The organism is Bacillus multifaciens (assembly GCF_030756675.1).
GTDB lineage: Bacteria > Bacillota > Bacilli > Bacillales > Bacillaceae_G > Bacillus_A > Bacillus_A multifaciens.
In genome coordinates this window covers 115343-173013 of sequence record NZ_JAVBXD010000002.1, presented here as the reverse complement: position 1 = coordinate 173013, position 57671 = coordinate 115343, and the positions used below count along the sequence as shown (strand labels likewise).

Here is a 57671-nt window from a genome sequence, read left to right as displayed (position 1 = left end):
ATTTCGTCATTGTTTCCATATCTTGTTTCTCTTGTTCTATTGTTTGCACCGCCACTGATGCATACGTAAACAACTTTTTTAAATCATCCCGCTTTAATGCCGCCTCTTCTTTTTTTATTGCTTTCCATTCAGTTTCAATCTGTTCCATATGTGCTTTACTTATTTTGTTTCCGGACTGCAATGCAGCGGTTTGTTGCAATAGTTTCCCAAACAACGATTGCAGCTTTTCTAAAAGCGCTCCATATTCTTGATCCTGTTTTAAAAGCGCTTGATCTGTAATCTCCCATTTCTTTTTCACAACTGATATATCTTTTTGTTTATATTGCGTAATTAGCTGCATAACAGATTGCTCATCATGTGCCATCCCAAGAACGAGTAAATATTTATCCCCTGACTGCATAATTGCTCCAGTGACTCCATTTTCTTGTAACTCCTTTAATGATGCCTGTCCCTTTTCTTTCGAAGAAAAGACTCCGCCCTGCACAAAATAAATCGTCAGCGGTGCTAAAGCCTGTGGTGCTGTTTTCTCATTTGTCGGTTTTTTTGTTTCATTTTTCTCTGTAACATTTGCTGCCGGGGCTGTCGTTTCGCGAACTGTTTCTTGTCCCGTTAGTAAGTGCAGCATTCCCATTCCAAACCCTGTCCCAATTACAATCGCTGTAGATACCGTGAAAATAAACCTATTACTCCATCCCTTTTTCCCTTTACGTATAGATGCTGCATGTTTTTGAAACGGCACAACATTACTTGTCACCGTATTCTCCGGGATCATCCAATCAAACTCTTCTTTTTTTGTTTCCTCTTCTTTCTTCTCTATATAATTTGATTCCGTTCCATTCACCTTAATTGAAATTGGTCGCGATTGTTTGTCCATACCCCCACTCCTTACTTCTTATCATTGCCAGCATCGTATCATACTCGTTTCAAAAAAAAACGAGATACTTGTCAAAGAGATTCGCCAAATTATCCTATATTGTTATCTTATATGTATGCTTGCGTCTTTATTTGTAGAACAAAAAAACTAGACAGCTTATTTCTGTCTAGTTTTTTGAACTACATATTTACGAGCTTCAGATATGAAATAAAGAGAACCTGTTAGCAAGAAAACATCCTCTTCTTGTAAACAATCCATTGCCCTACTAATCGCTTCCTGCCAATTTTCAAAAATATGTTTTGATTCTCGCTTTGAATGAGCAGCAAGAGCCTCGGCAGAGATAGCACGATCAAACGTGAACGTTGTAAAAATCATTTCATCTGCAATTGTTTCTAATTGTCCAACCATTTCATCCAGCTGCTTGTCCCCAAGTGCTGTAAATAAAATAATAATTCGTTTTTCACTGTAGTGTGCACGAACAGTTTCTACAAGGCTATGTATGCCTTCTGGATTGTGCGCGCCATCAATAATGACATGCGGGTGAGTTGAAAGTTGTTCAAACCGCCCAATCCAATATGCTTCAGCTAATCCTTTTCGAATGTGCTCTTCATCAATTAAAAATGCTTGATATACTTTTAGATACGACATCGCCATAAGTGCTAGCGCCGCATTTTGTACTTGATGCTGGCCTTTCATGGAAATGAAAAGATCTTCATACGTATGGAATGGAGACGAGAATGTAAAACGTTCTCCTTCTTTTTCTGAAGAAAGATGTTCTACTTGCATTTGATCTCCTAGTTCATATAAGTTAGAACGTTTTCTATTAGCAGCTGTACGGATAACTTCTAATGCTTCGTTTTGCTGCACGCCAGTTATTATAGGAACACCTGATTTTATTATTCCCGCCTTTTCAAATGCAATCGCTTCTAACGTATCTCCTAAAATGTGCATATGATCATGACCGATATTTGTAATAATTGAAAGTACAGGGTGAATGACATTCGTTGAATCGAAGCGTCCTCCAAGTCCTGTCTCAAATAAAACGATGTCACACATATTCATCTTTGCAAAATAATACAGCGCCATAACAGTAATAATTTCAAATTCTGTCGCTTCACCTAAATTTGTTTCATCTAACTTTTCCACAACAGGTTTGACCACATTTACAAGATCTGCAATTTCTTGATCTGCCATTGGTACACCATTCACACTAATCCGTTCATTAAATGTTTCAATATACGGAGAAGTAAATGTCCCTACTTTGTACTCTGCCGCCTGTAACATATAGCGCATATATGTGAGAGTTGAACCTTTTCCGTTTGTTCCCGCAAGATGAACACATTTTATATGACGTTCTGGATTTCCGAGTTCCTCTAACATCCACTCCATGCGCTCTAACCCTGGTTTTATACCAAATTTTAAACGGCTATGAATCCAGCCGATTGCTTCTTCATATGTATGTATCACGTATACCATTCCCCTTTCCATCAAAAAACGAACCAAAGCAAAAGATTGCTTTAGCCCTATTATACTCAAACAGGACAATCTTTTCCTTGGTTCGTTATTTAAAATAACTTATTTTTGCAGATCTGCTAGACGTTGGCGAACTGCTTCGCGTTTTTCTAGATAATCTTGCTCTTTCGCGCGCTCTCCTTCAATAACTGCAGCTGGAGCTTTTGCTACGAAACCTTGATTGGAAAGTTTCTTCTGTACACGTTCTACTTCTTTGTCGAACTTCTCAAGTTCTTTTTCAAGACGTGCTTTTTCTTCATCAAGGTTGATTAGATCAGCTAACGGTAAGAATAACTCTGCACCTGATACAATTGCTGTCATCGCTTTTTCCGGTGCTTGTAAATCCGTTTGAATTGTTAATTCACTTGGATTACAGAAGCGCTCAATGTAAGAGCTATTTTTCGTAAGCTGCGCTAGTACTGTTTCGTCTTTTGCTTTGATTTGCATTTGAACTTTTTTGCTCATTGGTGTATTTACTTCCGCACGGATATTACGAACAGAGCGAATGATATCAACAAGAAGGTGCATTTCTGCCGCTGCTTCTTTATCTTGTAAATCTTCGCGAACTGTTGGCCATGCTGCTACTGTAATAGATTCACCTTCATGAGGTAAGTGTTGCCAAATTTTCTCTGTTACGAATGGCATGAATGGGTGTAACAGGCGCATTGTTTGATCTAGTACGTACGCTAAAACAGAACGAGTTGTTTTCTTTGCTGCTTCATCTTCGCCGTATAATGGGAGCTTCGCCATTTCAATGTACCAGTCACAGAAATCATCCCAAATAAAGTTGTATAATGCACGACCAGCTTCACCGAATTCATATTTATCCATGTTACGCGTTACACTTTCAATCGTTTCATTTAAACGAGTTAAAATCCACTTATCTGCAACTGATTTTTCACCAGTTAAATCAATATCTTCGTATTGCATGTCTTCCATGTTCATTAATACGAAACGAGATGCATTCCAAATTTTATTGATGAAGTTCCAAGTAGATTCTACTTTCTCCATGCTAAAGCGTAAATCTTGACCTGGTGCACTTCCTGTTGATAAGAAGAAGCGCATTGCGTCTGCACCATACTTCTCGATAACTTCCATTGGATCAATACCATTACCTAAAGACTTACTCATTTTACGTCCTTGCTCGTCACGAACAAGACCATGAATTAATACGTCTTTAAATGGACGCTCTCCTGTAAACTCTAGACCTTGGAAAATCATACGAGATACCCAGAAGAAGATGATATCATATCCTGTTACAAGTGCATCTGTTGAATAGTAACGTTTGAAGTCTGCTGCATCTTCGTTTGGCCAACCCAGTGTTGAGAATGGCCATAACGCTGAACTAAACCATGTATCAAGTACGTCGTTATCTTGATCCCATTTTTCGAGATCTGCTGGAGCTTCTGTACCTACGTATACTTCACCAGTTTCTTTATGATACCAAGCTGGGATGCGGTGTCCCCACCATAATTGACGAGAAATACACCAGTCATGAATGTTTTCCATCCAGCGTAAGTATGTGTTCTCAAAACGATCTGGTACGAACGTTACTTTTTCTTCTTCTTTTTGTTGCAGGGCAACAGCCTTTTCTGCAAGTGGTGCCATTTTTACGAACCATTGTGTTGATAAATAAGGTTCAACAACTGCTCCGCTACGCTCACTATGACCTACCGCATGCATATGAGGCTCAATTTCTACTAATACGCCAGCTTCTTGCAAGTCTTTTACTAATTGCTTACGGCATTCGAAACGATCCATACCGTTATACTTACCAGCTTTTTCGTTCATTGTTCCATCTTCATTCATTACTAAAATGCGTGGTAAGTCGTGACGGTTACCTACTTCAAAGTCATTCGGATCATGAGCTGGTGTAATTTTTACAACACCTGTTCCGAAATCTTTCTCTACATACTCATCAGCAATAATCGGAATTTCACGCTCTACGATTGGAAGTGTAACCGTTTTTCCGATTAAATGCTTGTAACGATCATCTTCTGGATGAACTGCTACTGCTGTATCACCAAGCATTGTTTCTGGACGAGTTGTCGCAAGACGAATGTGACCAGAACCGTCTGTTAATGGGTAGTTCATATGGTAGAATGCACCTTGAATATCTTTATGAATTACTTCAATATCAGAAAGGGCAGTGCGTGTTGCAGGGTCCCAGTTAATGATATATTCACCGCGGTAAATTAAACCTTTTTCGTACAATTGAACGAATACTTTATTAACCGCATCAGATAAGCCTTTATCTAATGTGAAACGCTCACGAGTGTAATCTAATCCTAGACCAACTTTTCCCCATTGCTCACGAATGTGAGAAGCATATTCTTCTTTCCATTCCCATGCTTTTTCAAGGAATTTCTCACGGCCAAGATCGTAACGTGAAATACCTTCTTCACGAAGTTTCCCTTCTACTTTCGCTTGTGTTGCAATACCCGCATGGTCCATACCAGGAAGCCATAATACATCATAGCCTTGCATGCGCTTTGTACGAGTTAAAATATCTTGAAGCGTTGTATCCCATGCATGACCTAAGTGCAACTTACCAGTTACGTTCGGAGGTGGAATTACAATTGTATACGGCTGCTTATCAGCTTCTCCTTTTGCTTCAAAATATTTGCCTTCAAGCCACCATTTATAACGGCCTTCTTCTACGGATATATGATCGTATTTTGTTGGTAAATTTTTTTCCGTGTTTGACATATTTTTCCCTCCTTAAAAATAAAAAATGCCCCTCATCCAAAAAGGACGAGGGACATCGTGGTACCACCTTTATTTACAAACAAATTCAAAATTTGCTTATACTCTTGATTTGATAACGGACAGACCCGTCTTTTCCTAATGAGAATGACTCCGTTCAGAAAAGATGCTCCAGGGCTACCTTCTAACATGACTATCTAGAGAATCTCACAGCTAATAATTCTCCTCTCTGCAGACGTTTAATGTTATACTCTTCCCCTTCAATGCATTTATATAATTGTTATTTATTATATACAATAGTGTAAAAAACGAAACTACATTCGTCAAGATAAAAATATTTTTCGACTTATATCTACAATTATTACATTCTATTTCCAATAAGCTTAACCAAGTTTTTTATAACATATGCAAAGAAAATGAAAAAAGTGCAGCACAAGCACATTAGATGCCCATCCTGCATATTGTAATATCACATTTCCACTTCTCTTATGATTCTATTCTAGAGAAGGTTATAATACGGAGGACAATTATGCGACGCTTTCGACGCACGTACAACTTTTCATCCCCTTCTTGGATAAGAAATTTACAAACGATGTTTTCTGATTTTGCAATTCCACTTACGATTTTCCAAGGCATTCGTACTTTGCTGCTCCCTACGTTTTTAGATTTTGTTATTCTTGCTATTTTTATCGCGGCAACGATTCGTTTACATTATCAGCCGTAACCTCTTCTTGAGGCTACGGCTATTTTTTTACTTCGCTTGATGCTCAGCAGTTTGAAGCTGTGCCACGAAATATTCAATATTGCTTATAAGCCAATGTGATTGCTGAAGCATTTTCACATCATGTAACTCCTTTGTTTTATTACGAGTATTTCGAGCATTTGCATAGGTATTCACTTGTTTAATAAATGGTTTAGGATATGCTAAATATGCAAGCATAAGTAGCTTTTCTTCTTTCGTAAACGCAAAATTCTTTTGATATATTTGGTACCACTCATATCGATCATTTCTTGCAATTGGATACGTGTTAAAGGAGCGCGAGTAAAATTGAACAATATCTTGAACCGGGGTAGCAAACTGCGCATCTTCTAAACTAATAAAATAACCGTTCCGCTGATAATCGAATAAAAAATGATTCATGGAAACATTGCCATGAGTAAATGAAATACGTGTTTTTTCTTTTTCTTTCATCGCTTCATGCCATTCTGTAAGTTGTTTCTTCGCAAATTCATGAGCACGCATTACTTGATGAAAGTACGTGCAATATTGTAATTCAAACGGAGACATATACCACTTTGCTTCTGAGTCAACTAAAAATTCCTCTAGTAACACGCTGTCTTGTTCCCAGCGATTTGAAATCGTATCAAAATGTCCTTGAATCGCTTCTTCTGTCACATCTTCTTCTCGCACTGTTTTTTTATGCATCATAGCAAGTGTTTGAAACATTTTATGATACTGATCATTTTCTTCTCCTTGACTCTCTGCACTTCCAAGCCAAGGCATTAAATAATAACTATGCTCACCGTCACTTAAAACGTGCCTTCCATCTTTCGTATGATAAATTGGGGCAAAATTCGTAAATCCTTTTTCTCGTAAAAATTGAACATAATACATAAGATTGCTTCGTTCTAATTTTTGAGGAGGCAATTTTTTTAACGCATATGGACCTTGGTTCGTATAAATTTTGATTACATTCCCATATTCCTCAATATGCTCAGGATCTAATTGATATAGCTGCAAAATAGACGCATAACGCTCTCGTAATTCCATGCCCATACGAACAACGACCCTTTCTACAGGAGCGTGAAACAGAAAAGAGGTGAGGAAGATTTCTCTTCACTCACTTTGCTTTTGCCCTTGGGACTGGTATATATAAAATTTGTCCTGCTGTTAAATACAAATCCTCGGTTTGATTGATACGATGTAAATGTTGCACGGAAGTATCATATCGCTCTGCAACAGATTCGATCGTATCACCTTCTTGCACAAAATATAGTCGCAGCTTTGTAAATTCATCTTCTGGTTGCTTTGAAAATAATTTTGTTAAATATAGCGCATTTTCATCCCGCTGTGAATATAAAACTTCTTCTTGCTCTTCCTCATCAATATTTTGTATTTTCGCTCCTTTGTGTCCAAAGACCAATTGCGGCGCGGCAATTTCTTCATGTCTTTGTTCTTCCTGTTGTCTTTGTTCTTCCTGTTGTCTTTGTTCTTCTTGTTGCCTTTGTTCCACTTCTTCGCTTTCTTCCTCCTCATCTAATTCAAGCTCCGGTTCTTGACGAGCTTCTAGCTGAAATGGCTCAAAAGCATAATCTTCCCATTCATCAGTCTCTACCACTTCTTCTTCTAGTTTCTCTTCTTCTACTGTTTCTTCCACTTCACGCTCTTCGTCACACAATCCATGAATTGAAATATCCGCTAAAAGCTGCAAACAACCATTTTCTAACAGTTCATAATCAAATTCTTCAATATCCACATACAAATCTTCAGCCTGCTTCACACGACCGCGTGGAATGGAAATCTCCAATGGAAACGAATGTACTAATTCATTTACCCCATCATCGCGCATTTCCACATAATCTATCGTACGTGCTGGTGATAATTCTCGTAATGAAAACGCCTCTGTTTCTTCTTTCGGGATATATTCTCCTGTCAAATCTAGCTGTCCAAATACAACAATTTCATATTCACGCTCTTCTATAGCAACATCAGGATCTAATGAAATCGAAAGTAATTCACTGACTTCCTGTCCTTTTTGGAACCATACAGATTCTTTCAACGAAAACCGCAATGAAGTTTGTTGATCTGCTGCCACTTCGTATCCCCCTCTCAAACTATATGTCATTACAGGTTTATGTGGGGAATAGAGACTTTATGAATAAAAAAATTACTGTGCCCAAAAACTAGAAGTGACTTGCACTCGTCTTCTCTCTTTATTTTCACACTAGAAACAAAAAAGGACCTGACCGCTTCTATGCACGGCCAGGACCTCTCACCTCTTCTAAAGAAAAGGGGAATGCTATGATTTCAACTAGTATTTATATACAAATCCATTTTATTTTTTCAACATACAAACCACTGCCATCCAAAATAAAAGGGAATCACCACTTGCTTCCTCTCTTTGTTTTCACAACGGACATGGCTAAAAAAGGACCTGACCGCTTCTACGCGCGGCCAGGTCCTCTCGCCTCCCCTAAAGAAAAAGGTTTTTTACCCTTTTAATTTCGACATAGCAATTTCTGCAGCAGCAATCGTTGCTTCAATATCAGCATCGCTATGTGCTGTTGATAAGAACAAGCCTTCAAATTGAGAAGGTGGTAAGAACACACCTTGTTCTACCATTTCACGATAATATGCTGCAAAATATTCTAAATTAGACGTCTTTGCTGTTTCGTAATTGATAACTTTTTCATCTGTAAAGAAAATACCGACCATAGAACCAGCACGATTGATACAATGCGGAATACCATATTTTACCGCTACTTCATGTAAACCTTTTTCAAGCATTTCCGCCTTACGTTCAAATTCTTTATAGCTTTCTGGTGTTAACTGGACAAGCGTTTCATATCCTGCTGTCATTGCTAATGGATTACCAGATAATGTACCAGCTTGATAAATTGGTCCACTCGGTGCTACTTGCTTCATAATTTCAGCTTTACCACCATATGCTCCGACCGGAAGTCCGCCGCCAATTACTTTCCCTAAACATGTTAAATCAGGTGTTACCCCAAAATATCCTTGTCCGCAATTATAAGCTACGCGGAAGCCCGTCATCACTTCATCAAAAATGAGAAGTGCCCCGTATTCTGTTGTCACATCACGCAGACCTTGTAAAAACCCTGGAAGTGGTGGTACAACACCCATATTTCCAGCTACTGGCTCTACAATGATACACGCAATATCATCACCGAACTGTTCAAATGCATATTTCACGCTTTCTAAGTCGTTATACGCAACCGTAATCGTATTTTTCGCAACGCCTTCTGGTACGCCAGGGCTATCAGGTAAGCCAAGCGTAGCAACACCAGAACCAGCTTTAATTAAAAGGGAATCACCATGTCCATGGTAGCAGCCTTCAAATTTTAAAATTTTATTGCGTCCTGTATAACCGCGCGCTAAGCGAAGCGCACTCATCGTCGCCTCTGTTCCAGAGTTAACCATGCGTACAATTTCAATAGACGGAACGCGGTCGATTACAAGCTGCGCTAGTTTATTTTCAATTTCCGTCGGCGCTCCGAAGCTTGTTCCTTTTTCTACTACTGCTTTTAACGCTTCCACAACTTGGTCGTTGGAGTGACCATGAATAAGCGGCCCCCATGATAGTACGTAATCAATATATTCATTTCCATCAATATCATAAACTTTAGAGCCTTTTCCGCGCTCCATAAATAACGGATTCATACCGACAGATTTAAAAGCACGCACTGGGCTATTTACACCGCCCGGCATTAAATCTTTTGCTGTTTCAAATGCTTCAATCGATTTCTCAAAACTTTTCATTATTGTGCGCCTCCTTCTTGTAACCATCTCGCTGCGTCTTTTGCATGATAGGTGATAATTAAATCTGCTCCCGCACGCTTCATGCTTAATAATTTTTCAAGAACAATGTCTTTTTCATTAATCCAACCATTTTGCGCTGCTGCTTTAATCATTGAGTATTCACCGCTCACGTTATATGCAACAACTGGAAGGTTAAAGTTATTTTTTACATCACGAATAATATCTAAATAAGAAAGCGCTGGCTTTACTATTAAGAAATCTGCTCCTTCCATCACATCAGATTCAGCTTCACGAATAGCTTCTAAGCGATTTGCCGAGTCCATTTGATATGTTTTACGATCCCCAAATTGCGGTGCACCATGTGCAGCATCGCGAAACGGTCCGTAAAAAGCAGACGCATATTTCACTGCGTATGACATAACCGGAACATGCGTAAAGCCATTTTCATCTAACGCATGACGAATAGCGGTTACAAACCCATCCATCATATTAGACGGCGCAATAATATCCGCTCCTGCTTTCGCTTGACTTACCGCTGTTTTCGCAAGTAATTCAAGTGATGCATCGTTTACAATCGTCCCGTCTTCAATTACACCGCAATGTCCGTGACTTGTATATTGGCATAAACATGTATCTGCAACAACAACTAGCTCTGGAAACTGCTCTTTAATTTGTGAAATGGCACGTTGTACAATTCCATGCTCACAATAAGCGGAAGAACCGACTTCATCTTTTTCAGCAGGTAAACCGAACACAATAACAGAGCGAATGCCTAAATCAACAACTTCTTGCATTTCTGCTTGCAGATGATCTAATGATATTTGATATACACCTGGCATAGAAGGAACTTCATTACGCTTATTTTCTCCTTCTAGAACAAAAATCGGATAAATGAAATCTTCTGTATGTAAATGTGTTTCACGCACAAGAGCACGCATATTTGCACTTTGTCTTAAACGACGATGACGGTTAAATTGTAAAGGATTCATAACTTTTCCATCTCCAATTCTTAAAGTTTCACTTTATTGTATTTTCTGAAATGCATTGTAACATAGCTTCAACTGTATATTCTGTCGGAACGAGAAGATTTTGAAAATACTTTCGGGCTTCTCGTTCTGTAACAGGACCTATACAAGCAATTGTACATCCTTTTACCCATTCTCTCCAGTTTTCACCTTCAAGCAATGCAAGAAAACTCTGTACAGTTGACGGGCTCGTAAAAGTAATCACATCAATTTCTCTTGATTGCAAGGCGTCGATAAGTTGTTCGCGTATTTGCAGATGGACTGTTGTTTCATATACAACAAGGTCACGGACAGTTGCACCGTGATTCCGCAGTGCCTCTCGTATTACATCTCTCGCTAAATTTCCTTTTGGCAGTAATATACGAGTCCCACTTCGTATATGATTCACAAATTCCTTCGCAAAAACTTCAGCTACAAATGTAGTTGGTACAAAATGAACATCGTAGCCGCGGCGCTCTAATTCTTGCTTTGTCTTCACACCGACTGCGGCAATTTTCATCGTATGCGGCAACGGTTGCCCTGCACCATCTAGAAAAAAATTTACACCATTTTTACTTGTGAAAACAATCCAATCATATGTGCTTAATTCCTCACACACTTGTTGAAATTGCTCATGGGCAGCCGCTGTTATATGTAAAAGCGGAATTTCCACTGGAATTCCGCCCTGTTTTTGCACTGCTGTACTCATTTGCTTCGCTTGTTGCTGGGCTCTTGTAATTAGCACTGTTTTTCCACAAAGGAAGGTCATATTGCTAATTTGCCCCCTGATTTGCTGCGGCAATCAGTTCCTTTGCTCCTTGCCCGATTAACAAGTCTGCTGCTCGCTCTCCAACTTCCCCTGCATGTTCACCAACAACAACTTCTTTTAATAAGACAGTGCCATCTGTCGATCCAACAAGAGCTGTTAATTCAATTTGGCCATCTTCTTTGAGTGTTGCATATCCAGCAATCGGAACTTGGCAACCTCCTTCTAACTTATGTAGAAATACACGTTCTGCTTCTACTGTTCTCGCTGTTATATGATCATTTAAATGACTTAATAATTGTAATAAATCCGCATCATCCTCGCGACACTCAATAGATAGCGCACCTTGACCAACAGCTGGTACACATACTGTTTCTTCTAAATACCCTGTAATCACATCATCTGCCCAGCCCATTCGCTTTAGTCCCGCAGCAGCTAAAATGATTGCATCGTAATCTTCTTCTTTTAGCTTTCGTAATCTCGTATCAATATTTCCACGAATCCATTTCACTTGTAAATCCGGACGAACAGCTAACAACTGTGCACTGCGGCGTAAACTGCTTGTACCGATTACTGCTCCTTCTGGTAACTCATCAAACAATTCCCCATTTTTAGAAATAAACGCATCACGCGGATCCACACGTTTTGGAATACATCCAATTGTTAATCCCTCAGGAAGTACCGCTGGCATATCCTTCATGCTATGAACAGCCATATCAATTTCCTTTGTTAAGAGCGCATGTTCAATCTCTTTTACGAATAAGCCTTTGCCGCCTACTTTCGAAAGTGTCACATCTAAAATAACGTCACCTTTCGTTACAATCTCTTTTACTTCAAATTCATACGGCAATCCTAGCGCCTTTAATTGATCGATAAACCAATTTGTTTGCGTTAATGCCAATTTACTTTTTCTTGATCCTACAATAATTTTGCGCATATTTTTCTCTCCTCATTATAAGTGGTTCATCACCCAAAAACGGAAGTGACATATAGATGTACACTTCACTCCGAGTAGACGCTTTCCGCGGGCGAGAGCGAGCCTCCTCGGCAAGCCTGTGGGGTCTTCACTTTCCCCGCTATTCCCGCATCGCCACTCACAGTGAAGTTTATCCAAAAAGCTATCCTATGTTACGGTGATAAACCTTATAAGTACCAAAAATGGAAGTTCGATAAACTACTAAATAAGAAAATATTAATTAGCATAATAAGAAATGCTCCAATATTCCAGCTCGCAATTTTCTTTCCTTGTAATGTATCTGATCCGCGTAAATAAATACCTGCACAGTATACAAACAAGACGATGAAAGATCCGATTACCTTTGCGTCATACCAGTGAAAATTATCTAACTTCGTATATCCCCACATACATCCAAGTAAAATGGCCAATAAAAAAAACGGTACAGAAAATAAATTTAAACCGTATGACATAGAATCCAGCTTCGGTAAATTTCCTAACCGTCTTAATCTTGCATTCCATTTTTTTTGTTTTAATAAACGATATTGAATTAAATACATAATGGAAAAAATAAAAGAAACTGTAAATGTCGCATAAGAAACAATCGCCATACCTACGTGCACATAAACAAGGCCCGAAACTAATTGATCGGCTAACACCGGCGACATTTTTCCAAGTGGCGTAAAAATAGAAAAAGCGCTTACGCCAAACGCAATCATATTTGTGAAAAAGACTAAAAAGTCAATGCGCATAAATCGGTTAATCATTAATGATAATGTAATTAATAGCCATACATAAAAATAAATACCTGATAATAACGTTAAAATTGGATTAATTTCCGCTTCTGTTGCTCGAAGTAACATAAATATGGAATAGAGTACCCATACAACAGAAAGTAACCAAAAGGCAATTCGATTTGCCCTTCGGTTACTTTGAAAATAATCTATGAAATATAAACTAACGCTGCAGGCATATAAAATAATGGCAATATGATAAATAATGCTATTGTTTAAAACACCCATCCGTTTATCCTCTCCATTACAAAGATGGAGCGGATACTGTCCACTTCTCAGCTTGCTTCCATTCTGCTTCGCTCTCTTCCACTACTTCTTTCGCATTTAAATCGAAAATTTTCGCAAATAGAGCCAGTTTTTCTTTCGCATCTTCTTCAGCCGCTAACTCTTTCGCAATTAAAATCGGATCTTTTAACAATTGATTAATAATACTTTTCGTGTGTTTACTAATCACTTTTCGTTCCCGCTCTGTTAACGTTGGAATTTTCCGTTCAAGACTTTGCATTGTTTCACTTTGAATCGCTAACGCCTTATCGCGCAGTTCCGAAATTAACGGTACAACACCAAGCGTATTCAACCATGACTTAAATAGAATCATTTCTTCTTCAATCATAATTTGAATTTTCTCAGCCTCTTTTAAGCGGTCAGCACGATTCGCTTCCACAACACCTTGTAAATCATCAATATCATATAAGAAAACACTTTCTAACGTATCAATTGCTGGATCAATATCACGCGGCACTGCAATATCAACCATAAAGAGTGGACGACCACAACGCATACTTTCTACTTTGGACATCATTTCTTTCGTAATCACATATTCAGTAGCCCCTGTTGAGCTAATTACAATATCAGCTTCTAACAGTGCGCATTGCAACTGATCCAACGGCTTTGCACGTCCCATATATTTTTCTGCCATCGTTTCTGCTTTAGCAAACGTACGATTCATAACAGTTACTTTATGAGCACCGCTCCCGTACAAGTTCTGCAGTGCTAATTCGCCCATTTTTCCCGCACCAAGAATAAGAACATGGCAATCTTTCAAATCACCAAAAATTTTCTTTCCAAGTTCAACAGCTGCATAACTGACTGACATTGCATTGCCACCAATTGTCGTTTCAGAATGTGCACGTTTCGCTAATGTAACGACTTGTTTAAACAATTCATTAAATATCGTTCCTGTCGTTTTTAGTTCTTGCGCTAGTAAAAAGCTATCACGAATTTGTCCTAAAATTTGCGTCTCTCCAACTACCATTGAATCTAATCCACATGTTACGCGGAATAAATGATCTGTAGCACCGTCTTGTTCATATAGAGATAGATACGGTGCAATTTCTTCTATTTCAAGCTGAAACCAATCAGCCATAAATTTCTTAATATAATAGCGTCCTGTGTGTAACTGGTCTACTACAGCATAGATCTCCGTTCGATTGCACGTTGATACAATGACATTTTCTAATACACTTTTTTGTTTTTGCAGCGTTGTCATTGCTTTCTCTAATTCTGCTTCCTGGAACGTTAGTTTCTCACGAATTTCTACAGGGGCTGTTCGATAGTTAACACCAACAACAAGAATATGCACGCAGCATGTCCCCCTTCAACCGATTTTTCATCTTATCTACTATCATAATACAACTTTTCTCTTATAAATCTGACAATCGTGTGAACACCTTCTCTTTTTTCTTCCTTACTTATCTGACAATAAGCCATCTCCCGCGATAAGTAAAGAGCGACAGGTGAGGAAAACTTTTCATAAAGAAGAATGATTTTAGTTCGCCTCTTTTGAAAAAGAAACTCACTTTATCCCGCTCAAAGGGACAGTAAAAATCTGCTTATCCAACGAAGATACTGTCCCTAAGAGCCCGATTGGGCGGGCTAACCCTTTTAGGAGAAAGACACTCCTAAAAGGGAAGTTTCACTTTATAATAATTATAAAATAATAACTCTATCTGTACGTTATCAAAAAAAATTGTCGGAATCAAGTAATGAAAACTATTCCATACCTACAGAAAGACTAACTTTCCTTAGCTTCTTTCAATTGAATGAAAATATGTATGATTATACCAAATGACCATACAAAAAACGTGTGACAATCGTCACACGTTTTTTGTTTTTGTAAACTTATGAATGGCTTTCCACGCTTCTTCTTTCCCAAGACCTGTTTCTGAAGAAAATAATACGACTTCATCTCCTGGTTCTACATCGAGCGTTTCTTTCACAACTTTTAAATGCTTTTGCCATTTTCCTTTTGGAATTTTATCAGCTTTTGTTGCAATAATGATTGTTGGAATTTCATAATGTTTTAAGAAATCATACATCATCACATCGTCGTTCGTTGGCTTATGACGTAAATCAATCACAAGAACAGCTGCATCTAACTGCTGTCTTGTTGTGAAATACGTTTCAATCATCTTGCCCCATGCTGCTCGTTCTGATTTAGATACTTTTGCGTAACCATAGCCTGGTACATCCACAAAATGCATCATATCATTAATGATAAAAAAGTTTAGTGTTTGCGTTTTTCCTGGTTTAGAAGAAATACGCACTAATTTTTTTCGATTTAAAATTTTATTAATAAATGATGATTTCCCTACATTCGAACGACCCGCTAATGCGATTTCTGGTAAATCTCCCTCAGGATATTGTTCTGGTTTGACTGCACTAATGACAATCTCAGCTTTTGTTACTTTCATTTTTTCACTCCTACTAATGCATGCTCTAGTACCTCATCTAAATGAGAGACTGGCACAAACGTAAGGTTTTCCTTTACGCTTTCTGGAATATCTTCCAAATCTCTTTCATTTTCTATCGGTAAAATAATTTTCTTTAAACCTGCACGATGCGCGCTCAATGTTTTTTCTTTCAATCCACCAATCGGTAACACGCGACCACGAAGTGTAATTTCACCTGTCATTCCGACTTCTTTACTAACAGGAATACCTGTTAATGCTGAAATAAGAGCCGTTGCCATCGTAATCCCCGCTGATGGGCCATCTTTTGGCACCGCACCTTCAGGAACGTGAATATGAATATCATGTTTTTCATGGAAGTCAGGGTCAATATGTAGTTCTTCTGCACGAGAACGAATATAACTAAATGCCGCTTGTGCAGATTCTTTCATCACATCACCAAGTTTTCCTGTTAAAATCAATTTCCCTTTCCCCGGAGATACAGATACCTCAATCGCAAGCGTATCTCCGCCAGCTGAAGTATACGCTAAACCTGTTGCCATACCGACCTGATCTTTCGTTTCTGCTTGGCCGTAACGGAATATGCGTTTTCCAAGCAATTCGGTAATATTCTTCTCCGTGACAACGATGCGTTTACGTTCTTCCGTTACAATAATCTTCGCTGCTTTCCGGCAAAGCTTCGCAAGCTGACGTTCTAACGTACGAACACCCGCTTCACGCGTATAGTAACGAATAATTTCAAGAAGCGCTTCATCGCGCACTTGTAAATTCCCTTTTTTCAACCCATGTTCCTTCAATTGTTTCGTCAATAAATGTTCACGGGCAATATGTACTTTTTCAAGTTCTGTATAACCAGCAATAGAGATAATCTCCATGCGGTCAAGAAGCGGACCTGGAATGCTTGCAAGCGTATTAGCAGTTGCAACAAACATCACTTTCGATAAATCATACGGCTCTTCAATGTAATGATCACTAAAATTATGATTTTGTTCTGGATCTAATACTTCTAATAATGCTGCTGAAGGATCACCGCGAAAATCATTGGACATTTTATCAATCTCATCTAATAAAAAGACGGGATTGACTGTTTTTGCTTTTTTCATTCCTTGAATAATGCGGCCTGGCATCGCACCGACATACGTACGACGATGACCACGAATTTCCGATTCATCACGTACCCCGCCAAGTGATACACGAACAAAATTACGATTCACTGATGTCGCAATTGAACGAGCTAACGATGTTTTCCCAACCCCAGGAGGACCAACTAAACAAAGAATAGGCCCTTTTAACGAATTAGTAAGCTTTTGTACTGCTAAATATTCAAGCACACGTTCTTTTACTTTTTCAAGCCCATAATGCTCTTCATTTAAAATATTTTCAGCGCGGGCAAGATCGATACGATCTTCCGTTGCCTCCGTCCAAGGAAGAGATAACAACCAATCAATATAATTGCGAATGACTCCGCTCTCCGCTGAACTTGCCGGTAATTTCTCATAACGATCTAGCTCTTTTAATGCCGCCTTCATCGTGTCTTCTGGCATTCCTGATTCTTCAATCTTTTCGCGAAGCTCTTCTACTTCGCCGCCTTTTCCTTCTTTATCACCAAGCTCTTTTTGAATAGCTTTCATTTGTTCACGTAAGAAGTACTCTTTTTGTGTACGCTCCATAGAACGTTTTACTTGTTGCCCAATTTTCTTTTCTAAATTTAATAACTCTTTTTCATCTTGAATAAAAGAAATAAGTGTATGTAATCGTTCTTTCGCTGCAGTGATTTCTAAAATTTGTTGCTTTTGCTTCATTTTGAGCGGCAAATGAGAAGATACGAGGTCAGCTAATCGACCTGGTTCCTCAACATCAACAACCGTCGCAAACGTTTCACCTGAAACTTTCTTAGACAGCTTAATATATTGCTCAAAATACTCAATTAACGTGCGCATAAGCGCCTTTTCCTCTAAATCGCCTTCTTCTTCTTCACTTAACATGCGGACATGAGCTGTAATTACATCATCTTCTTCAATGAACTCTGTCATTTCTACTCTATGTAAACCTTCAACAAGGATACGCATCGTCCCATTTGGCAATTTAAGCATTTGCTTCACTTTTGCTAACGTACCTACTTTATAAACATCATCTTCTTGCGGATCATCGATATTCACGTCTTTTTGCATTGCTAAAAAAATTATATTTTCATCCATAGCCGCCTGCTCAAGCGCTTTAATCGATTTATCACGTCCTACATCAAGATGCAGAACCATCGTCGGATATACGAGAACGCCTCTTAATGGTAGGAGGGGCACGATTCTTTCATTCACATTCATATTAGACATAGCACCTCCATAAATATCTTTGTTTCCCTATTTTATATTACAATAAAGCCTTATGCAATCGCAGAGACTTGATACTTTGTTTCCCGTTCAAGAAAAAGGACTTCGCTTAAGCATATAACGACTTTAGCGAAGTCTAGAATATTCGAGTGATTTAACTTTCTTCTTAACGAAAACTGCCCATTTGATCTACTAACACTTTTCTTCAAATCGATTGTGCATCATCTTCCTCGAAAGAGAGCAACGTATCGTCTGTTCGCTCAATTTTCTCTTGTATACACGCTAATGCAAATACTTCTTTTAATTTTCGGACAGGAACAATTTCAATACCTTTAATTGTGTAAAGAAGAGGCTGCATATTTTCTGCTGGGATGAGCACTTTCTTTGCCCCAGCCTTTTTCGCTGCTTTTACTTTCGCATAAACGCCGCCGACTGGTTTTATTTCCCCGTGAATACTAATTTCACCGGTCATCGCTACTTCATTATTGACATACATACGATGAACGGCAGAATATACACCTGTTGCAATTGCAATACCGGCAGATGGACCATCAACTGGAATACCACCTGGAAAGTTAATATGTATATCATATCCCTCTGGTAATAAATCTAGGGAACGAAGGACAGTTACAACATTATCAACAGAACCTTTCGCCATACTTTTACGACGAATCGATTTTGATTGATTGCCAATACTCTCCTCCTCAACAATTCCTGTTACCACAACAGAACCTTTTTCTTTTGCCGGAATTGCAGTTACTTCAATTTCGAGTAGTGCTCCTGTATTTGGCCCATATACAGCCAAGCCATTTACAAGACCGATTCTCGGAATTGGATATATACGTTTTTCATACTTGGGCGTCAGTTGACTTGAATGAATTACCCATTCAATATCTTCATCCTTTACGGAAGAGCGTCCTTCGTTAATCGCCATTCCAGCAGAGATTTGTACAAGGTTTATGGCTTCCCTTCCATTTCGCGCGTACATCCCAATCATTTCTACGCCTTGTTTTCCTATCTCCATACCTACCTTTTCAGCAGCGTTTTTAGCTACCGCTTCAATCTCTTCTGTATCTAATTCACGAAAAAAGACTTCTAAGCAACGTGAGCGAATCGCTGGAGGAATTTCCTCCGGTGAACGTGTCGTTGCGCCAACAAGACGAAAATCAGCTGGTAATCCCTTTTGGAAAATATCGTGTATATACGTTGGAATAAAGGAATTTTCCTCACTATAATATGCACTTTCCAAAAACACTTTGCGATCCTCCAGCACTTTTAACATTTTATTCATTTGAATTGGATGAAGCTCTCCAATCTCATCAATAAATAAAATACCTCCATGTGCATCTGTAACCGCTCCTTTTTTCGGTTGCGGAATACCCGCTTGTCCCATCGCACCGGCCCCTTGATAAATCGGGTCATGAACAGAACCAATTAACGGATCAGCAATGCCTCGTTCATCAAACCGAGCTGTTGTGGCATCGAGTTCAATAAATGTTGCATTCGTGCGAAACGGAGACTTCATATTTTTCTTCGCTTCTTCTAATACGAGCCGAGCCGCTGCTGTTTTCCCAACTCCTGGTGGTCCATATATAATGACATGCTGTGGATTTGGTCCGCATAAAGCTGCCTTTAATGATTTAATACCATCTTCTTGTCCGACAATATCAGCAAATGACGCCGGACGAACCTTTTCAGCCAGCGGTTCTGTTAAAGAAATTTCCCGCATTTTTCGAAGTTGCTCTAGCTCTTTCTTTGATTCTCTATCGATTGAAACTTTTTGCGTTCGCTGGTTTCGGAGTAAATGCCAAAAATATAATCCGACAATTACACCAAAGACTAGTTGAACGATTAAAAAAATATTTGTCCAGCTCATATTCATTTCCTCCCGCTATGTTTTACTCTTCAGTATCCCCTGGGAGGAAACACGCTAAACATAAGAAGAAACAGCAATTATATAATTGCTGTTTCTCTCGTTTATATTCCACTTCATAAATAATGGGGGCCAAAGCCCCCATTATTCAAAACACCTTATGCAGATGTTTTTGTATCTTGCTCAAGTACAGTACCATCTTGCAGCACTAATTTTGGCGCAGCATTTTCTGTTACTGTTTCTTTTGAAATCACACATTTTTCAATGTCTTTACGGGATGGAAGTTCGAACATCACATCTAGCATTAAACCTTCAATGATAGAACGAAGTCCACGTGCACCTGTTTTACGTTCAATTGCTTTTTTAGCAATTTCAACAAGAGCTTCGTCTTCAAACTCTAATTCAACATCATCAAGCTCCAATAACTTTTGGAACTGCTTCACAAGCGCATTTTTCGGCTTTGTTAAGATGTCAACAAGAGCACCTTCATCAAGTGGCTCTAAGTTCGCAATAACTGGAAGACGACCAATAAATTCTGGAATTAATCCGAATTTTAATAAATCTTCTGGCAATACATGCGATAAAACATGCTTTTCTGTTACATCAGCATTTTTCTTCTCAGAACCGAAACCAATCACTTTTTCACCAAGACGGCGTTTAATGATTGGTTCAATACCATCAAATGCACCGCCACAAATGAATAAAATGTTTGTTGTATCAATTTGAATAAACTCTTGATGTGGATGCTTACGACCACCTTGAGGCGGAACGCTCGCTACAGTTCCTTCTAAAATTTTAAGAAGTGCCTGTTGCACACCCTCACCAGATACGTCACGCGTAATTGACGGATTTTCTGACTTACGAGCCACTTTATCAATCTCGTCAATATAAATGATCCCTTTTTCTGCTTTCTCTACATCATAATCAGCTGCTTGAATAAGTTTTAATAAGATGTTTTCTACATCTTCTCCTACATATCCAGCTTCCGTTAAAGATGTTGCATCAGCAATTGCAAATGGAACATTTAAAATACGCGCTAACGTTTGAGCTAATAACGTTTTACCGCTACCTGTTGGCCCAATTAAAGAAATATTACTTTTCGCCAATTCTACATCATCAATTTTGCTGCTAGAATTAATGCGCTTGTAATGATTATATACCGCTACCGCTAATGCTTTCTTCGCTTGATCTTGTCCGATTACATATTCATCTAAAATCTCACGAATTTCTACCGGTTTTGGTACATCTTTGAATTCTACTTCTTCATCTTTTGCAAGCTCCTCTTGCACGATTTCTGTGCAAAGTTCTATACATTCATCACAAATGTAAACCCCAGGACCTGCCACAAGTTTTCGAACTTGCGTTTGTGTTTTACCACAGAAAGAACATTTTAATTGTCCTTTTTCATCATTAAATTTAAACATATTTTCACACCCCTTACAAAGTGCTAAAACCTTGCCTTCGTATGTACACGATAAATGTATCGTATGTAAATACATATTATGTCACTACGTGGCGAGAAATACAAATAATATGGTTAGTTATGTACAAATAAAAAAATTTTAAAACTTTTGAAATATGTATATTCGACTTTTGAAGAAACATTTCCTTCTTCATAACAAAATGTTTTACAAATATATTTATATTTATAAAACAAGGCACGAGCAATGTCGTGCCTTGTTATTTTATTATGCAGTCTTGCTGTTATCTACTAAGAAATCTACTGCTTTACGAACTTGAAGTTCTTCTTTTACACCTTCAACGTTACCAAGAGCTTGTTTCACAGCGTCTACTGGCATGTTGTACATTTCAGCCATTTTTTCAACTTCTGCATTTACTTCTTCTTCTGTTGCTTCAATGTTTTCAGCTTTGATAATTGCTTCAAGAACAAGGTTAGTTGCTACGCGTTTTGCAGCGTCCTCTTTCATTTGTCCTTTTAATTTCTCATCGTCAGTACCTGTGAATTGGTAGTAAAGTTCTAAGTTCATACCTTGGTAGCTTAGGCGTTGCTCGAATTCACGAACCATACGATCTAACTCAGTTTCGATCATAGCTTCTGGAATTTCGATTTCTGCATTTGCAGAAGCTTTTTCTACTACTTCGTCACGAACTTTGTGCTCAGCTTCTTGCTTTTTGCTTACTTCTAAGTTTTCACGAATTTTTGCTTTTAACTCATCAAGAGTTGCAACTTCTTCGTTTGCATCTTTCGCGAACTCATCATTTAAAGCAGGAAGTTCTTTCACTTTAATTTCATGAACTGTTACTTTAAATGTTGCTGGTTTACCAGCTAGTTCAGCTGCATGGTATTCTTCTGGGAATGATACTTCTACGTCTTTTTGTTCGCCAGCTTTTAGACCAACTAATTGCTCTTCAAATCCTGGAATGAATGTGTTAGAACCGATTGCTAAAGAGTAGTTTTCGCCTTTTCCACCTTCGAATGCTTCGCCATCAACGAAACCTTCGAAGTCGATTACAGCTGTATCACCGTTTTCTACAGTGCCATCTTCTTTCACTACAAGCTCAGCTTGACGCTCTTGTAAAGATGTTAATTCATTCTCTACATCTTCGTCAGTTACAGTAGCATCAACTTTCTCTACTGTTAAGCCTTTGTATTCGCCTAATTTCACTTCAGGTTTTACAGTAACTTTTGCAGTGAAAATTAAGTTTTGGCCTTTTTCGAACTTCTCGATGTCGATTTCAGGGTGAGCAACTGGGAAGATACCAGTTTCATCGATTGCTTCTCCGTATGCTTTTGGTAAGATGATATCTAAAGCATCTTGGTATAAAGACTCTACACCGAAACGTTGTTCGAATAGAGGACGAGGCATTTTCCCTTTACGGAAGCCTGGTACATTAATTGTTTGTACTACTTTTTTGAACGCAGCGTCTAAAGAGTTGTTTACCTCTTTCGCATCAACTTCGATTGTTAAAACGCCAACGTTACCTTCTAATTTTTCCCATTTTGCAGCCATTTATTCTTTCCCTCCAACTGTAATAATGTATGCACATACCTTTAGATATCGAGGCCTTTATTGTTTCTTAGAAAGAAACAATAAACGCAAACTGATTAATTCAGCCTTCTATCCGCTATGAAAAGCTTTGGACATACTTCTCAATCTACTATTTGCCGAAAAGACAAATACGGTATATTTTGTTCGAGAATAATATGAAACATATAAGTAAGAGAATATTTGTTTCTATTCTCTTATAAAAAGGCAGATTTAAGCCTTTTGCAACCCTTACATTATAACATAGAATACTCTCGTTTCAATAACTGAAACATTCTTTTTCATTATACTGGCATAAACCCTTCTTTCTCAATACGTAAAAACCACTGATATGCAATATGGTATTCTTCCAGTGTAATACCATACTCACGAAGAAGTTCTTCTTCATGAATTGGCATTCCAAAGCGTTTCCTTCCAACTCTCTCTAAAACAGCTGCCCATAATTCAGCTTTGTCTGTTAATAGAGGAAACGGGAAGAGACTTGTCTGCATTTCTTTCCAATATGTAATAATTGCCCCATACATCGATGGATTATCATGCTCTAATCGCTCAGACAATATATGTAACACTTTTTCTGTATCATATTGATTATAAGCCAAATTAGCCGGTATTATTGTTATTGTCTCACCAAACTTTTCTATATCTACCTTCTCTTGTATTCCAAAGTCCATTAATATGTATAAGATAGAAGTTTTAATATACGGGTGTTTCGTTTCATCTAATAAAAATGTACGCAACGTCGGCAACGCCTTCTCGACATGTTTAGTCGCAAGACGATTCACCGCGCGCAGCTGCTCCCCGTAGTCACCAGTCAGCAAAGCATCCGCAAACGCAGGTTCATCAAAAGATAAACTGTCATCTATCTCTACTACTGCTTCTTCACTCTCTAGCATACCCTTTGCAAACAAGGCAAGTTGTGCTAATTTTTCCTTTTGTTCTACTGTTATTTCTTTCGTTTGTAAAACAGACTGAACCGTTTCAATAATACCTTCATAATCATTTGTTTGTACTAAAATCGTAATATACGTTTCAAGAATATCTTGAAATAAAAACTCCCCTGTTTCAAGCAATTCCTCACATCGTTCTTTCGCTTCTTTTATTTCCTTTAATTCTAGCAAACAAATAACTGAAGCTAATTCTGATTGTTCTGTCTGTGCTCCGTATTGGCGCAACATTTCGAAGTTTTTTAACGCATCTTCAAACCGACGCTCACGCAATGCAATAAATCCTTCATCGGTATATCGCACTGACAATTGCGGAAACAATACGACCGTACTTTCTTTTTTATCCATACGCTCGCCTCTTTTTTTAGATTTTCAATACACTTTAAAGTTAATATAACAAATGACCGTTCGGAACACAATAATTGCAATCTGTTCGTTTTTATTGAGAAAATCTCGATTTCTGTTATATAAAAATCGAATATATTAGCGGGAAATACGAAAACAGAAGTTTCATGAAGAAATAAAGTGAAACTTTAATCAGTGGGGGTTTTCTCCACCCCTCACTGATTATTAGCCCTCACCAATCGGGCTTTTACGGGCAGTTTTCTTCCTGCGTTTCATAGCTTTTACTGCCCGTTAATGCGGGATAAAATAAAAAACTCTCTGCTGCCGATGCGGAGAGTCTACTGGAAAGCTTTTATAATAGTAGGATATATGAAGAGGGTTATCATTTGAAGAACAATAAACGTCATCACAATGATGCCAAAAAAGAAGATTAGCTTACTACGCTTTATCAACAACATAATAATAATGATTGTACAGGTGATTGAACAGACGAAAAGTATACTTATACTTGAACTTAATAATCCACTTGGAAGCATGAATAATAAGATTACACTACAAACGCCAATCATTCCTAATAGCCATTCCATTCTCTGTCCCCTTAAGTCTTTATTTATGCTATTAACTGTTTTACAACCTCGATCATGTCAGTCAGTTTGTCATACGCAACAACTCCAAAAGCAACCGTTAATGCTGCTACAGCTATTCCTTTCATCATTTTTTCCTCCTCGATTCGTCTTTGTTACCTTTATTATAAAATGTTTAGAAATAGTTACCATCGAACTACCTTACATATACCTTACATAATTGTAAGATTTCTCAAAAATCATTTCTTTTATGTTATAATATATTTGAGAAAATTTAGAAATTTTAAACGAAAGAGGGATGATACTATGTTCAAAAAAGTTGCAGCTGATATGCTTGGCCTAAGTGATATTGGATCCGTTATTACTCCTGCTGATTACGATAAAGTAGATGCCGACGATTATGTCATGCATGAAGAAAATGAAAAAATTTATTTTTTAATCAAATCAAAAACAGACGAGTATTGCTTTACAAATACCGCTCTTATTCACGTTGACGGCACGAGTGCGGTAAGCAAGAAACGCACACTTCGCCGTTACAATTACAACACACATAAAATTTCGAACGTCCTTCTTGAAACAGCTGGAACCGTCGATTTAGATATCGAAATTAAATTTACTATGGGCGGGGAACATTACTCCATTGATATACATAAGAAACATATTGAAGAAGTGAAAGATTTATATAAAGCACTTCTAAAAATCGCTGAAATTACTTACGAAAATGACATCGCAACGCAATACGCACATAAAAGTCTAGAGATGGCATCTTCTACATTAGGTAATGTAAGAAATGCCGAAGTAGATCTTGCAGCACAGTTTAAAGAAATGAATCAAATTGCATTCAACTGGCTTGTGGATACGAAAAAACAATATAATGTAAAAGATTTTGGGTTTGTGTTTGAGAAGTTTATAAACAATTAATATGACATCACAAAAAAGGAAAGTATCCTTTAGGACACTTTCCTTTTTTGCTCTATATCTTTTTGAAGGAAAATCACATGAAACTTAACATATCGATAATCCCTCTATTTATTTACTAGCTATAATCATTCTTTATACATTTTGGTATATGTTTCAAATTAGTTGGCTTATGTACCAAAATACACTTTACTTCTCTGACGGTTCTTTGAAACAAACAACGCAATCTACCCTGCCGTTCTTTCTAGCATTGCCATTCTATTGGCTGATGCAAAAAAAGAATACGTTCAAGAAACAAACAAAAATCTTAGTACCAAAAAATAACTTTTAATGAAGAATTGCACATTTTAATACAAAGATGTATTTTCTTTAATTTCTATATCAAGTTTTCCATTGTCATCAATAGATTTTATAGTTATTACAGCATTTCCAGAATAACCTTTTTCAAAATATCCAATCACATATTCTGTGTGTAAAATTCCTTCGTTATCTTTATATTGAAGTTTCATTGCACCCTCATCAAAATCCTTATTCGAATTCTCGGTTGGATTTACATTGAGTTTATAAATTTCACCTGATGCAATTAAGGGTATCTTAATATCCGATTTAATATTATCATAAGTCAAATATAAACCCGACACTTCTTTATTTGTTTGGTTTTTCACCTTAATATCAAATCCATCTTGTACAAGAACATAGCCCACAAGTCCTACAATCCCTATGACCATAACCGTTATTGCAACTAAAAATTTTTTCACTTATTTATCCCCTCTTGAACTACAAATCTTCCCATTCGCTATTTCTACTACTTAAAATAAATATTCTGTTCATTATTCAAATAACCTGCTTTAATTTTTAACATAATCAAAAGTTAAAGCAGATTACAGATTCCTTTACTACCTTTTCTTTTAACCAAAACAAAAAACCCCTTACACCATTCAACCAAACGATGTAAGGGGTAAAAAAAAGAAGTACACTCATGCACTTCTTTGTAGCGTCCCAGGAGAGATTCGAACTCCCGACCGACGGCTTAGCTTACCACCATAGCTTTCGCTACCAGCAAATACTGTTTGTAGTCTGGACTATATCTTCACCATTTCAGGTGCGACACGTGTAGTCTCTACGGAACCTCACGATGATTTTCATCATACTTTAGAGTTTTTACCATTAAGGTGTTTCCTTAATCATTCAAAACTCCTCAATCTTCTTAGAAGATCGTAAGTTTCCTCGGTATTACCATCAGCCGTACTGTTAAGGCTTCACCGATATAGTGTCGTCCACTTTATAGGTTCTTGTTTCCCTATAAAGGCTCCTATTCTTGAAGGCCGTTGCTCTATCCTGCTGAGCTACTGGGACATGGAGCGGGTGAAGAGAATCGAACTCTCGACCAGAGCTTGGAAGGCTCTTGTTTTACCACTAAACTACACCCGCATAATATGAAATTTTTTCTAGCGCCTCATCGACAATATTCATTATATTATCGATAACAATGAAAGTCAACATCATTTTTTAAAAATAGGGTGAAGAATTTTTCACCCTATTTTTAATGTTTTTTGTGCTACGATTGTGCCTTCTAAAGTAAGAAAGCGAATGTCCATTATATCCTCTTTTATTTCAAGTAAAGCAAATGTTTTTTCTCTACGCGAACGAGGCAAGAGAATGCTTCCTGGATTGATAAACAAAATATCGTTTATGATCTCTGCTCCTAATATATGTGAATGACCGAAGCAAACGACATTTGCCTCTGCTTCTTTCGCACGATATAAAAGGGTTTGGAGCGTCATTTTAATATTGTATAAATGTCCATGCGTGATAAGGAACCATGTATTTTGTACTTCTGTGATAATATCATTTGGAAAGTCTCCAGCATAATCACAGTTTCCTTTCACTACATGAAACCCTTCTAGTTCAGTGTGCTGCGATGTTAATTCTGAATCACCGCAATGAATCATCACATCCACGTTTCCCTCGTACTGTTCTTTTAATTGCTTTAACTCTTTCACAGAACCGTGACTGTCGCTCACAATTAACGCCTTCATCGGTTTCGCTCCCTTATTATTCTTCCCCTAAAAACCAGACTGGAATTTTTTCTTCTAATTTACGAAGCGCACGTCCGCGATGACTAATTTTATTTTTCTCATCTGACGACAATTCCGCCATTGCACTTTTGTACTCTTCTACATAAAAAATAGGATCATACCCAAAACCATTTTCTCCGCGCTGCTGCTCTAAAATCTTTCCTTCACACGTTCCATTTACAATCAATGGTTGTTTATCTTCTTGCGGGAATGCAACAGCTAACGCACAGTAAAAACGTGCCGTACGCTTCTCCATTGAAATATTCTTTAATCCGTCTAACACTTTTTGAATGTTAGCTTGGTCGTCCTTTTCCTCACCTGCATAACGAGCAGAATGCACTCCCGGTTTCCCTTGCAACGCATCTACAATTAAACCTGAATCATCGGCAATGACAATTTCATTTAGCTGTTTACACAGATGTTCCGCCTTTAGAATTGCGTTTTCTTCAAACGTTTCACCAGTTTCCTCTACTTCTTCAATATGAGGAAAATCATAAAGTGATTTTACTTCTAAATCAAACTTTTCAAATAGCTCCGCAAATTCGCGTACTTTCCCAGCGTTCTTTGTTGCTACGACAACTTGTTTCATATTTCCACCTCTATTCCATATGAGTAACAATATTACCTAATGCTTCTTTTTGCATTTCAACAAGCTGTAAAATCCCTTGTTCTGCTACATCAAGCAGCTCGTTCAATTCACCGCGGCTAAATGTTGCTTCTTCTCCTGTACCTTGCACTTCAACAAAATGTCCTTTTCCTGTCATAATGACATTCATATCAACATTTGCCTTAGAATCTTCTGCATAATTTAAATCTAATACAACGCCATGCTCATCAACGATTCCAACAGACGTCGCCGCCAAGAAATCTTTCACTGGAAGTTTTGATACTTTCCCTGCTTCCACAAGCTTCTCAAACGCCAATACCATCGCTACATACGCACCAGTAATAGAAGCTGTTCGCGTTCCGCCGTCAGCTTGAATGACATCACAGTCAATCCAAATTGTTTTTTCACCAAGTGCTTCTAAATCAACAACAGCACGCAATGCTCGTCCAATTAAACGTTGAATTTCCATTGTACGGCCCGTTACTTTCCCTTTACTTGATTCACGAATCGTACGCTGTTCTGTTGCACGAGGGAGCATCGAATACTCTGCTGTAACCCATCCTTTCCCTTCACCTCTCATAAATGGAGGAACTCGGTCCTCAATCGTCGCTGTACAAATCACCTTTGTATCACCGACTTCAATTAGTACTGATCCTTCTGGATGTTTTAAATAATTCGTATGAATATGTATACGGCGCAGCTCCGATGCTTGTCTACCATCTACTCGCATAAAAATAACCCCCTTGTAACTACTACTTGTTAGTATAGCCTATTAAAAATTTATGTATCGCAATAAAAGAAGGGGAATTAGATTCATTCCCCTTCTCTTCCTACATTCAGTATATCAAATTATTTCTGTTTAAAAACCACCTGTATTCACGTTTTGTGGCCGATCGACCGGTTTTATTAATTTATCACCTTTTTCTGTAACAAGATTTGCCTTTCCATTCACTTGAATGGACACATTTTCCACGCCTTGTTTTTCAGTTAAAGATAATACAAGCGATTGCAGTACATAGTTAGAAATCGCACTTTTATCTTTATTCGCATAAATATTTTCATTAAAGTTCAATGTCACTGTTCCCTTTTCAAGTTTTGGTTCATTGATTAACCTCACATCTGGATTAAAATCATATGTTAACGCCGATTTCTGCGACGGTCCTTTCACAAGTTCTTTTACAATTGTCGCTACTTCGTTTTCTTTCCCTTCGGCAACGCGGCGCGTTACTGGTACATAATAACTTTGTTTATTATTTTGCGCTATGAAATACAGCGTAATTGGTTTTGTATTTGCAAGATCAGCAACTTGCTCGTCATCAAAGTTAATACCATTTGCTCGGCTTAATCCATTACCAATCGGCGTACCAGCAACAGGCATTTTCGCTAAATCTTTCCCATTCATGCTGAACTTCACATTTTTTACTTCTTTAAACTGCGTTAACGTCCAAGTAACTGCTTCTACAATACGTCGTTCCTCTTCTTTTTTATAGTTTTTCAGTTCTTTTGAAAAATCAACAACTGCAGTTCCATCTTTTTTCACATCAACTGTCATTTCTGTGTCCGCTGGGAGCACAGCTTGAAATCCATTTGGCAATAAGTTTGTTACTGGTCCGTCTTTCACTAAATATTGTAATGATTGCTTAATCACCGCGTTATCTTTTGGAGCAGGTAACTGCACCGTTTGCGGCACAACATAACCATTTTTATCTACAAGATATAAATCTAATTTTTTCGTTTCCCCTTGTTTTGCAGTTTCTTTCTTCTCACCATCCGTATACGTTACTTTCTTAGGCGGATCAATTTGCTCTGTTGCTTTTTCCTTACTAAACAAACCGCATCCTGCTAATAAAACTGTACTTAATGTAGCACAAACAATCCATTTGAAAGTCGATCTAGGCATATGCTTTCCCCCTAAAAAAATCTAAGTTTGTACTATATGTATACGAGCCCGAGTTTCACTTTAGAACAAGCAATGACAACTTATCTTCAAAAAAGACCCATACAAAATCTTATACTACATACCATAAAAACCCCTTTCTTTTTTAGGATGAGCGAGAGTATCTGGCTATGCATAGAAGCGGTCAGGGCCTTTTCCTGCCACATGCGTGGTATTCAAACAAAGAGAGCATGCCAGTAGCGGTCATGATGTATCCTGCATAGCAGCGACTTATAAAGAAAAGCGGAAGCGGCTCGATCAGAATCGCAGGACGCCCACGCCCCCGACAGAGAGGTGCTTTTTGCCTCGTCCGAGGGAGCGAAACGACCGGAGATTCTAGCCGCAGGAGCTAGACAAAGATGTCGAAACATTAAAACTGATTTATATACCTACAACCGGTAGGATGAAACCACCAAATACAAAAAGAGATTGCATACAATTTTGAACAATTTATGAATCCTCCACAGATGTGATAAATATCACATCTCCTTATTTTCCAAAACTTTTATAATACAAGTATAAAAGTTTGTTAAACATTTCACATAAAAGAAGGGAAATGAATATGAAAACACGTTTAGTCATGATCGGGAATGGGATGGCCGGAATACGCTGCATCGAAGAGATTTTAAAACAAAACGATACTTTATATGACATTACTATTTTTGGTGATGAACCGCATCCAAATTACAATCGCATTATGCTCTCCCACGTTCTACAAGGAAAGACAAACATGCAAGATATCATTATGAACGAATACAATTGGTACGAAGAGAATGATATTACGTTGTATACAAATGAAAAAGTGCTGCAAATTGATCGGGAAGAACAAGTGATCGTTACAGAAAAGAATCGTCTTGTTATGTACGACAAACTCATAATCGCAACAGGATCCAGTGCTTTTATTTTACCTGTGGAAGGTGCAAATCTTCCCGGTGTAACAGGTTTTCGTACAATTGAAGATACACAATTCATGATGGATACCGCTAAACAATATAAAAAAGCAGTTGTCATTGGTGGTGGATTACTTGGTTTAGAAGCCGCACGAGGACTTATTGACTTAGGAATGGACGTGCATGTTGTTCATTTAACATCACACTTAATGGAGCAACAACTCGATGCTAAGGCAGCTTCACTACTGCGCGAAGATTTAGAATCACAAGGCATGAAGTTCCTCATGGAAAAGAAAACAGTAAAAATTCTTGGTACAAACCACGTTGAGGGCATTCAATTTGCAGATGGTGATATTGTAAAATGCGATTTAATCGTCATGGCTGTTGGGATACGCCCAAATACACAGTTAGCAAAAGATGCTGGTTTACTTGTGAACCGCGGTATTGTCATCAATGACTATATGCAGACAAATGATACATCCATCTATGCGGTTGGTGAATGCGCAGAGCATAAAGGGATTGCTTATGGTCTTGTTGCACCGCTCTATGAGCAAGGTGCTGTATTAGCAAAACACATTACAAATACACAAACAGATGGCTACACTGGCAGCATCGTCGGTACACAGCTGAAAGTTGCAGGATGCGATTTATTCTCTGCTGGTCAAATTTATGAAGATGATAGTGCAAAGGCAATCTCCATTTTTGACGAGTTTACACGTTCCTATAAAAAGGTACTCATTCGGGACAATAAAGTTGTTGGTGTTGTTTTATACGGTGATACAACTGATGGCACACGTCTCTTCAGCATGTTAAAAAAAGAAGAAGATATACAAGAATATACATCAGCTTCTCTTCTTCATAAAGCTGGTGAAGACAACGGACTTGACATTGCAAGTATGAGTGCTGATGAAACGGTTTGCGGATGTAATGGCGTCACAAAAGGAGCGATTGTTCACGCTATTTTAGAACAAGACTTAACGACATTTGAAGAAGTAAAAGGGTGTACAAAAGCTGCAGGATCCTGTGGTAAATGTCGCCCAGTTGTGGAACAAATTTTATCTCATACACTTGGAGATAACTTTGATGCTTCTGTCCAAGTTGCAGGCATGTGCGGGTGTACAACCTTATCTCGCGATGAAGTTGTAGCCGCAATTCATGAAAAAGGCTTAAAGTCACCGAAAGAAGTACGAAACGTCCTTAACTTCTCGCACGAAGAAGGCTGTTCAAAATGCCGCCCTGCACTAAATTATTATTTACGTATGATTTGCCCAGAAGAGTATGCCGATGATAAAGCATCCCGCTTCGTTAACGAAAGAATGAATGGAAATATTCAACATGACGGAACATTTTCTGTGATTCCACGTATGTACGGCGGCGTTACAACAGCAGATGATTTAATGAAAATTGCAGAAGTTGCGAAGAAATACGACGTCCCGCTCGTGAAAATAACAGGTGCAAGCCGCATCGGTTTATATGGTGTTAAAAAAGAAGATTTACCAAAAGTGTGGGCTGATCTTGATATGAATTCTGGCTACGCCTATTCGAAGTCTCTTCGCAATGTAAAATCATGCGTCGGATCCCGCTTCTGCCGCTTCGGTACAAAAGATTCATTAGGACTTGGCATGTTGCTTGAGCAGTCATTAGAAATGGTAGATACACCGCACAAAATGAAAATGGGTGTAACAGGTTGTCCGCGTAACTGCGCAGAAGCATTAACGAAAGACTTCGGCGTCGTTTGTGTTGAAAATGGCTACCAGCTTTATATCGGAGGTAACGGCGGTACAGAAGTACGTGAAGCTGACTTTGTAATGATTGTCCCTTCAGAAGAAGATGTACTTCGCATCGCCACAGCTTACGTGCAACACTACCGTGAAACTGGCATTTACGGCGAGCGTACAGCTCCTTGGATAGAACGAATAGGCTTAGATCAAGTAAAAGAAGTGCTGCATGATGAAAGTATGGTCGCTATATTAAACGAACGCTTCCAAACAGCACGAAATACCTACGAAGAAGCTTGGGGACAAGCACTAGAAACACAATCACTAAAAACGATGTATGAAGTAGAGAGTGTAAAATAAGGAGCGATTCATATGTTACAAACGAAAGAAAAAATAAAAATTATGCCTGCCGCGGATCTTCCTGTACAAATCGGTAAGGAAGTTCGCATCAAGGACACGTCTATTGCCTTATTCCGCCTGGCAAACGGCGACATTCGCGCTGTAGAAAATCGGTGTCCTCATAAAAACGGCCCATTAGCAGAAGGAATTGTTTCTGGCGAATTTGTCTTTTGTCCGCTGCACGATTGGAAAATTTCATTACGGACCGGTGAAGTACAAAAACCTGATGATGGTTGTATTCAAACGTATGAAGTACAAATTATTGATGGCGATATTTATATATACATGTAACTTACACAAGGAAGCCCCTTCTCGGCTTCCTTTCCAGTAAAAACAGATGAGGTGTAGAGATGAACGGATACGTATATTTAGTTGGTGCAGGACCTGGTGATGAAGGGCTTATTACAAAAAAAGCAATCGAGTGCTTACAAAAGGCAGATATCGTTTTATATGACCGCTTATTGAATCAAAATTTACTTCGCTATACAAAGTCAACATGCGAACTTGTCTATTGCGGAAAAATGCCAACAAATCATGTGATGCGCCAAGAAATGATTAACACGCATTTACTTCAATTTGCCAAAGAAGGTAAGACTGTTGTCCGCTTAAAAGGAGGAGATCCCTCTATATTTGGCCGAGTTGGTGAAGAAGCAGCCGCTTTAGCGGCAGAAAACATTCCCTATGAGATTGTACCAGGTATTACATCTAGCATCGCCGCAAGCGCGTATGCCGGCATCCCTCTCACTCATCGCGATTACAGTAATAGCGTGACATTACTAACTGGTCATACAAAAGGGCCGATTCAGGATCATGTCAACTACAACTCACTTTTAAATAGCGATACTGTCGCTTTTTACATGGGTATTAAAAACTTACCGACCATTTGCGAAAATTTACTGCAAACTGGAAAGAAAAAAGATACACCAGTAGCAGTCATCGAATGGGGCACAACCGGAAGACAGCGAGTTGTTACAGGTACGCTCTCCACAATTGTTGATAGCGTCAAAAAGGAACACATTTCAAATCCTTCCATGACAATTGTTGGGGATGTCGTATCCTTACGTGAACAAATTGCTTGGAAAGAACATAAGCCATTACACGGAAAAAAAGTTTTGCTCGCCTCTTCATCAAATAAACCAAGTAAAGCAGAGCAAAAATTACAAGAAGCCGGAGCAGAAACTTATCAAATTCCAACTTTCAAAAAACGAGATTACACATTAACACAGGAACAACTCCGCGAAATATTTGATGCAAAGCGTCTCGTTTTCTGTTCAGCCGAAAGCGTAGCAATCTTGTTACAATCATGCGCACAGCATCGAAAAGATATCCGTTCCTTACAAGGAGTTCTTCAGCATATGAATCATGCTGCCGAGGAAGCACTTATGAAATACGGACTCTTCAGTGAACAAGCAAGGTTTTCTACAAAACCAACTGTATATCTAGGACGAAATATAAATCGAATTGCTATTATTCAAGAAAAAATCGGCCCTGGTTCTTATATAATGACACATGAATATCAAATCGATCATCGTTTTGATGAAATTCATACCCGTATGCTCTCTGAATTCACATGGGATAGCATTGTATTTGAAGGACGCGCCGCAATTGATGCATTTATAGCAGAAGTTAAACGCCTTGGTTTCATGCATATTGTCAATTTACCATTCTCGTATACAGATGAACTAACTTTACAGTACGCAAATAAAGTCGGATTCCAAAACATCGATTATGAATTACAAGCAATTTTTAACGAGAAAGAAGTGACGGCATGGTGAAAGGAATTGTTTATATCGGGCACGGCAGTCGACTACAAGAAGGCAATGAGCAATTCATCCACTTTGTCCAGTCCGTTATAAAAGAGCGAAGTGAATGCATTCAAAAAATCGGCTTTCTTGAACTCACAACACCAACTGTCCAAGATGCAATTACAGAAGCGATTTTAGATGGAGCAACTGAAGTTTTACTTGTCCCTGTTTTATTATTTGCAGCGGCTCATTATAAACGTGACGTTCCTTTCGAAATTGAGCAAATGAAAAAACGCTATCCGCATATTACATTTTCAGTTGTACCACCTTTTAGTACACACCCGCTCATGATCGAACTTGTAATCAAAAGAATACGTGAAGCCACACCTATACAAGGCAGTGAAATTCTACTCGTCGGCCGAGGTAGTAGTGATCCTCAGCCTATACATGAATTGCAGCAAATCGGAGCAGCAGTTGAGCGGAAAATCGGCATACCAGTTTCCTGCTCTTTTTTAACAAAAGGATCACCTTCTTTTACCGAAGAACTTAATCGTATAGCAGCAGCGACCCAACACGTATATGTTACGCCATACCTTCTCTTTACCGGATTATTGCTTCGGAAAATTGAGCGCCATGCACACACATACACGAACGTGACAACATGTAACTGCCTTCAATTTGATCCCTATATGAAGTTCGCATTACTAGAACGAATGGAGGAATATGTACATGTGTAACTTATATCCCCTTATATGTAATCTACAAGGCAAGCGTGTTGTCATTATCGGAGGCGGCAAAATTGCATACCGAAAAGCGTGCGGATTACAGGATACAGGAGCCCTTGTCACCGTTGTGAGTCCGGACATTTGCGAGGAAATGAAGAAACTCTCCTATATTACATGGAAACAAAAAACATTTACAGATGAAGACATAAAAGATGCGCATCTCATTTATGCCGCAACAAATCATCACGATGTAAATATGAGGGTCAAACAAGCAGCGCATGATTTTCAGTGGGTTAATATCGTAAGTGACGGCACACAATCATCTTTTCACACACCTGCCGTTATTCGAAATAATGAGTATATTGTAAGTATATCTACCTCAGGTAAACATCCAGCATTTGCAAAACAATTGAAACAAGAACTAACAACTGTTCTTGCGCAACTTATAGAGTGAGACATCCATCAGAGGTTACAAGCCCTTATAGACAATAAAACACCGATTCTGATTTCATTCATCTTTAAACTATGATTTTCGGTCAAACTAAAGGCCATCTTTATTCAGTATGTCTCTGAATAAAGATGGCCTTTAAATGCTTTTTCCTCACTAATAACTACTTATAAAACGATATGCTTCACATTCTCAATTGGTTGTCCGAACCATTTTGAAGCAATTTCTTTAAACACATCAATTTCCCCTGTCGTTAAGAAAAGATGATCACTTTGCTCCTCTATATCATATAACATCTTACTATGATACAAAATCGTACTTACTTCACGAGCTGTTTCATCACCTGAACTAATCAACTGTACAGAATCACCCATAACCCGCCCAATAACTGGTCCTAAAATCGGATAATGCGTACATCCTAAAATTAATGTATCAATTTCCGTTTTCTTCAACGGTTGTAATGTTTCTCTTACCACTTCGTATGCCATTTCACTCTCAAAGTTCCCACTCTCTACAAGCTCAACAAACGGCGGGCAAGCTAAACTCTCTACTAATACGCGGTTGTTAATCGATTTTAACGCGTATTCGTATGCACCGCTTTTCACTGTTCCAATCGTTCCAATTACACCCACATGGTACGTATTTGTCACTTTTAGTGCAGTACGCGCACCTGGATGAATAACACCCACAACTGGAATTGGTAATTTCTTTTGCATTTCTTCAAGTACAACTGCCGTCGCTGTATTACAAGCAATTACAAGCATCTTAATATCCTGCGCTAGTAAATGCTCTGTCATTTCCCATGTAAATTGTATTACTTCTTCACGAGATCGCGGACCATACGGGCAACGTGCTGTATCTCCTAAATATATAATTCGCTCTTTCGGTAATTGCCGAATTAATTCTTTCGCTACTGTTAAACCACCAACACCTGAATCAATTACACCAATCGCTCTATTCAAAACAATCGCCCCGTTTTCTCTTTCATAATCTAACTGTACATTTCCAAACAGTGTACTCATTCATAGAATAATAGAAGGTTCACCTTATGTACATGAATAGACCTTTTCATTTTCCTCCTTTTCCTAGTAATTTGCAAGATACAAAAATAACCGGCTTTTCTTCACACGAAAGCCGGCTTCATCCTTTATAGTTCAAGCTCTCCCATACGAAGGAGCTCGACAACTGCTTGTGAGCGTCCCTTAACTCCTAGCTTTTGCATTGCATTTGAAATATGGTTACGTACGGTCTTTTCACTAATGAAAAGTTCACTTGCAATTTCTTTTGTTGTTTTATCTTGAACGAGTAACTCAAACACTTCTCTTTCTCTTTTTGTGAGCAACGGTTTAGATTGATATTCTTTTTCCTTCAATTGGTATAACCCTCCTTGCTTAAGCCAGAGCTGTATGTGTGTAAGTTGGGTGTTTATTTAGTCAAGATATTGTATGAATAGAAGCAAGGCGTGGTGAATACAAATAAGCAGAAATTGCATGTATTTATAAAAAATTATTTTCACTTCCAGAAGCATCGTCCGCTCATGCATGATAATGCAGTCATTTTCTCCCTAAAAGCGCATTATAATTCGATAGTTCCTGTTCATCGCTACATGAAAAATGATGAACCATGAAAAGGAGAGGCGTTCATGACAGAAAAAAGATTGTGTAAATCTTCAACAGATAAAGTATTTCTCGGCGTATGCGGTGGTTTAGGAGAATATTTCGGTGTGAGCACAAGTATGATTCGCATTCTTTGGCTAATTGCTATCTTATGTTTCGGAACAGGTTTTTTAGCTTATTTCATTCTTATGTTGCTCATGCCAAGTTTTTATGAATAAAGGCACCGTTTTCCGCGGTGCCTTTTCTATATTTTAATTTCCTTTCTCCAAATTGTTTTTTGTATTGACAAAGAAAAAGAAGTGTAACTACAATAGTTACATATAGTTGTAATTAAACTAATTACAATACATTCACTGATAAATACACTTTTATATAAAACAAAGTACAAAGGAGAATGAGCATGAAACTTGCAGTAGTAGGCGCAACTGGTAATATCGGAAAACAAATCATTGTGGAAGCTTTAACACGCGGGCACGAAGTAACGGCAATTGTGCGTGATGCATCTCGCGTAGAAACAACACATGAAAATTTACATGTTGTAACAGGTGATATCTTCCATGCAAACAGCATTGCAAAAGAAGCAGCAAATCATGACGTATTAATTAGTGCATTTGGTCCTAAACATGGTGAAGAGGAGAAACTTGTAGAAGCAACACATTCTTTATTACAAGCAACAAGACAAGCTGGCGTCTCTCGTCTTATATCAGTTGGAGGTGCAGGTAGTTTAGAAGTAGCCCCTGGCTTACAAGTTGTAGATACATCAGACTTCCCTGCAGAGTGGAAGCCAATTGCATTAGCGCACCGCGATGCATTAGAATTATATAAACAATCTGATTTTAACTGGACAAATTTAAGTCCTGCTGCAATGATCGAACCAGGGGAACGCACAAGCAAATATGTAACAGGAACAGATCAGTTATTAACAGATGAAAATGGTGAAAGCCGCGTTTCCATTCCAAACTACACTGTTGCTTTATTAGACGAAGTGGAAACTCCTCAATTCCTACGCCAACGCTTCACAGTACGTAACGCTTAATGAAAAAGAACCTAGCCTTACATGATAGAAGGCTAGGTTCTTTTATTGTTTTATTTTTTCTTCTAAATTCGTAACCAACTGTTTTACTTTTACATTTGCAAGTACATTTTCCATCGCTTCCTGCGCTTGCAATAATATAATTTCTAACACATTTTGAATGTTTGCCCCAACTGGACATTGTACGTTTGGATTATCGTGAAAAGAAAATAAATGTCCTTCTTCCACAACCTCAACCGCTTTGTATACATCAAGCAACGTCACTTCATCTAAATCCCGAGCTAAAGAAGTGCCGCCTTTTCCAGCTTGTACATCAACAAGCCCTGCTTTTTTTAGCATTCCTGTAATTCGGCGAATAACGACTGGGTTTGTATTGACACTACCAGCAATCCATTCAGACGTACAGCGCGAAGTTTTATCAACTGCTAGCAATGTTAACATATGAACAGCCACCGTAAAACGACTACTAATCCCCACTTGTATTCCCCTCCTTTATACCATTCTCTATCATTCATAAAAAATAACATACCTTTTATTATATACCACTTTCTTTCGTTATATAAAGTGAAACTTCCATCAGTAGATAAAATAAAAGCATTCTAAATACAGAGAATAAATCCTGATTTACTTATGAAAGAATCAGGATTTTTCCAAATTAATGACGCTTTATAAATTTAGCAAGATCTTTAAACTTCACTTTATCGGAATAGCTCATAACACCGTTTACGTAAATGCGACTTGTAATAAAGTTTAAAAGGAAGATTGTCGCAAGTAATAACGATAAAGCAACGGTAATTTCTAAAGTGCCAGCTTCTCCAGCTACAACCCGTGAAAATGTAACCATCGGTGTAAAGAAAGGAATATATGAACTAATCACAACAATTGTACTATTTGGGTCTGATAATGATTTCATGCTTATGAAAAACGCTGCTATAATTAAAATTGCAACTGGAAATGATACTGATTGTAAGTCTTCTGTTTTTGATACAACAGCTCCAGCTGCCGCATACATCATCGCATATAATAAATAGCCCGTAATGAAAAATACAATAAACAGACCAATAACTTTTGCATCTAACTTCGCAAAATCAATCGGAAGACCAAATAAAGACGCATTATCTAAATCTATCCATCCAATTAAAACCGGAACAAGAAAACCACATGCAAGGATAGCAATTTGCAGTAACGCTGTTGTAACAACAGCAAGAATTTTAGCGTACATCATATACAGTGGTTTCACTTTCGAAAGCATAATCTCCATAACACGAGAAGATTTTTCTGATGCGATATTCATCGCAATTGTATTTCCAAACGCCATGATAAACATATATAGTACAAATATAAACGCATATGCAATACCGAAAGAGGAAGCACGGTCTTTTATCGCTTCTTCTTTCACCGAAATATCTGTTTGTAACTGCTGTGCTACATCAGACGACACCTTATGATTCGAAAGAATCACTTGTGTATATTGCTGTTTTAAATAGTTCGCTATAATAGTAGATGTTTCTTTACTTGGAAAACCATTGTACATATAGGTTACTTCGGGTACTCCATTTTTTTCTGTAACGTAAAAGAGACCATCTAACTCCCCTGCTTCAACTTGCTTATGAACTTTTTCTAACTGTTCTTTCTTTTCTACTTGTATTTGGGCTGATGGAAGAATTTTATTTAACATCTCTTCTTGCACCATATATGCCGAACTATCCATTACGATTGCCAACTTATCTTTGTCTTTGTTTTTGTCTTTATCATCAGTAAAGTGATTAAAAGCAAAAACTCCAAATACTACTAAAAATAAAATACCACTTGTAATTAGTGACTTTTTAGAAAGAAATGATTCTCTAAAATAAAACGAAAACACATGAAAAAATTTACGCATTCTTATTTCGCCCTTTCTACAAAGATTTCATTTAAGGTCGGTTCTAGCATTTTAAACTGACGTAAATGCACACCTTGCTCTTGTAATTTTTGTAAGATTGATAGGGCCTCTGTATCTTCCTGAACTTTCATATAAAGATAACCAAGACGTTTTTCATACCCAATCTGTAATGTTTGCAATGCTCTTTCATTTTCTTCGTTATCTTCAATTGTTAAGTTTCGAAATCCGTATTCTTTTTTTATATCACTTAAATGACCCTCTACAACCGCTTCGCCTTGTTTCAAAATACACACATGCTGACAAAACGATTCAACTTGTTCCATACGATGACTTGATAAAACAATGGTTTTCCCTCTTTGAATTTGTTCTTCAATAATATTTGCTAACATTTCAGCATTTACGGGATCCAACCCGCTGAACGGTTCATCTAAAATAAGTAACTTTGGGTCATGTAGAAGCGCTGCAATCAATTGGATTTTTTGTTGATTCCCTTTCGATAATTCCCCTGCAACTTTATACTTATATTCAGGGATCGCTAATCTTCCTAACCAAAAATCAATGGCTGCATCTACTTCTTTTTTTGTCATTCCTTCTAATCTTCCAAAATAGCGAAGTTGATCAATTACTCGACTTTTCGTATACAAACCTCTCTCTTCAGGAAGATAACCAATTGTTACACCACTCTCTGAAATCTCCTTCTTATCCCACGTAATACTGCCTCCATTTGGCGTTAATAAGCTTAACAGCATTTTAATGGTCGTTGTTTTTCCTGCACCGTTTCGTCCTAGCAGTCCTAATACTTCACCTTTCGGCAGAGTAAGATTTAGATGATTCACTGCAACGTTTTCACCAAACTGCTTGGTTAATTGTTGAATCTGCAATGTCATACTTTTCTCTCCTTAAGTTTTATAAATTTAATAACATGGTTCATCACCAAAAGACGTGGGTGACATATAGATGTACACTTCACTCCGAGTGAACGCTTTCCGCGGGCGTGAGCGAGCCTCCTCGCCAAGCCTGCGGGTCTCACTTTCCTCGCTATTCCCACAGGAGTCGCCACTCACAGTGAAGTATATTAAAAATGATTCATTTTCAAAAAATCAATCCCGTGTTACGGTTATGAACTAATAATATGCAAAATACGTATATTTTTACCATATTTTATTATAACATTGCGCACACTAATTTATATACGTATATCAATATGTAAAATTACATTTATTTATTCTGTTATTACATTATCGTGATATAATTAATAAGTAAAAATATATATTTTTTAGGAGGACACTATGAAAAAGAGAACATTTACAACACTGTTATCTGTTGCATTGTTATCTACAACTTTAACAGCATGCAACACGACAGCAGAACAGACATCAGCAAAAGCAAAAGAAGAAAAAGTCCAACTAACAGATCAACAATTGATGGCTGACTTATGGTATCAGACATCTGGTGAAGCAAAGGCATTATACTACCAAGGCTACAACATCGGTACACAAAAGCTGGATGCAGCTCTTGCTAAGGGGACAAGCAAGAAACCAGCTATCGTTCTAGACTTAGACGAAACTGTTGTTGATAACAGCCCACACCAAGCAATGTCTGTGAAAACAGGAAAAGGCTATCCTTATAAGTGGGATGACTGGATTAATAAAGCAGAAGCAGAAGCTCTTCCTGGTGCAATTGACTTCTTAAAACATGCAGAATCAAAAGGTGTAGATATTTACTACATTTCAAACCGTAAAACGAATCAATTAGATGCAACGATTAAAAATTTAGAACGCATCGGTGCTCCGCAAGCAACGAAAGAACACATTTTACTACAAGAACCGAAAGAAAAAGGAAAAGAAAAACGTCGTGAACTCGTTTCACAAACGCATGATATCGTCTTATTATTTGGTGATAATTTATCAGACTTCATTGGTTTTGATGGATTATCGACGCAAGATCGTAATAAGAAAGTAGAAGAGTTAAAAGCACAATTTGGCGAGAAATTTATCGTTTTCCCAAATCCTATGTATGGTGACTGGGAAGGTTCTTTATATAACTATAATTTTAAAAAATCTGATGCAGAAAAAGATAAAATTCGCAAAGACAACTTAAAATCATTTGAAGATAAAAAATAAAGGGTGGCACAATGCCACCCTTTATTTTTTATCTTTTATAAGCGGTAAAATAAACACTTCTACCCGTCTATTTTTCGCTTTTCCTTCCGGAGTGTCATTCGATGCAATAGGACGATACTCTCCATAACCAATTGCACTAAATTTTTGCGGAAGTAATTGGTTGTTTTTGAGCAGTGCTTGCATAAAATTAACGGCACGCTGCGTACTTAACTCCCAGTTAGAAGCAAAATTCGCATTCGAGATTGGAACATTATCCGTATGTCCTGATACAGTAATTTCTCGAGGAGATGCTGCAACTAATAATGAGGACATCTCTTGCGCCATATTCAGCGACTCTAACTTCACAGTAGCTTGTCCAGAGTCAAAAAGTGCGTTATCTCGAATTGTTACCATTAATCCACGTTCTGTGAGCTCTGTATTAAATGAAGATTGAAGTCCCTTTTCTTCAATGTATTTATCAATATTTTTTTGTACTTCTTTTAATTCATTCATTTCCTGCTGCTTTACTTCCGCTTCTGCTTGTTGTTTGATTTTTTCAGACTCAGGACGTTTTTCAGATAAATCTTTTTCAGCTTTTGGTTTTTGATCACTTAGAAACTCTTTCTTACCCGTTCCGCCTGAAAGTTCATCTTTAAAGGCAACAGCCATTTGTTTAAACTTTGCTGCATCAATGCTGCTCATTGCAAATAAAACAATAAATAGTGCAAATAACAAAGTCAACATATCTGCATATGGAATTAACCAAGTTTCATCGATATGCTCTTCATGCTTTTTCTCCTTTTTCTTTCTTCTACTCATCTTTTTCCGCTCCCTGTTCTAGCTTTTTACGCTCAGTTTCAGAGAGTGCACCTAAAATACGGTTCTTCATAACAAACGGATAAGTGCCAGTTTGAAGCATCAATAAACATTCGATCATTAAACGTTTCTTTTCAATTTCTTGTGCAGACTTTTGTTTTAATTTGTTTGCAAATGGATGCCACAAAACATACCCAGAGAAAATACCAAAAATTGTTGCAATAAATGCACCAGAAATCGCATGACCTAATTTATCAATATCTGATAAATTCCCAAGTGCAGCTACAAGACCAATTACAGCCCCTAAAACACCAAGTGTCGGTGCATATGTACCAGCTTGTGAGAAAATGCTAGCTCCTTTTCTATGTCGCTCTTCTATTGCTTCAATTTCCGACTCTAATATTTGTTCAAGATCCTCTGATGCTACACCATCAATTACAAATTTCAAACCCCTCATCAGAAATTCATCTTCCACTTTATCCAATTGCTGTTCTAAAGATAAAATACCATACTTTCTACTTTCTGACGTCCAACGAACAAATAAATCTAACATTTCTTCATACGTCATTTCTTTTTTGTTCCTACCAAAAATAACTTTGAGTAACTTAGGAATTCTTTTTAATTGATTTATCGGAAAAGCAATACAAATTGCTGCAGTTGTCCCAATAAATATAATTGTAAATGCTGCCGGATTTAATAAAGCGCTAAGAGCAGCCCCCTTTAAAAACATCCCTACTACAACAGCAATTATCCCAAGAATAATCCCAATAATCGTTGTTAAATCCATCTTTGTTCCCTCCTAAATCGTTCGATACAATTAAAAATTTAAACGAAACTTAATTGTTATATCCTTTTATATATATATTACATAAAAAATAGCAATTGGGGAAGATTATTATTGTATCAATTAAAAAAACAGCATAAAAAATCGACTTTTTTTTACAATTTTTTTTCATTTTCATTACGTCACCACTCTTTTGTTCCTTTTTATATAAGATAGATTTATAATGTAAAAAGATATTTAAGTACGAGCATATTAGAAAGGAATACATCGGTCAAAAATGATAAAAAAAAGAATTATAAAAAGAACCCTTTTAATTTCAATTGTTATTCTCATTGTTGTTTCTTTAATAAATTTTCTGTCCAAACCCGTAATAAATAACCAAGCAGAAGCCGTTGAAGCAGTTGAAACAAAAAAGCATACTGAGCATCCAAAAGAAGAGATTCCTCCGTTCCCAAAAGCCAGTGCAACAGCAAAACAATCAGATGATCAATATAGTCTTGTTAATAATCCTGATTCGTTACTCGTGGTAGTCAACAAACATAGAAAACTACCAGATTCTTATACACCAAGTGATTTAACAAAACCAAATGTTCCGTTTTCAAACCCCAAAGATAAAGAAAAAACATTGCTTCGTAAGCCCGCAGCGGATGCTCTAGAAACAATGTTTGAAACAGCAAAAAAACAAGGTTTTGAACTTACAGCAGTATCTGGATTCCGCTCTTATAAACGACAACAGTCCTTACACAACACGTACGTAAACCGTCAAGGTAAAGAAGTTGCTGATACATTAAGTGCCGTTCCTGGGACAAGCGAGCATCAAACAGGACTTGCTATGGATATTAGTTCTGATTCGGCAAATTTCCAATTGGAGCCTGTATTCGGAGAAACAGCTGAAGGAAAATGGGTAGCAGAGCATGCTCACGAATTTGGATTTATTATCCGTTATCCGAAAGATAAAACAAACATTACAGAATATGCTTATGAGCCATGGCATCTTCGTTTTGTCGGCAATCCGCATGCTACGTATTTATATACGCATCACCTGACATTAGAAGAAGCAACGGAAGACAAAAAATAAGAGAGTTCTACACTCTCTTATTTTTTTAATCTAATAACCTTTTTTTCCATTCTACTGACCAAGGTACTCCTTTTCCGTTTTTTTTAGAAGCCTGTACCATCGCACCTCGTCCCACTAAACAAATCTCTCCCGCCTCATTTTTCACCATATAGTGTAAATCTAAAGATGAGTTTCCGATATTTTCCGCTTTTACATAAACTTTTAAGTTCTCGTCAAAGAACACCTGCTTCAAAAAATTACACTGTAAATCCGCTACTACAATCATCGTTTCTGATGATTCATGCACCCATTCTTGCATAAAACCAAGTTCTTTAAAAAATTCAATACGAGCTAATTCAAAATAAGTAAACGCAACACAGTTATTCATATGCCCAAACATATCCGTTTCGCTAAAACGAACCTTTACAGGAATGTAGAATGAAAATGCACTCTCCCACTCTTCAAAGTGTTCAATATAATGAATCCGCTTCACAAACATCCAACTCCTTCTCGTATACTCCCCTTTAATATTATTTAATTTTTCGGAATTTTAAAACCGAAATGTATCACTGTGTAAAACAAACCATAACCTTCACTCATTTCACCTCTCTGTTTCACCATCGCCCATGAAAAAAAGGAACTGATTACTTCTATGCATGGTCAGGATCTCTCGCTAACCCTAAAAAAAGGGGATTTTATGCTGTACTTCAAAATGGATTTATATATAACTCCATTTTGATTTTCTAACATATAAATTGCTGCTATGCAAAGAAAAAGGTGACATGCACTCGTTTTGTCCTTTTGTTTAAACTTCGCACGTGGCAGTAAAGGGCCCTGACCGCTTCTACGCATGGCCGGTCGCTCTCGCCCATCTAAAAAGAAAAGGGTTTTTATGTAAGTAGTTCAATTTGCATTTATACACCTACAAAAATTGCCTCTTCAAAACTGAAGAGGCAATTTAAATTAATAGTTATTGTCACTACCAAAGAAATCTTTAAAGGATTGAATCGTTGTATCACGGTTTAATGCAGCAATCGATGTCGTTAATGGAATTCCTTTTGGACAAGATTGTACACAGTTTTGTGAGTTACCGCAGTTTGCAAGTCCTCCATCACCCATGATCGCACGTAAACGATCCGCTTTATGCATTTCACCCGTTGGATGCGCATTAAATAAACGCGCTTGTGAAAGCGGTGCTGGACCGATAAAGTCAGATTTGCTGTTTACGTTTGGACATGACTCTAAACATACACCACAAGTCATACATTTAGATAATTCATATGCCCACTGACGTTTCTTCTCTGGCATTCTAGGCCCTGGACCTAAGTCATACGTACCATCAATTGGAATCCATGCTTTTACACGCTTTAACGCGTTAAACATACGACTACGGTCTACTTGCAAGTCACGAATAACCGGGAATGTTTTCATCGGTTTTAAGCGAATTGGTTGTTCTAGTTTATCAATAAGAGCTGTACATGATTGACGTGGTTTTCCGTTGATTACCATCGAACATGCACCGCATACTTCTTCTAAACAGTTCATATCCCAAGCAATAGGTGTTGTCTTATTCCCTTTCACATCAACAGGATTACGACGAATTTCCATTAATGCCGAAATAATATTCATATTTGGGCGATATGGAATTTCAAACTCTTGATCATACTCCTGTGAGTTTGGGCCGTCCTGTCTTGTAATAATAAGGCGGATTGTTTTCTCAGACATGTTGCTTATCCCCCTTCTCTTCTCCCTTAGCAGCTACTTCATGTTTTGAAGAGTAATCGCGCTTACGTGGTTGGATTAATGAAATATCAACGTCTTCGTAATGGAATGCTGGTGCATTTCCTGCTCCTTCAAACTTCGCCATTGTTGTTTTTAAGAAGTTCTCATCATCACGATCTGGGAATTCTGGTTTATAATGTGCACCGCGACTTTCATTACGGTTATACGCACCAATTGTAATAACACGAGCCAATTCAAGCATATTTGCCAGTTGACGTGTAAACGAAGCACCTTGGTTGCTCCATTTCGCTGTATCGTTAATGTTAATGCGTTTATAACGCTCCATTAACTCTACGATTTTCGCATCTGTTTCTAATAATTTTTTATTTTCACGAACTACTGTTACGTTATCTGTCATCCATTCTCCAAGCTCTTTATGAAGAACATATGCATTTTCATTACCATCTAGCGTTAAAATGTTGTTGAATTTTTCTGTTTCAATTAATTCATTTTGCTCATATACAGAAGATGAAACAGAATCTGATGATTTTGAAAGACCTTTCATATATTCAATTGCATTTGGTCCCGCTACCATACCACCGTAAATCGCTGATAATAATGAGTTAGCACCTAGTCGGTTACCACCGTGCATAGAGTAATCACACTCACCTGCCGCAAACAATCCTGGGATACTTGTCATTTGCTTATAGTCAACCCATAGTCCACCCATTGAGTAGTGAACTGCTGGGAAGATTTTCATCGGTAGTTTACGAGGATCATCACCTGTGAACTTTTCATAGATTTCAATAATTCCACCAAGCTTAATATCAAGCTCTTTCGGATCTTTATGAGAAAGATCTAGATATACCATATTTTCACCGTTAATACCCAGCTTTTGTTCTACGCAAACATCGAAAATTTCACGCGTTGCAATATCACGAGGTACAAGGTTTCCGTATGCAGGATATTTCTCTTCTAAGAAATACCATGGTTTTCCGTCTTTATACGTCCAAACACGGCCGCCTTCACCACGTGCAGATTCACTCATAAGGCGTAATTTATCATCGCCTGGAATTGCTGTTGGGTGAATTTGGATGAACTCACCGTTTGCATAATATGCACCTTGTTGATATACAGCAGATGCTGCCGTACCTGTATTAATAATAGAGTTAGTAGATTTTCCAAAGATGATACCAGGGCCCCCTGTTGCCATAATTACAGCATCAGCTGGAAAACTTTTAATCTCCATAGATTGTAAATCTTGTGCTACGATTCCGCGGCATACGCCTTCGTCATCTACAACAGCGCGCAAGAAATCCCAGCCCTCATATTTCGTAACAAGACCTGCTACTTCATGACGGCGTACTTGCTCATCTAACGCATATAATAATTGCTGTCCTGTTGTTGCACCAGCGAATGCTGTGCGGTGATGCTGGGTTCCACCGAAACGGCGGAAGTCTAGTAATCCCTCTTCCGTACGGTTAAACATAACACCCATGCGATCCATTAAGTGAATAATACCAGGTGCTGCATCGCACATCGCTTTTACAGGAGGTTGGTTCGCTAAGAAGTCCCCTCCATAAATTGTATCGTCAAAGTGGATCCATGGAGAATCCCCTTCACCTTTTGTATTTACAGCACCGTTAATGCCGCCTTGAGCGCATACAGAGTGAGAACGTTTCACTGGTACTAAAGAAAATAGTTCTACATTCACGCCTGCTTCCGCTGCTTTAATCGTTGCCATTAAGCCGGCTAATCCACCGCCAACTACGATAAGTTTCCCTTTCATGCTCTCCCACTCCTTACAAGTTTGCTAGATTCGGATTAATGAACGCAAATAACGCGCTCACTCCTACGTATGATAATGCTAAGAAAATTGCTAATGTTACATACGTAGAAATACGCTGTGAACGTGGTGATACTGTGATACCCCAGCTAATAAAGAATGTCCATAATCCATTTGCAAAGTGGAAAATAGCTGATACAACCCCAACTAAATAGAAGCCAAACATAAATGGATTGTTTAAAATATTTGCCATCATATCATAGTTTACCGTTTGTCCGAGCGCAGCTTGAATGCGAGTTTCCCAAATATGCCATGATAGGAATATAAGTGTAATTACTCCAGTGAATCGTTGCAGAACGAACATCCAGTTGCGGAAATAGCCGTAAGATGTTGCATTGTTCTTTGCTGTAAATGCGATATATAAACCGTATACAGCATGGTACAAAATCGGTAAGAAAATCACAAAAATTTCTAATGCGTACCGAAATGGAAGCATTTCCATAAAATGAGCAGCACTGTTAAAAGCCTCTGCTCCTCTTGTTGCAAAATTGTTAATTACTAAATGTTGCGTCATAAAGACGCCAATTGGAATGACACCCAGTAACGAGTGCCACTTGCGAAATGTATACTCGCGGCCTTTCATGTCCCCATTACCCCCTTGAATGTTTGACTGATGTTTGTCGCATTACTTTATAGCAATAGCATTTTACCACTATTGTTATAAGAAAAACTGAAAAAATTATTCGCAATATTTCAGCATAATTTGATAACATGTTCATTTTACTCCTATTTTTGTCGAAGCGTCAAGAAAACGTATACATAATCAGTATATAATTTTTATATTCTTTTTCATTCTCTACATCAGATTTTTTCCAAAGAAATAGCTGTGTTTATATATATAAAATGGTATATAATATTGGCAGTATAGAAAGTGGGGAATATTGTGAGTACAAAAAAAATTGAGAGCGAATCTTTACAAAATATTTCAATCAATGCGTTTGCCTATGAATTGCTTCGTGAAGAATTACTTCCTGATTTAATAGGGAAAGAACTAGATGCCGTTTTATATTGGGCCGGCAGAAATTTAGCACGAAAATACCCGTTAGAAACAATTGATGAGATCATCCAATTTTTCACAACAGCTGGTTGGGGCGACTTAACAATCATTGAACATAAACGTCGTGAAATGCAATTCAAACTAACAGGTGCTCTTATTGAAGAACGTGAGCAACAAAAAAGACATTCTTCTTACCAATTAGAAGCTGGTTTTATCGCTGAACAAATTCAAAAGCAACGCAGTGTAATTGCGGAATCTTACGAAGAACAGAAAAAGCGCTCTAGCTCTGTTACATTTCTTGTGCAATGGGATGTAAAAGATCCTGTCGAAGTATAATGCACATTCATCGGTCAACTAGACATGACGTCCAGTTGACTTTTTTTATTCCTCTATTTGCGTGCGATGGAAGTTTTACTTTCTTTATAATATAAACAGTCACTTTCTATTATTTGTGACATTCTTGGATTACAAAAAAAGAAGACATTGCCAATTACAATGTCTTCCCTGTTAAATACGTATGAATAGTTTCGGCTATTTTTTGCGGCATTCCAGCTCCTATAATGTCTGCAACAGACGCTTCTTTCATTTTCTTAAGAGAGCCAAAATGTTTTAAAAGTGTTTTCTTTCGTTTTTCTCCGACTCCTGGTATATCATCCAATGCCGATTGAATGACAGATTTCCCATGAATTTGACGATGAAATGTAATCGCAAAGCGGTGCACTTCGTCTTGAATACGCTGTAATAAATAAAATTCTTGACTGTTACGCTCTAATAAAACTGGTTCCGGCGGTTCACCGATTATTAAATGTGACGTGCGATGTTTATCATCTTTCACGAGCCCAGCTGTTGGAATAGAAAGACCGAGTTCATTTTCTAACACATCACATACTGCAGCAAGATGACCTTTCCCACCATCAATTACAATTAAATCTGGAAGTGGTAAGTTTTCTTTTAAAACACGTGTATAACGACGGCGCACAACTTCACGCATCGATTCATAATCATCAGGTCCTTGCACCGTTTTAATTTTATATTTACGGTACTCTTTTTTTGCAGGTTTTCCATCGTTAAATACAATCATCGCAGAAACCGGATTTGTCCCTTGAATGTTTGAATTATCAAATGCTTCAATTCTATGCGGTGTTTCTATCCCTAGCTGTTCTCCTAATTTTTCGACCGCCTTAATTGAACGTTCTTCGTCGCGTTCAATTAAATAAAATTTTTCATGCAGTGCAATTGTAGCATTCTTACTCGCTAAGTCGACAAGTTCCTTTTTCTTGCCCCGTTTTGGCTGCGTTGCTTCTATGTCTAAAAACTTTCCAATCAATTCATGATCAATGCTGCTCGGTACAACAATTTCTTTCGGTTTAACGTGATTATTTTGTTCATAAAATTGCCCGATAAACGTTAGAAATCCTTCTTCTGGATCATCATAAATCGGAAACATCGAAACATCTCGTTCAATTAACTTTCCTTTTCGAACGAAAAATACTTGCACGCACATCCACCCTTTATCGACCGCATAACCAAACACATCGCGGTCGACTAAGTCGCTCATAATCATCTTTTGCTTTTCCATAATCGCGTCCATATGAGCAATTTGATCTCGTAATTCTTTCGCTCGTTCAAACTCTAATTTTTCCGATGCTTCATACATTTTCGCTTCCAATTCCGAACGAATTTCTTTATGTCCACCATTTAAAAACTTAATGATTCCATCGACAATTTCTTTATTTTGTTCATCTGTTACCTCTTGTACACAAGGTGCTAAGCATTGTCCCATATGATAATATAAACAAACTTTATCTGGTATATTTGTACATTTCCGAAGCGGATACATGCGATCTAACAACTTTTTCGTTTCATGAGCTGACTGCGAATTTGGATACGGACCAAAATATTTCCCTTTATCCTTTTTCACATTTCTCGTAATAAGCAAACGCGGCTGTTTTTCAGCCGTAATTTTAATAAATGGATATGTTTTATCATCTTTTAATTGGATGTTATATTTTGGATCATATTTTTTAATTAAATTTAATTCTAGAATGAGGGCCTCTAAATTCGAGGAGGTGACAATATATTCGAAATCAACAATTTCTCCAACAAGACGGAGCGTCTTTCCATCGTGTGAACCAGTAAAATATGAGCGCACACGATTTTTTAACACTTTCGCTTTTCCAACGTAAATAACTGTACCTTGTTTGTCTTTCATTAAATAACAACCAGGCTGATCTGGTAAAATTGCTAATTTTTCTTTTAAATGATCATGCACGCTACTTCCCCTTTCTTACTTCTTCCACTCGTATAAAATTATTTTATTATAAACAGGATCAAATAACGGGTTAGAACGAAAGACGGCCACTTCTTCTACCTGTCCTTTTATATCGATCCCTTGTTTTTGAAACCCTTCAACTAAATGATTCGTAACGTATATTGTATCATCCTTATGATATTTTTTATCTTGTAAAAAATAGTCATATGTGTAAAAACGTTTATGTTCATATGGCACATGTAAATATTCCATAACACGCGTCTCTTCCCATGTATATACGATGAACGGCTGCTGTTTTTCTTGTAAATACGACGCCAACTGATACGTTGCAGGTACAACTTCTTTTTGTTCTTGCATAAGCGGTATACTAACAACAAGTTGCAACGTTGCAAATAACAGCAATAAAATCCCGCTATGTCTTTTTAACCATGAAATAGCAAGTACGAAAAGCACTATTGCTACAATTGGATAAGAATGACGCGGTTTATCAATATTTTGTCCAAGTAAATTCCAAAGAAAATATACACTGCCAAGCGCAATAAATAATTTTGGATAGCAACGTATGTTCTTCCATTGTAGAACAAAAAGAAGTAAAAAGAAAAGAAAGAAACCTACAAGAACGTACGAATGAACACCGATTCCTGCAAATACAATATTCTCGGAAAGCAAACGAAATAGACGTGATATAAGCGGTTCACTCGTTTCTGTAACCGCACCGCCCCATTCTGTAAAATGCCCTTCTACAAACCCGAACGAAATTTTCCATAATCCCGCCAAACCGCCGATATTCCAAATAAGTGCTCCGATCCACACAATTTGCGAAAGAACAGCCGTGCAGCATATGATAATAAACCGCCATTTTTCTTCATGCCACTGCTGCCACATTAATACAATAAGCGCTATTCCAAACGGTGCATAGGATACGCGTATTCCCATCAATACCGCGAAGAAAATAACCGGCCAAAATTGAGCTCGAAATTCATTCGTCCGAAATGCTCGATCTACACTCCACATATACCACCATAGCACTGCTAATGCTGCTCCTTCTGACATTGGGTGCGTTACTAAAACGGAAAAATAGCCGCTCGTTTGCAGTGTAGCTACAACAATAAGGGCACTCGTTTTACTTACATAACGACGTGCAATCCAATACATTGGAAAAGCCGCAGTAAGTGCCATAACCGCATTAAAAATCCCTAACGATTGCACAGGACTTTCTATAAAAAGATGCGTCACCATTCCCCCTAAAATAAAAAACGGATAACCCGGGAAATGAGGTTGCATCGCTAATATGTCATATTGCTTTAACGCAAGCGAAAAGTCTACTTCATCCCACGTTGCAGCAAACGGACTTGCATAAAAAAAGCGAATAACAATCGCACTCGAAAACAGAAGAATTGCCCATATACGTAATACTCGTTTCATCTCATTTCCTTTCTTCAAAAAAAGTACAAGGAATATTCCTTGTACTTTTAACTTACTGATTTATTTGCTTCGACTACTGTTCCCTTTTTTTTAACAGGCTTTTTAAAGACAATTAACATATAAAGGACAACAAAATAACCGATATATGCAAGGATTTCTTCAATTGATGGCATCGAAGAATATCCTAAAAATGCTTTTAAGAAAATACCGACATCACCGGAAAGAAGCGGTGCAGTACCATGATCACGCAAGTAATGATCATAATCAATCGGATGCTCTGGAAGCAACCACGTAATATCGTATACGTGCGGCATCACACTACCAAGTATTTTTAAATCTTGTAGCATGGAAATACCTTGTACAAGAAGTCCCGCTGCAATGAAGACAATAAATACTCCCGTTACTCTAAAGAATACTTTTAGTGAAATACGCATCGTTCCTTTAAAGAAAAAGTAGCTGACAAGGGCTGCAACAAGAACTCCTGTAATCGCTCCCCAGCCTTGCATTGCGGCTTCAATATTTCCACCTGTAATTGCTGCAAAGAAGAACACTGTTTCAACGCCTTCTCGCAGCACAACAAGAAAGGAGTGTACGACCATTCCAATTACGTTTCCAGTCGTAATATAATGACTCATTTTACTTTCCATGTTGCCTTTTATATTTTTGCTATGTTCTGCCATCCAAAATACCATTTGTGTAAGCAAAATAACGGAAATGAACATAATCGATATCTTTAAATACATCTCACTTCCCATTGCGGCAAAGCCAGTAAACACAACTTGGAAGACAAGAGCAACAATATAACTTGCCACAACTGCAAGACCTGCTCCTAACCAAGCGTATTTCACAAACTGCTTATTATCCGTACGCTTTAAATACGTAGTAATAATCCCAACAATGAGCAATGCTTCTAATACTTCACGGAATGTAATAAGAAATGCTTGCAATTGCATCGCTCTTCCTCCTCATCCTTACTTACGTTTTCGTACTGCGTATACAATAACTCCAACAAGTACAAGTACAATAACAACAATTGGAGCCCAGTTTTTCAATTTGCTTAAATCGGTCCATTCTGTTTTCCCTGCGCTTTTTGAAGCTTCTTCTTTTCCGCTCGCATCAAAATGGCCAACTTTGAAATCTTTAATTTTCAATTCTTTTTGTAAACTTGTTAAAATAACATCTTTACTTTTCTTGAAAGCATCTTGATTTGCTTCCTTTTGTCCTACTCCAAACAATCCTGGATTCCCAAGAGAGTCCAGCGCTTTATTAAACTCATCTTTTAATTTTGTATCTAACTCTTTATTATGCTGTGCAACAGCTGGTGATAACGCTTCATACGTTGCAAATGCTTTTGCTAATAAACGTTTACTTGTATCATAATCTTTAAATTGTTCATCAACATTTGTTAAACGACGATTAATATTAAGAGCAAGAATTTTTTGCATATCAGCAATAAGATCTTCTTTATTTTTCTTATCAAAATCGTTCATAATTGCTTTCGTTGGTTCTTTCCCCATGTGCTGATCAATTTCTTGTTGCACATTTTCATATGCTTTCTTAGCTTCTGTAAAGTTTGGCGGATTTTCATCTAATTTCGTGATCATTTGCTTATATGCCTCTGCAACCTTTTCTTCGTTCGGATTTCCGTACGAATAAGCAAATGCACTTGTATGTACTGAAAATAATAAGAAAATACCGACAAATAATGAAGTAATTATTTTATTCATAAACGCTCCTCCTAAAGAGATGATAATAATTATCACTTTCAATGTCAAGAAAAGAAATACTCACTATGAGCATTTCTTTTCTCTTGCTAATACATGCACTTCATAATCAATCCTAACTTTCTCTACGGGACGTCCCATCTCTTTCCAAATCGCGGGCAAAACGCGCGTCATATACTTACGAAACGAAATAAACGATTCCCCTGTTTCACGTACTTTATACGTAATCGGTACTTCCCAAACTCGAAATCCCTTTCGCACTAAGTTTAGTGTAATCACTTGTGCATAGTTGTAGTCATGTACAATCTCCCCGTGCTCCATCGCTTGCCGTGAAAAAGCACGCATTCCTGATTGACCATCACGAATCCATTTACGCAGTAATATACATTGCAGCATCGTAAAACAATAGTTTCCAAGCCGTCTATGCAGTCTCATACCGCTAATGGTGCCGCGAAAACGCGACCCCATTGTATAATCTGCTTTTCCTTCCAATATGGGCTGCAATACATTTGGAATTTCATCTGCTGGATATTCATCATCCGCATCAATCATCACACTAATATCAGCTCCCAATCGATAGCTCTCCTTGAGGCCTGCGCGGACAGCCGCACCTAAACCGCCATTTTTTGCAAATGAAACGATATGATCCGCCCCTGCTTCTTTTGCAACTTCTACCGTTCTGTCTGTTGAACCGTCATCAATGACAAGAACTTCTACTGTTATACTCGGATGAAAATGACGCGGTACTTTTCGAATAACATGCGCAATGGAGTCTTCTTCATTTAGGGCTGGTATAAACACAATTACTTTCATTTCTTTTCCTGCTCCTTTAACGCTTCCATTAATACAGGACCACGGCTATGTGATGGATACGGTGCCCCTAATAAATAAGCAAGTGTCGGTGCCATAGAAACGAGACTTTTCTTCTCTTCTATTTTTATACCTTGTTTAATATGGGGACCGTACATAAAGAATGGCACAAAACGTTCTCCCTCATCTAAATGACCATGACCGCCAATTCCATCTGCCTGTCCATGATCAGCGCAAATAATAAACGTCGTGTTCTCTGCTTTTCCTGTTTTCTCTAAATGCTCGATAAAATGTTTCACATGCTGGTCTGCTTCATAAATTTTTTGTAAATACTCATCATATAATACACCGCGGCTATGCCCCGTTTGATCTGTTGAAATGAGCTGCACAATAAAAAGATCTGGGTCTTGCTCATCCATAATTTGTTTCGCCTTCTCCATAATCTTCCCATCTACAACATCATTTTTCATAACAGCTGTAAATGTCTCAACATCGTCACCAAATGCATCAACTAAATGCGCAACAGCTAGCATTTTCCCTGTTTTATCTATTTTTCGAAGCGAATCAAAAATACTTTCTACATTCACACCATGCTTCCAAACCATGTTTGATTTAATGCCATGCTCAAACGAATACGTCCCTGTAAACATAGATGAGAAACATACAACAGTACGAGCTGGATACACCGTTTCCATGTTTAAAAACTCCGTCCCTTTTTTTCGAAGAGAATCTAAATACGGTGTATGCGCTGCTTCAAAACGATCTTTACGCATACCGTCAATCACAATGACAACTACTTTTTCATTCAGTGCTTCTTTATTTTCAGGCACATTTTCCGTATAAGTTGGAATTGCTTTTGGCTGCCAGTCAAATAAATTACGATGTAAGATAATTGTATACAGGACAAGAGCACCGTAAAACGTAAGAATTGTTTTCCAATCTACTGCACCTAACGTACCGCCTTCTTGGAAGAAAAGGTAATAGTAATACCAAAGCGATAACAATAGTAAAAATTTTGGCATTTGCTCCTGAGCATTACCACTTGTAGAATCGCTGTTCTTTAACACGAGTTTCCAAAAGCGTGTAAAGTTTAACCAAGACGTTCCAATACGCAAATGATAATATAACGTTCCCCAAAATAGGATTGTAAAGAAAAAATATAATCCTAATGCAAATAATAGTAACGGTATATGTACCGTTTTAAAGACGATTAAATAGGCAACGAACGGTAGCCATAA

53 protein-coding genes, 1 tRNA gene and 1 other annotated feature (2 of these 55 running past the window's edge) are annotated in these 57671 nt (G+C 37.8%); of the genes, 13 read left to right on the top strand and 41 right to left on the bottom strand.

Annotated features, from left to right (window positions below; all coding sequences use genetic code 11):
• The 3 genes from Q9306_RS02575 to Q9306_RS02565 all read right to left on the bottom strand — a co-directional run.
• Window positions 1-874, bottom strand: the 5' portion of a protein-coding gene (locus Q9306_RS02575; protein ID WP_306194963.1) for a stage II sporulation protein B. 71 nt of this gene lie to the left of the window's left edge; 874 of the gene's 945 nt are visible here — the first part of the coding sequence; its start codon is at window positions 872-874; its stop codon lies beyond the left edge, outside the window.
• A 156-nt stretch (window positions 875-1030) separates the two neighbouring features.
• Complete coding sequence (locus Q9306_RS02570; protein ID WP_306194961.1) at window positions 1031-2341, bottom strand: bifunctional folylpolyglutamate synthase/dihydrofolate synthase; 1311 nt, start codon at window positions 2339-2341, stop codon at window positions 1031-1033.
• A 108-nt stretch (window positions 2342-2449) separates the two neighbouring features.
• A complete protein-coding gene (locus Q9306_RS02565; RefSeq protein ID WP_306194959.1) occupies window positions 2450-5095 on the bottom strand; it encodes a valine--tRNA ligase in 2646 nt (881 codons plus the stop codon).
• Between the two features lie 38 nt (window positions 5096-5133).
• Window positions 5134-5365 (bottom strand) — a binding site (T-box leader).
• A gap of 256 nt (window positions 5366-5621) precedes the next feature.
• Between Q9306_RS02565 and Q9306_RS02560 the strand changes: the two genes are divergently transcribed.
• On the top strand, window positions 5622-5816 hold the full coding sequence (locus Q9306_RS02560) for a hypothetical protein (RefSeq protein ID WP_306194957.1): 195 nt from the start codon (window positions 5622-5624) through the stop codon (window positions 5814-5816).
• A 27-nt stretch (window positions 5817-5843) separates the two neighbouring features.
• Here the strand turns inward: Q9306_RS02560 and ysxE are convergent, their stop codons facing one another.
• A complete protein-coding gene (ysxE, locus tag Q9306_RS02555) occupies window positions 5844-6869 on the bottom strand; it encodes a spore coat protein YsxE (protein ID WP_306194955.1) in 1026 nt (341 codons plus the stop codon).
• 64 nt (window positions 6870-6933) lie between these two features.
• Window positions 6934-7938: a stage VI sporulation protein D gene (gene spoVID, locus Q9306_RS02550; RefSeq protein ID WP_306194953.1), complete on the bottom strand. Its 1005-nt coding sequence runs from the start codon at window positions 7936-7938 to the stop codon at window positions 6934-6936.
• Window positions 7939-8114: 176 nt separating this feature from the next.
• Between spoVID and Q9306_RS02545 the strand changes: the two genes are divergently transcribed.
• A complete protein-coding gene (locus Q9306_RS02545) occupies window positions 8115-8315 on the top strand; it encodes a hypothetical protein (protein ID WP_306194951.1) in 201 nt (66 codons plus the stop codon).
• Here Q9306_RS02545 and hemL read toward each other — a convergent pair.
• The 13 genes from hemL to Q9306_RS02480 all read right to left on the bottom strand — a co-directional run bounded on the left by hemL (window position 8304) and on the right by Q9306_RS02480 (window position 24886).
• Window positions 8304-9593, bottom strand: a complete 1290-nt coding sequence (gene hemL / locus Q9306_RS02540) for a glutamate-1-semialdehyde 2,1-aminomutase (RefSeq protein WP_306194949.1) — start codon at window positions 9591-9593, stop codon at window positions 8304-8306. The genes Q9306_RS02545 and hemL overlap by 12 nt on opposite strands.
• A complete protein-coding gene (gene hemB, locus Q9306_RS02535) occupies window positions 9593-10582 on the bottom strand; it encodes a porphobilinogen synthase (protein WP_306194946.1) in 990 nt (329 codons plus the stop codon). The genes hemL and hemB overlap by 1 nt, the downstream gene beginning before the upstream one ends.
• A gap of 28 nt (window positions 10583-10610) precedes the next feature.
• Complete coding sequence (locus tag Q9306_RS02530) at window positions 10611-11366, bottom strand: uroporphyrinogen-III synthase (protein WP_306194944.1); 756 nt, start codon at window positions 11364-11366, stop codon at window positions 10611-10613.
• Between the two features lie 4 nt (window positions 11367-11370).
• Window positions 11371-12300: a hydroxymethylbilane synthase gene (hemC, locus tag Q9306_RS02525; protein WP_306194942.1), complete on the bottom strand. Its 930-nt coding sequence runs from the start codon at window positions 12298-12300 to the stop codon at window positions 11371-11373.
• 206 nt (window positions 12301-12506) lie between these two features.
• Window positions 12507-13340, bottom strand: coding sequence for a cytochrome c biogenesis protein (locus Q9306_RS02520; RefSeq protein ID WP_306194940.1), 834 nt, complete (start codon window positions 13338-13340; stop codon window positions 12507-12509).
• 16 nt (window positions 13341-13356) lie between these two features.
• Window positions 13357-14694 (bottom strand): glutamyl-tRNA reductase, encoded by a 1338-nt coding sequence (gene hemA, locus Q9306_RS02515; protein ID WP_306194938.1) that lies wholly within the window; start codon window positions 14692-14694, stop codon window positions 13357-13359.
• A gap of 514 nt (window positions 14695-15208) precedes the next feature.
• Window positions 15209-15805, bottom strand: a complete 597-nt coding sequence (ysxC, locus tag Q9306_RS02510; RefSeq protein ID WP_020059985.1) for a ribosome biogenesis GTP-binding protein YsxC — start codon at window positions 15803-15805, stop codon at window positions 15209-15211.
• Window positions 15802-18132, bottom strand: a complete 2331-nt coding sequence (gene lon, locus Q9306_RS02505; protein WP_306194935.1) for an endopeptidase La — start codon at window positions 18130-18132, stop codon at window positions 15802-15804. Before lon ends, ysxC begins: the two co-directional genes overlap by 4 nt.
• Window positions 18133-18334: 202 nt before the next feature.
• Entirely contained in the window at window positions 18335-20005 is a 1671-nt protein-coding gene (gene lonB, locus Q9306_RS02500) for an ATP-dependent protease LonB (protein WP_306194933.1), read from the bottom strand.
• A gap of 155 nt (window positions 20006-20160) precedes the next feature.
• A complete protein-coding gene (gene clpX, locus Q9306_RS02495; RefSeq protein WP_098914070.1) occupies window positions 20161-21426 on the bottom strand; it encodes an ATP-dependent protease ATP-binding subunit ClpX in 1266 nt (421 codons plus the stop codon).
• Between the two features lie 264 nt (window positions 21427-21690).
• Window positions 21691-22974, bottom strand: a complete 1284-nt coding sequence (gene tig / locus Q9306_RS02490; protein ID WP_306194931.1) for a trigger factor — start codon at window positions 22972-22974, stop codon at window positions 21691-21693.
• A 320-nt stretch (window positions 22975-23294) separates the two neighbouring features.
• Window positions 23295-24302 carry a hypothetical protein gene (locus Q9306_RS02485; protein WP_306194929.1) on the bottom strand — a complete coding sequence of 336 codons (1008 nt, stop codon included), beginning with the start codon at window positions 24300-24302 and terminating at the stop codon, window positions 23295-23297.
• Window positions 24303-24637: 335 nt separating this feature from the next.
• Window positions 24638-24886, bottom strand: a complete 249-nt coding sequence (locus Q9306_RS02480; protein WP_306194927.1) for a hypothetical protein — start codon at window positions 24884-24886, stop codon at window positions 24638-24640.
• Between the two features lie 303 nt (window positions 24887-25189).
• Between Q9306_RS02480 and Q9306_RS02475 the strand changes: the two genes are divergently transcribed.
• Window positions 25190-25804, top strand: coding sequence for a PH domain-containing protein (locus Q9306_RS02475; protein WP_306194925.1), 615 nt, complete (start codon window positions 25190-25192; stop codon window positions 25802-25804).
• Window positions 25805-26148: 344 nt separating this feature from the next.
• On the opposite strand, the gene Q9306_RS02470 is transcribed toward Q9306_RS02475, so the two are convergent.
• From Q9306_RS02470 to Q9306_RS02445, 6 genes are all read right to left on the bottom strand, one after another.
• Window positions 26149-26559: a hypothetical protein gene (locus Q9306_RS02470; RefSeq protein WP_306194923.1), complete on the bottom strand. Its 411-nt coding sequence runs from the start codon at window positions 26557-26559 to the stop codon at window positions 26149-26151.
• A gap of 599 nt (window positions 26560-27158) precedes the next feature.
• Window positions 27159-27232: transfer RNA gene (locus Q9306_RS02465), tRNA-Gly, on the bottom strand.
• Window positions 27233-27333: 101 nt separating this feature from the next.
• Window positions 27334-27840: a metallophosphoesterase family protein gene (locus Q9306_RS02460; RefSeq protein ID WP_306194921.1), complete on the bottom strand. Its 507-nt coding sequence runs from the start codon at window positions 27838-27840 to the stop codon at window positions 27334-27336.
• Between the two features lie 16 nt (window positions 27841-27856).
• Window positions 27857-28468 (bottom strand): XTP/dITP diphosphatase, encoded by a 612-nt coding sequence (locus Q9306_RS02455; RefSeq protein WP_306194919.1) that lies wholly within the window; start codon window positions 28466-28468, stop codon window positions 27857-27859.
• Window positions 28469-28478: 10 nt separating this feature from the next.
• Window positions 28479-29216: a ribonuclease PH gene (gene rph, locus Q9306_RS02450; RefSeq protein ID WP_306194917.1), complete on the bottom strand. Its 738-nt coding sequence runs from the start codon at window positions 29214-29216 to the stop codon at window positions 28479-28481.
• 129 nt (window positions 29217-29345) lie between these two features.
• Entirely contained in the window at window positions 29346-30386 is a 1041-nt protein-coding gene (locus Q9306_RS02445) for a GerMN domain-containing protein (protein ID WP_306194915.1), read from the bottom strand.
• Window positions 30387-30984: 598 nt separating this feature from the next.
• On the opposite strand from Q9306_RS02445, the gene nirB reads away from it, so the two are divergent.
• The 5 genes from nirB to Q9306_RS02420 are packed head-to-tail and all read left to right on the top strand — an operon-like array spanning window position 30985 to window position 36353.
• Window positions 30985-33390, top strand: a complete 2406-nt coding sequence (gene nirB / locus Q9306_RS02440) for a nitrite reductase large subunit NirB (RefSeq protein WP_306194913.1) — start codon at window positions 30985-30987, stop codon at window positions 33388-33390.
• A gap of 12 nt (window positions 33391-33402) precedes the next feature.
• A complete protein-coding gene (nirD, locus tag Q9306_RS02435) occupies window positions 33403-33720 on the top strand; it encodes a nitrite reductase small subunit NirD (protein WP_306194912.1) in 318 nt (105 codons plus the stop codon).
• A gap of 59 nt (window positions 33721-33779) precedes the next feature.
• Entirely contained in the window at window positions 33780-35204 is a 1425-nt protein-coding gene (locus tag Q9306_RS02430; RefSeq protein WP_306194911.1) for a uroporphyrin-III C-methyltransferase, read from the top strand.
• Window positions 35201-35911: a sirohydrochlorin chelatase gene (locus Q9306_RS02425; protein ID WP_306195167.1), complete on the top strand. Its 711-nt coding sequence runs from the start codon at window positions 35201-35203 to the stop codon at window positions 35909-35911. The genes Q9306_RS02430 and Q9306_RS02425 overlap by 4 nt, the downstream gene beginning before the upstream one ends.
• Window positions 35904-36353 (top strand): precorrin-2 dehydrogenase, encoded by a 450-nt coding sequence (locus Q9306_RS02420; protein ID WP_306194909.1) that lies wholly within the window; start codon window positions 35904-35906, stop codon window positions 36351-36353. Before Q9306_RS02425 ends, Q9306_RS02420 begins: the two co-directional genes overlap by 8 nt.
• 161 nt (window positions 36354-36514) lie before the next feature.
• Here Q9306_RS02420 and racE read toward each other — a convergent pair whose 3' ends face one another.
• Together racE and gerE are read right to left on the bottom strand one after the other, a co-directional pair.
• Window positions 36515-37315 carry a glutamate racemase gene (racE, locus tag Q9306_RS02415; RefSeq protein ID WP_098914370.1) on the bottom strand — a complete coding sequence of 267 codons (801 nt, stop codon included), beginning with the start codon at window positions 37313-37315 and terminating at the stop codon, window positions 36515-36517.
• Between the two features lie 179 nt (window positions 37316-37494).
• The gene (gerE, locus tag Q9306_RS02410; RefSeq protein WP_020060005.1) at window positions 37495-37719 is read right to left on the bottom strand and encodes a spore germination transcription factor GerE; all 225 of its coding nucleotides are present in this window, start codon (window positions 37717-37719) and stop codon (window positions 37495-37497) included.
• Window positions 37720-37989: 270 nt separating this feature from the next.
• Here gerE and Q9306_RS02405 point away from each other — a divergent pair, with 270 nt between their 5' ends.
• Both Q9306_RS02405 and Q9306_RS02400 read left to right on the top strand, forming a co-directional pair.
• Entirely contained in the window at window positions 37990-38181 is a 192-nt protein-coding gene (locus Q9306_RS02405) for a PspC domain-containing protein (protein ID WP_306194904.1), read from the top strand.
• Between the two features lie 182 nt (window positions 38182-38363).
• Entirely contained in the window at window positions 38364-38999 is a 636-nt protein-coding gene (locus Q9306_RS02400; protein ID WP_306194903.1) for an NAD(P)-dependent oxidoreductase, read from the top strand.
• A gap of 42 nt (window positions 39000-39041) precedes the next feature.
• On the opposite strand, the gene Q9306_RS02395 is transcribed toward Q9306_RS02400, so the two are convergent.
• The 3 genes from Q9306_RS02395 to Q9306_RS02385 all read right to left on the bottom strand — a co-directional run bounded on the left by Q9306_RS02395 (window position 39042) and on the right by Q9306_RS02385 (window position 41765).
• A complete protein-coding gene (locus Q9306_RS02395) occupies window positions 39042-39473 on the bottom strand; it encodes an Rrf2 family transcriptional regulator (protein WP_090919615.1) in 432 nt (143 codons plus the stop codon).
• A 178-nt stretch (window positions 39474-39651) separates the two neighbouring features.
• Complete coding sequence (locus Q9306_RS02390) at window positions 39652-40878, bottom strand: ABC transporter permease (RefSeq protein WP_306194900.1); 1227 nt, start codon at window positions 40876-40878, stop codon at window positions 39652-39654.
• 2 nt (window positions 40879-40880) lie between these two features.
• Window positions 40881-41765, bottom strand: coding sequence for an ABC transporter ATP-binding protein (locus Q9306_RS02385; protein ID WP_306194898.1), 885 nt, complete (start codon window positions 41763-41765; stop codon window positions 40881-40883).
• 402 nt (window positions 41766-42167) lie between these two features.
• Here Q9306_RS02385 and Q9306_RS02380 point away from each other — a divergent pair, with 402 nt between their 5' ends.
• Entirely contained in the window at window positions 42168-43001 is an 834-nt protein-coding gene (locus Q9306_RS02380) for a 5'-nucleotidase, lipoprotein e(P4) family (RefSeq protein ID WP_306194896.1), read from the top strand.
• A 21-nt stretch (window positions 43002-43022) separates the two neighbouring features.
• Here the strand turns inward: Q9306_RS02380 and motB are convergent, their stop codons facing one another.
• Window positions 43023-43799, bottom strand: coding sequence for a flagellar motor protein MotB (gene motB, locus Q9306_RS02375; protein WP_306194894.1), 777 nt, complete (start codon window positions 43797-43799; stop codon window positions 43023-43025).
• A complete protein-coding gene (gene motA / locus Q9306_RS02370; RefSeq protein ID WP_306194891.1) occupies window positions 43792-44583 on the bottom strand; it encodes a flagellar motor stator protein MotA in 792 nt (263 codons plus the stop codon). The genes motB and motA overlap by 8 nt, the downstream gene beginning before the upstream one ends.
• A 274-nt stretch (window positions 44584-44857) precedes the next feature.
• Between motA and Q9306_RS02365 the strand changes: the two genes are divergently transcribed.
• Window positions 44858-45658 (top strand): M15 family metallopeptidase, encoded by an 801-nt coding sequence (locus Q9306_RS02365; RefSeq protein WP_371932297.1) that lies wholly within the window; start codon window positions 44858-44860, stop codon window positions 45656-45658.
• A 25-nt stretch (window positions 45659-45683) separates the two neighbouring features.
• Here Q9306_RS02365 and Q9306_RS02360 read toward each other — a convergent pair whose 3' ends face one another.
• The 4 genes from Q9306_RS02360 to Q9306_RS02345 all read right to left on the bottom strand — a co-directional run bounded on the left by Q9306_RS02360 (window position 45684) and on the right by Q9306_RS02345 (window position 49788).
• Window positions 45684-46130: an acyl-CoA thioesterase gene (locus tag Q9306_RS02360; RefSeq protein ID WP_306194889.1), complete on the bottom strand. Its 447-nt coding sequence runs from the start codon at window positions 46128-46130 to the stop codon at window positions 45684-45686.
• Window positions 46131-46600: 470 nt separating this feature from the next.
• On the bottom strand, window positions 46601-47362 hold the full coding sequence (sdhB, locus tag Q9306_RS02355; protein WP_306194887.1) for a succinate dehydrogenase iron-sulfur subunit: 762 nt from the start codon (window positions 47360-47362) through the stop codon (window positions 46601-46603).
• Window positions 47355-49148, bottom strand: coding sequence for a succinate dehydrogenase flavoprotein subunit (gene sdhA, locus Q9306_RS02350; protein ID WP_306194885.1), 1794 nt, complete (start codon window positions 49146-49148; stop codon window positions 47355-47357). Before sdhA ends, sdhB begins: the two co-directional genes overlap by 8 nt.
• Window positions 49149-49161: 13 nt before the next feature.
• Window positions 49162-49788: a succinate dehydrogenase cytochrome b558 subunit gene (locus tag Q9306_RS02345; RefSeq protein ID WP_306194882.1), complete on the bottom strand. Its 627-nt coding sequence runs from the start codon at window positions 49786-49788 to the stop codon at window positions 49162-49164.
• A 300-nt stretch (window positions 49789-50088) separates the two neighbouring features.
• Between Q9306_RS02345 and Q9306_RS02340 the strand changes: the two genes are divergently transcribed.
• Entirely contained in the window at window positions 50089-50538 is a 450-nt protein-coding gene (locus Q9306_RS02340; protein WP_306194880.1) for a YslB family protein, read from the top strand.
• Window positions 50539-50692: 154 nt separating this feature from the next.
• On the opposite strand, the gene uvrC is transcribed toward Q9306_RS02340, so the two are convergent.
• The 6 genes from uvrC to Q9306_RS02310 form a co-directional block, all read right to left on the bottom strand.
• Entirely contained in the window at window positions 50693-52474 is a 1782-nt protein-coding gene (gene uvrC / locus Q9306_RS02335) for an excinuclease ABC subunit UvrC (RefSeq protein WP_306194878.1), read from the bottom strand.
• A gap of 15 nt (window positions 52475-52489) precedes the next feature.
• Window positions 52490-53899, bottom strand: coding sequence for a glycosyltransferase family 39 protein (locus tag Q9306_RS02330; protein WP_306194876.1), 1410 nt, complete (start codon window positions 53897-53899; stop codon window positions 52490-52492).
• Between the two features lie 47 nt (window positions 53900-53946).
• The gene (locus Q9306_RS02325; protein WP_306194874.1) at window positions 53947-54852 is read right to left on the bottom strand and encodes an FTR1 family iron permease; all 906 of its coding nucleotides are present in this window, start codon (window positions 54850-54852) and stop codon (window positions 53947-53949) included.
• Between the two features lie 18 nt (window positions 54853-54870).
• Entirely contained in the window at window positions 54871-55626 is a 756-nt protein-coding gene (locus Q9306_RS02320; RefSeq protein WP_306194872.1) for a hypothetical protein, read from the bottom strand.
• A gap of 63 nt (window positions 55627-55689) precedes the next feature.
• A complete protein-coding gene (locus Q9306_RS02315; protein ID WP_306194870.1) occupies window positions 55690-56436 on the bottom strand; it encodes a glycosyltransferase family 2 protein in 747 nt (248 codons plus the stop codon).
• Window positions 56433-57671, bottom strand: the 3' portion of a protein-coding gene (locus tag Q9306_RS02310) for an alkaline phosphatase family protein (RefSeq protein WP_306194869.1). Its footprint extends 237 nt past the window's final position; only the last 1239 of its 1476 coding nucleotides appear in the window; its start codon lies beyond the right edge, outside the window — the gene reads right to left on this strand; the stop codon is at window positions 56433-56435. Before Q9306_RS02310 ends, Q9306_RS02315 begins: the two co-directional genes overlap by 4 nt.

Bases quoted from the DNA above. Each gene is read 5' to 3' on its own strand.
- Q9306_RS02565 (WP_306194959.1), bottom strand. From the start codon at position 5,095: ATGTCAAACACGGAAAAAAATTTACCAACAAAATACGATCATATATCC.
- Q9306_RS02560 (WP_306194957.1), top strand. From the start codon at position 5,622: ATGCGACGCTTTCGACGCACGTACAACTTTTCATCCCCTTCTTGGATA.
- ysxE (WP_306194955.1), bottom strand. From the start codon at position 6,869: ATGGGCATGGAATTACGAGAGCGTTATGCGTCTATTTTGCAGCTATAT.
- spoVID (WP_306194953.1), bottom strand. From the start codon at position 7,938: ATGACATATAGTTTGAGAGGGGGATACGAAGTGGCAGCAGATCAACAA.
- Q9306_RS02545 (WP_306194951.1), top strand. From the start codon at position 8,115: ATGATTTCAACTAGTATTTATATACAAATCCATTTTATTTTTTCAACA.
- hemL (WP_306194949.1), bottom strand. From the start codon at position 9,593: ATGAAAAGTTTTGAGAAATCGATTGAAGCATTTGAAACAGCAAAAGAT.
- hemB (WP_306194946.1), bottom strand. From the start codon at position 10,582: ATGAATCCTTTACAATTTAACCGTCATCGTCGTTTAAGACAAAGTGCA.
- Q9306_RS02530 (WP_306194944.1), bottom strand. From the start codon at position 11,366: ATGACCTTCCTTTGTGGAAAAACAGTGCTAATTACAAGAGCCCAGCAA.
- hemC (WP_306194942.1), bottom strand. From the start codon at position 12,300: ATGCGCAAAATTATTGTAGGATCAAGAAAAAGTAAATTGGCATTAACG.
- Q9306_RS02520 (WP_306194940.1), bottom strand. From the start codon at position 13,340: ATGGGTGTTTTAAACAATAGCATTATTTATCATATTGCCATTATTTTA.
- ysxC (WP_020059985.1), bottom strand. From the start codon at position 15,805: ATGAAAGTAACAAAAGCTGAGATTGTCATTAGTGCAGTCAAACCAGAA.
- lon (WP_306194935.1), bottom strand. From the start codon at position 18,132: ATGTCTAATATGAATGTGAATGAAAGAATCGTGCCCCTCCTACCATTA.
- lonB (WP_306194933.1), bottom strand. From the start codon at position 20,005: ATGAGCTGGACAAATATTTTTTTAATCGTTCAACTAGTCTTTGGTGTA.
- clpX (WP_098914070.1), bottom strand. From the start codon at position 21,426: ATGTTTAAATTTAATGATGAAAAAGGACAATTAAAATGTTCTTTCTGT.
- tig (WP_306194931.1), bottom strand. From the start codon at position 22,974: ATGGCTGCAAAATGGGAAAAATTAGAAGGTAACGTTGGCGTTTTAACA.
- Q9306_RS02485 (WP_306194929.1), bottom strand. From the start codon at position 24,302: ATGGATAAAAAAGAAAGTACGGTCGTATTGTTTCCGCAATTGTCAGTG.
- Q9306_RS02480 (WP_306194927.1), bottom strand. From the start codon at position 24,886: ATGGAATGGCTATTAGGAATGATTGGCGTTTGTAGTGTAATCTTATTA.
- Q9306_RS02475 (WP_306194925.1), top strand. From the start codon at position 25,190: ATGTTCAAAAAAGTTGCAGCTGATATGCTTGGCCTAAGTGATATTGGA.
- Q9306_RS02460 (WP_306194921.1), bottom strand. From the start codon at position 27,840: ATGAAGGCGTTAATTGTGAGCGACAGTCACGGTTCTGTGAAAGAGTTA.
- Q9306_RS02455 (WP_306194919.1), bottom strand. From the start codon at position 28,468: ATGAAACAAGTTGTCGTAGCAACAAAGAACGCTGGGAAAGTACGCGAA.
- rph (WP_306194917.1), bottom strand. From the start codon at position 29,216: ATGCGAGTAGATGGTAGACAAGCATCGGAGCTGCGCCGTATACATATT.
- Q9306_RS02445 (WP_306194915.1), bottom strand. From the start codon at position 30,386: ATGCCTAGATCGACTTTCAAATGGATTGTTTGTGCTACATTAAGTACA.
- nirB (WP_306194913.1), top strand. From the start codon at position 30,985: ATGAAAACACGTTTAGTCATGATCGGGAATGGGATGGCCGGAATACGC.
- nirD (WP_306194912.1), top strand. From the start codon at position 33,403: ATGTTACAAACGAAAGAAAAAATAAAAATTATGCCTGCCGCGGATCTT.
- Q9306_RS02430 (WP_306194911.1), top strand. From the start codon at position 33,780: ATGAACGGATACGTATATTTAGTTGGTGCAGGACCTGGTGATGAAGGG.
- Q9306_RS02420 (WP_306194909.1), top strand. From the start codon at position 35,904: ATGTGTAACTTATATCCCCTTATATGTAATCTACAAGGCAAGCGTGTT.
- Q9306_RS02405 (WP_306194904.1), top strand. From the start codon at position 37,990: ATGACAGAAAAAAGATTGTGTAAATCTTCAACAGATAAAGTATTTCTC.
- Q9306_RS02400 (WP_306194903.1), top strand. From the start codon at position 38,364: ATGAAACTTGCAGTAGTAGGCGCAACTGGTAATATCGGAAAACAAATC.
- Q9306_RS02390 (WP_306194900.1), bottom strand. From the start codon at position 40,878: ATGCGTAAATTTTTTCATGTGTTTTCGTTTTATTTTAGAGAATCATTT.
- Q9306_RS02385 (WP_306194898.1), bottom strand. From the start codon at position 41,765: ATGACATTGCAGATTCAACAATTAACCAAGCAGTTTGGTGAAAACGTT.
- Q9306_RS02380 (WP_306194896.1), top strand. From the start codon at position 42,168: ATGAAAAAGAGAACATTTACAACACTGTTATCTGTTGCATTGTTATCT.
- motB (WP_306194894.1), bottom strand. From the start codon at position 43,799: ATGAGTAGAAGAAAGAAAAAGGAGAAAAAGCATGAAGAGCATATCGAT.
- motA (WP_306194891.1), bottom strand. From the start codon at position 44,583: ATGGATTTAACAACGATTATTGGGATTATTCTTGGGATAATTGCTGTT.
- Q9306_RS02365 (WP_371932297.1), top strand. From the start codon at position 44,858: ATGATAAAAAAAAGAATTATAAAAAGAACCCTTTTAATTTCAATTGTT.
- sdhB (WP_306194887.1), bottom strand. From the start codon at position 47,362: ATGTCTGAGAAAACAATCCGCCTTATTATTACAAGACAGGACGGCCCA.
- sdhA (WP_306194885.1), bottom strand. From the start codon at position 49,148: ATGAAAGGGAAACTTATCGTAGTTGGCGGTGGATTAGCCGGCTTAATG.
- Q9306_RS02345 (WP_306194882.1), bottom strand. From the start codon at position 49,788: ATGAAAGGCCGCGAGTATACATTTCGCAAGTGGCACTCGTTACTGGGT.
- Q9306_RS02330 (WP_306194876.1), bottom strand. From the start codon at position 53,899: ATGAAACGAGTATTACGTATATGGGCAATTCTTCTGTTTTCGAGTGCG.
- Q9306_RS02325 (WP_306194874.1), bottom strand. From the start codon at position 54,852: ATGCAATTGCAAGCATTTCTTATTACATTCCGTGAAGTATTAGAAGCA.
- Q9306_RS02320 (WP_306194872.1), bottom strand. From the start codon at position 55,626: ATGAATAAAATAATTACTTCATTATTTGTCGGTATTTTCTTATTATTT.
- Q9306_RS02315 (WP_306194870.1), bottom strand. From the start codon at position 56,436: ATGAAAGTAATTGTGTTTATACCAGCCCTAAATGAAGAAGACTCCATT.